The sequence below is a fragment of the Adlercreutzia sp. ZJ242 genome (assembly GCF_011038995.1).
In the GTDB taxonomy this organism is placed as follows: domain Bacteria; phylum Actinomycetota; class Coriobacteriia; order Coriobacteriales; family Eggerthellaceae; genus CAAEEV01.
In genome coordinates, this window is record NZ_JAAKEE010000002.1 from 56,131 (window position 1) to 113,399 (window position 57,269).

Consider the following 57,269-nt stretch of genomic DNA (forward strand, 5'->3'; position numbering starts at 1 on the left):
AATGCGCGCGTTAGGAGAGCACAAGGCGCATGCCCCATGCTGAAAGCAGCTGTCCTGCGAGGAAACGAAGGAAGGTATGCACATGGACATCCTCACCGTCAGCCACCTCACCAAGGTCTACGGGGAAGGCGCTTCCGCCACGCGCGCGCTCGACGACGTGTCGTTCTCGGTGGCACAGGGCGAGTTCCTGGCCATCGTGGGCTCGTCGGGCTCGGGCAAGTCAACGCTCCTGCACCTGATGGGCGGCGTGGACCGCCCCACGTCGGGCACCGTGCTCATGAACGGGCAGGACGTGTACGCCCGCACCGACGAGGAGCTCAGCGTGTTCCGCCGCCGCGAGGTGGGGCTGGTGTACCAGTTCTACAACCTGATCCCCGTGCTCAACGTGGTGGAGAACATCACGCTGCCCGTGGCGCTCGACGGACGCGTCGTGAACCAGCAGCGCCTCGACGTGCTGCTTGACGCGCTGTCCCTGCGCGGCCGCGAGCGGCACCTGCCCAACCAGCTCTCGGGCGGCCAGCAGCAGCGCGTGGCCATCGGGCGCGCGCTCATGAACGCGCCCTCCGTGGTGCTCGCCGACGAGCCAACCGGCAACCTCGACTCGAAGAACAGCCGCGACATCATGGCGCTGCTCGCCGCGTCGAACAAGGAGAGCGGGCAGACCCTCGTGGTGATCACGCACGACGAGGAGATCGCGCTGTCCGCCGACCGCATCATCTCCATCGAGGACGGGAAGATCGCCTCCGACGAGAGGATCCGCCGATGAGCGTCATGTCGAACTTCACGCTGCGCTCGCTGGCGAAGAACCGCGTGCGCACGGGCGTGACCGTCGCGGGCGTGGCGCTGGCTGCGGCGCTCCTCACCGCCGTGCTCACAAGCGTGACCAGCCTGAACGCCTATCTCTACAACTGCGAGGTAGCCGACAACGGCATCTGGACGGCCAGCGCCTGGACCGAGAGCGAAGACGAGATCGCCCACGCCCGCGCCGACGCGCGCACGTCCGACCTGGTGGTCATGCGCGATGTGGGGTTCGTCGACCCCGGCGAGGCGGCGAGGCGCTACGGCGCGTACCTGCCGTTCGTGAGCACAGAAGGCGACCTCGCGCGCATCTGCGCCGTCAAGCCCGCGGAGGGGCGCGCGGCCGAAGGGCCGGACGAGGTGATGCTGCCCAGCTCATGGAAGGGCACGTCGGCGTTCGGAGCTGACGCGATCAAGGTGGGCTCGACGCTCGAGGTCGAGCTGGGGCAGCGCGAGCTCGTGGCGGCCGGCGCGGATGCGGGCGATGAGCCGAGCGCGCTCGCCGGGCACGACCGCACGCGCTCTGGCGAGACGCCCATCAAGGGCACGGGGTACGAGCCTGACGAGGCGGGCGAACGCCTGGACTCGGGAGACGGATATCGCAACCCGCAGTCTGACGGCGGCGGCTTCGGCGAGAAGCTCGTCGAGCTCAATCCACGCACGTTCACCGTGGTGGGATTCTACGACACGCGCAACATCGCCAGCTCGACGGGCGTGGGGTACGCCGCGCTCACGACGGGCTGGGACGCGAACGCGACGGGCTGGGACGCGGGCGGCGCGGGCGAGGCAGGCGCGGCGGGCAGCGGCACGGGCGGCGCGGACGCGGACGCGGCGAGCGCGAACCCGACCGCTGCGGGCACGGCCAAGGTGTACGTGGCGACCGCGGGGCTTCGCACCGCCGGGGAGATCGACGAGGCCATGAAGAGCTCGTTCGACTCCGCGGGCATCGCGCACCACGACGCGCTGCTGCGCTATGAGGGCATCACGAGCGACCGCGCTATCTGGAACACGTTCTTCCAGATAGCAGCCGTGCTCGCCTGCGTCATCGCGGCGGCGTGCGTGTCGCTCATCTACAACGCGTTCGCCATCAGCGTGGCCGAGCGCACGCGCCAGTTCGGGCTTCTGTCCTCCATCGGCGCGTCGAGGCGGCAGATCAGGCGCGCCATCGCGTTCGAAGCCGCCGTCATCACCGCAGCAGGCATCCCGCTCGGCCTGCTCGCCGGCATCGGCGGCACCGCCGCGGTGCTCGGGGTCCTCGGACCCTCGCTCGAGAGCATAATCGGAGAGCGCGAGGACGTCGCCTTCGGCGTGGCGGTTGACCCGGCGATGATCTGCCTGGCCGCCGTCCTCACGCTCATAACCGTGATGGTGAGCGCGTGGCTGCCCGCGCGCCGCGCCGGAAACGCGAGCGCCATCGACGCCATACGCCGGACGCGCGACGTGCGTCCTGTGCGCCCCGCGCGAAAACGCGCTGGAAAGACGAGCTCGTCAGCCGCCGCGACGGCTGACGTCTGGAAGCCCCGTGGGTTCGGCATCCACCGGCTGTTCGGCGTGTCGGGCCAGATCGCCTGGGCGAACCGCAAGCGCGGGCGCGCCAAGGGCCGCGCCGCCAGCGTGTCGCTCGCGCTCGCCATCGTGCTGCTCATGACGGCCGGCTCGCTCAGCACCACGCTCGACGTCATGACCGGCGCCGCCATCGCCTCCTCCGAGACCTGCGACATCACCGTCAGCACCTTCCGCAGCTACTCGCCAGACGCCGAAGCGGCGGGCGCAGGCACTCGTGACGGCGCGAGCAACAGCGACAGCGCGGCCGACGGCAATCTGGGCGCAGACGGCGAAGATGCCGGAGAAGCAGCCGACGCGAGCGCAGCTGGCGCGTCAAGCCCCTTCGAAGCCTATGCCGCGCTCTACGCGAAGCTCTCGAGCGTCGAAGGGGTGCAGCCGCTCGGATGGCAGGCGGTGGCCACGATGCCCGCCGTCATGCCCGCCGACATGGTCGGCGCAGGCATGGCCGAGGACGGCGGCCGCTTCAACAGCTCGTCCCCTGTCGTCCGCCAGCCCGACGGAACCTACTTCGGCCACGTGAACCTGCAGTTCCTCGAGAACGAGGCGTTCGCCGCCTACGCGCGCAGCGTCGGCGCGAGCCCCGACGCGTTCTCTGGCGACACGATGCGCGGCATCGCGCTTTCCACCGGCTACTCGAACAACGGGCAGGCGTACGTGCAGCGCGAGATGATCAAGGCGCCCGGCACGATAAGCTGCATCACCGAAGCGACGTTCGAGGGAGTTCCCGTCGAGGGCTTCGTCTACAGCGGAGGGCGCGCGGGCGCCGACGCCAAGAGCCCTGACGGCAACGCGGATGCGCGCGAGGCCGCCTTCTCCGCCTACCTGCCCTCCGACTACGCCGCAGCCGACAAGGAGCCTGAAGGCAAGCCGCTCTCCGCGCTTGACCTGACGTACCTGCCCGTCGAGGCGATCGCCGTCACCGACCAGGCGCCCGACGGGAGGGGATCCGACTACCCCACCGTCGTCCTGCCCCTGAGCGCCGCCGACACGCTCGCCGAGGCCACGCGCGGCACCGCCGGGTCCCTCATGACGTCAGTCCAGATGGTCGCGCGTTTCAACGCCGACGAGCACGTCACCGCCGCCGCTGACCTCGAAGCCGCCGGCAGGGAGTTCTTCGACCTCGACCCCGAGGGCGACGGCGCGCTCGCGAGCACGCACCTCTACGTGGGCGACAACGCGGCCGTCCAGGAGGGCTACGGGACGCTCGTCGTGGTGGTGAACGTGTTCTCGCTGCTGTTCACGGGCATCCTTATGCTGATCGCCATGGGCAACGTGTTCAACACGGTGACCAACGGGCTCGTCCTGCGCCGCCGCGAGTTCGCCGTGATGCGCTCGGTGGGGATGGGCAGCCGCGCGTTTCGGCGCATGATCGCCTGCGAATGCGCCGGGTACGCCGTGCGCGGCCTCGTCCCCGGCGTCATCGTCGCAGCCATCGTGTCGTTCCTGCTGTTCAACGCGCTGGCGAAGTCGGTCGAGGGGGTTGCGTTCGCCCTGCCGTGGGGGCACATGGCGCTCGCCTGCGCGCTCACGCTGCTCATCATGGCGGCCAGCGTCGCCTACGGGCTGCGCCGCTGCCGGACCGACAACGTGGTGGAGGCGCTGCGAATGGACATAGCCTGAGGGAAGGGGCTGCCCCGCCCCCAGCGCGGGGCGGCCGACCCGCCCGCTGATGCCTGGGCAACAGGCTGAGTTTCCACCGTCCGGGCGTTGCCTTTGCGCAGGGCTTTCCGCCATATTCCCGCCAGAATGATGCGCTATTCCAATGACTCAGCATGCCTAGATCTGCTAGACGCTCCGTGGGATAATCCGAGCAACGAGCAGCCACGCGAAACGGAGCATCCATGAAGAAAATGCAGGTTGTCCTCAACCGCGATAAAGTCATTCGCGAGGGGATCTACGACATCAACCAGATGCAGCATGTCGTCGATGAGGTGTTCGTCGAAGAGAACGGACTCGTCAAAGGCGACGAAGGGTATTACTACGCAAAGGAGCCTGACGGCGCCTTCGAGCGATTCATGACCGCGACGTTCACGCTCTACGACTCCGACTGGCTCCTTGACAACGTAGATACGTGGATCTGGTACAACAGCGATGACTACCCTGAGGAGGATTGCGTCGAGGACGCCAAGGAATTCTTCCTGCGCTGGCGCGAAGAGAGGAGGCAGGATGAGTCCCGCAAGCGCGCATCGCAAGGCGCTCTACTTTGACCTCGATACGCAATGCCTTCGCGATAAGTTCGGGGAAGCAGGACGTTCGACCGCCTATAGCACCATTCGAGCAGCACTCAAGGATCTAGGGTTTGAGCATCGGCAAGGGTCAGGATACCAGTCAACATCTGCCCTTTCCGATCTTGATGCCTTCAAAGTCGTCATGACCCTCTACGACAACCTTGACTGGCTACCCGATTGCGTGCAGAAGCTGGACACCACGAACATCGGCATGTTCTACGAAACCCACACCGTCGTGTGCGAAGCGCGCTCTCGCAGGTTGCAACGTCATCGAATCTAGCCCAGATAGCGGGGTCATTGTCCAAACGAGCGCGCAGGCTCCGATGCCTTCGTCGCCGCCAGAAAGCCCTCGGTCGCCGAAGGGCGCAGGTCGACGAGATCAGCTTCCGGACATGGCACACGCACTCCGCGAGCACCCGGCACCCCTCAAGCCCGAATGACAGGAGCACGAGCCTGCTGTCCGAGCGGCAGTGAGTAGGTCGGCGACTGCGCGCGGTCCGCTTGGGCAACAGGCTGAGTTTCCGCCGCCCGGGGCCGGGCTGATCGGGTAGAATGGACGGACTTGCATTTTCGTCCAAGGCGCGCGGGCACACCTGCCGCACGCCCCGAAGCAGGAAAGAAAACGGCACATGACAGGCAAGACGACCACCGACGCACCGCGCGAGCACTTCGCCTCGCGCCTCGGCTTCATCCTCATCAGCGCAGGCTGCGCCATCGGCCTGGGCAACGTCTGGCGATTCCCCTACATCACCGGCGAGTACGGCGGCGCGGCGTTCATCCTGCTCTACCTCGTGTTCCTCGTGGTCCTCGGCCTGCCCGTCATGGTGATGGAGTTCGCCGTGGGCCGCGGCAGCCAGAAGACCTCGGCGCTCGCCTTCGACACGCTGCAGCCCTCGCGGCGCTGGCACTGGTTCTCGTGGTGGGGGTACGTCGGCTGCCTGCTGCTCATGATGTTCTACACCACGGTGTGCGGCTGGATGCTCGCCTACGTGGCGAAGATGGCCACCGGCACCTTCGCGGGGCTCGATGCCGCGGGCGTCGGCGGCGTGTTCTCCTCCATGCTCGCGAACCCCGTCGAGCTCGTGGGCTGGATGCTCGCCGTGATCGTGATCGGCCTGATCGTGTGCAGCCTCGGCCTGCAGAAAGGCGTCGAGCGCATCACGAAGGTGATGATGCTCGCGCTGCTCGGCGTGATGGCGCTGCTCGTGGTGCGCAGCGTCACGCTGCCCGGCGCAGCCGAGGGCCTCGCGTTCTACCTGATCCCCGACTTCGGGCGCATGCTCTCCGGCGGCCTGGCCGGCTTCGGCGAGGTGGTGTACGCCGCCATGGGCCAGGCGTTCTTCACGCTGTCGCTCGGCATCTCGGCCATGGAGGTGTTCGGCAGCCGCATCGGGCCCGAGCGCTCGCTCACCGGCGAGGCCATCCGCATCTGCGCGCTCGACACGGCCGTGGCCATCGTGGCGGGCCTCATCATCTTCCCCGCCTGCTTCGCCTTCGCCGTCGCCCCTGACCAGGGGCCCGCGCTCGTGTTCGTCACGCTTCCGAACGTGTTCAACCAGATGCCGCTCGGGCAGCTGTGGGGCGCGCTGTTCTTCGTGTTCATGAGCTTCGCGGCGCTCTCCACCATCATCGCGGTGTTCGAGAACCTCATCTCTTTCACCATGGAGAAGTGGGGGCTCACGCGCAAACAGGCGCTCGCGCGCACGGCGGCGCTGGTCACCGTGCTGTCGCTCCCCTGCGCGCTCGGGTTCAACGTGCTCTCGGGCGTGACGGTGCCGGGCATCGGCGACATCCAGTCCGTCGAGGACTTCATCGTGTCGAACAACCTGCTGCCGCTCGGCAGCCTGCTCTACGTGGTGTTCTGCCTGAGCCGCGGCGGCTGGGGCTGGGAGAACTTCCTCGCCGAGGCCGACAAGGGCCAAGGCGCCCGCTTCCCGCGCTGGGCGCGCGGCTGGCTCACCTTCGGCCTGCCGGCGCTCATCGCGGTCATCTTCGTCATGGGGTACGTGCCGAAGATCATGCTCTGGACGGGAATGGCGTAAGGGCGCAGGACGCGGGAACGCGGGACCCAGGGCGCAGGGCGCGAGAAGCGCGGGACCCAGGACGTAGCGAAAAGCGCGGGGCCCGGGACATAAGGCGCGGACGTAGGACGCGAGGGCGCGCCTGCGCTTCATCTGCATTCCGACATGAGCCCCCACCTGCGCGCCCGCGTGCCCACTTCGCCTCCGAAAACACATTTTCCCTGGTGAAAACCTCATACCAACGGCATGAGCGCGGATTCGCGTTCATGCGAACGTGCTGATTTTGCCCGCTCCATTCCCCATGGGGGATCGGTTCGGCAAAGTGGCTCCTATCCTGCAACCACTCGGAATTGTTTCAACTTCGTATGCGAAATCACTGCTCGCAGCGCGAGGAAGCGATCGGGTTGGCAGGAAACCCCCGCGGCTTCCTGCGCGCGGCCTGTTGCCCCCATGCACTTGAAGCGTCGTATGCCGCGCATCCCTAGTCAAGGGCACGGAGGCAACAGGCCGCGTCCCTCAACGCGCTCGCTGCGAAAAGAGGGCTTAAACGAGGAGCAAGCACCCGAAGGAAGCAGAAGCGAAACTGAACGGAGGAGAACTATGTCTGACACGGTCGAGTACCACTGGGGCGAGACCAACGGCAAGCAGTACAAGCGCGGCTCGCGCCTGCCGAAGAAGACCGACACGACACCCGCCGCACCTGCGGCCAAGACGCCGGACGTGCCCTGGACGTGGGAGGAGGACGGCATGACCGTCATCCGCGGCACGGCGCGAAGCGCCCCGGGATGCCATAACGTCTGCGGCATCCTGTCCTACGTCAAGGACGGCAAGCTCGTGAAGGTGGAGGGCGACCCGGAGGACCCCTACAACCAGGGGCGTCTGTGCAGCCGCTGCCTCTGCATCCCCGACTACGTCTACCACGAGGATCGTCTCCTGTACCCCATGAAGCGCGCCCGCGAGGACCGCGGCAAGGACAAGTTCGAGCGCATCACCTGGGATGAGGCGTATGACATCATCGTGCGCGAGTTCAAGAAGGTCGCCGACGCCTACGGCGCCGACAAGATCGCCATGTGCCAGGGCACGGGACGCGACATCCACCAGGTGACGCGTCTGAACGCCTGCATGGGCTCCCCGAACGAGGGCGTGCCCTACTTCGCCGGCAACTCCTGCTACCTGCCGCGCATCGCGTCGATGGCCTGCATGCTCGGCGGATCATGCGTCATGGACTGCTCGCAGTTCCTCCCCGAGCGCTACGACGACCCGCGCTACGTGGTGCCCGAGTACTGCATCATCTGGGGCCACCAGCCCTTCTACTCCAACGCCGACGGCTTCTACGGCCACTGGATCCTCGACCTCATGAAGCGCGGCATGAAGATCGCCGTAGTTGACCCCAAGCTCACCTGGATCGCGGCGAAGGCCGGCGAGGACTGGCTGCGCGTGCGCCCCGGCGGCGACGGCGCGCTGGCCATGGCCATGCTCAAGGTCATCTGCGACGAGAAGCTCTACGACCAGGACTTCTGCGACAAGTGGGTCTACGGCTTGGAAGCCGTCTGCGAGCGCGTGGCGGACATGGACCTCGACGACCTGTGCGAGAAGGCTTGGGTCGCCAAGGAGGACGTCATCCGCGTGGCGCGCACCTACGCCGCCTCCAAGCCCGCGGCCATCCAGTGGGGCGTGGCCCTCGACCAGCAGACCGGCGGCCAGCAGGCGGCGCACGCCATCACCGCCCTGTGGTGCATCACCGGCAACCTCGACGTGCCGGGCGGCAACGTCATGGCCGACGCGTGCTGGGGCATTGAGCAGCCGAACTGGGTTGGCACGTGGGGCTGGGACGAGCTCATGACCCCCGAGGAGCAGGCGAAGCGCATCGGCATCGAGCGCTACCCCATGTTCGCCGTGGGCTTCAAGAACCTCTCCTCCAACGCCACCATCGAGGCGTGGCAGCGCGGCGAGATCCCCATCCGCGCAGCCTACATCACCACCAACAACTTCCTCGCCACCATGGGCGCGCAGGCCATCCAGCAGCTCGAGTGGTACAAGCAGCTCGACTTCTGCGTGGTGTCCGACCTGTTCATGACCCCGACCATGATGGCGCTTGCCGACGTGGTGCTGCCGACCGCCACCTACGAGGAGCGCAACGGCTTCGGCGGCCTCAACGCCTACCGCATCAGCTGCATCAACAAGGCCATCGAGCCTGTCGGCGAGACGAAGGCCGACAACACCATCTTCCTCGAGCTCGGCAAGCTCCTCACCGACGCCATCAAGCCCGAGAACAACGACATCGCCTGGCCGTGGGACACCGTCGAGGAGATGTGGGACTACGCGCTCGAGGACGGCGGCTTCACGTGGGAGGAGCTGCGCGAGGCAACTTGGAAGTACCCTGAGTTCAAGTACCGCAAGTACGAGACGGGCGACCTGCGCCCTGACGGCGGCCTCGGCTTCCGCACCGAGACGGGCCGCGCGGAGATCTACTCCATGGTGTTCCACCACACCTCGTGGTCGGGCCTCGACCCGCTGCCGAGCTACGTGGAGCCGGTGGAGAGCCCCTACTCCGCCCCCGAGGACGTGGAGGAGTACCCCTACGTGGTGACCTCCGGCGCGCGCGTGCCGCACTTCTTCCACTCCGAGCAGCGCCAGATCAAGAAGCTGCGCGCCCTGCACCCCGACCCGCTGTGCTACATCCACCCCGACACCGCCGCCAAGCACGGCATCGCCGAGGGCGACTGGATGTGGCTCGAGAACAAGCACGGCAAGTGCAAGTACAAGGCCGCGTTCGACGACGCCTACGACCCGCGCGTCATGCAGTGCGAGCACGGCTGGTGGTTCCCCGAGCGCAAAGACAAGGCCGAGGAGAACGTCGAGAACGAGATGGACGGCCTGTTCGGCGTGTTCGAGTCCCAGATCAACAACCTCGTTCCCTTCGACGCGGGCGTATCAGGATTCGGCTCCAACTACAAGTCCATGATGTGCAAGGTCTACAAGGCTTAACCACCGCAGTCGAAAGGAGAGAAAACCATGGCTTATCAGGGAATTCTGGTTGACGTCAACTACTGCACCGGCTGCGAGGCATGCGTCTTGGCCTGCCAGCAGGAGAAGGGCTACTCCGAGAAGGAGTTCGGCATCACGATCAGCAAGCTCGGCCCTTTCCACATCGAGCCTGACAAGAAGCACTACGAGTACGACTTCATCCCCCAGTTCACCGAATGGTGCGACCTGTGCGGAGAGCGCCTCGCGAAGGGCAAGAAGCCGTCCTGCGTGCAGATGTGCCAAGCGCAGTGCATGGAGTGGGGTGACGTCGCCGAGCTGGCGAGCAAGGTCACCAGCCCCAAGCAGCACGTCATCTGCATCCGCGAGGCTTAAGGCCCGCGCCCTGGCAGGGAACCAGCCCGGGCGGCCCCCACATCCCCGCCGCCCGGGCTTTCCAGGGGCTGCGCAAACCCGCTTCGCGCCGAATTCAAGCGCCAGGCCGTGCAGCCCCGCATAACGAGCGGGCAAGGTGCCCGCAGAGAGGAAGGTACACCATGGGAATGGAAGACATCGTCGAGCGCCTCGACCACGTTGACGTGCGCGCACCGCGCGAGTTCAGCCACGCGGTCACCCCGCTCGAGCGCGAGCAGGGCCGCATCGACTGGCGCGTGCGCAGCTCCGAGAACATGCGGAAGATGAAGACCCATACCATCAACGACATCTACCAGAAGTAGCGCCTGCGGCGAATAGCAACGCAAGGCGCGCGATCAGGCGAGAGGCACGAAAGGACCGACGCCCCGCCGCCTCTCGCAACACACCCTCATCACATCCCGACAAGGAGGAATCCATGGCAGACAACAAGATCATCGACATCAACATGCATTTCTTGCCCACCGACCTCTTCACCAACGAAGAGGTGCTCAACGGGTTTCTGTACTCCGCCCCCATCACCATGGGCCTGAAAGCCTATCGGGGCAAGACTCCCGACGGCACGAAAGACCAGATCGTGCTCGCCACCGAGGACGGCAAGGACATCCTGAACTACGTGGAGGGCGACTACACGCTCGAGACGAAGCTCAAGGCCATGGACGAGGTAGGAGTCGACATCGCCCTTCTGCGCATGCCGGTGTGGCAGGAGTGGCTGCCGCTCGACATGTGCAAGATCGTGAACGACCAGGCAGCCGAGATGTGCCGCCAGTCAGAGGGACGCCTCTACGCCAATGCGGTGCTCCCGCCGTGGGGTCGCAAGGAGGACATCTACGAGCTGGAGCGCTGCCTGGGAGAGCTCGGCATGGTCGGCGTGCAGTTCGCCTGCAGCTATGGCGACAAGTTCCTCGACGACGAGCTGTTCAAGCCCTACCTCAAGGTGCTCAACGACAAGAAGGTGCCCTGCGTCATCCACCATACGCCCGGCCAGAACGCCTTCAGCAACTTCGCCGACTACACGCCGCTGCGCCGCGAGCTCGGCCGCATCCACGTGCAGGCCGCCGCGGTTGGCCGCGAGATCTACTCGGGCATGTTCGACGAGTTCCCCGACCTCAAGTTCATCCACACGATGTTCGGCGGCAACTGGTTCGCGCTCAAGGACCTGCTCGCCCCGCACGTGTCGGTGAAGAAGAAGGAGGCCATGAACCGCCTGGCCACCAACGTCGACCGCGAGGCATACGACCGCTACCTGCAGAACAACATCTACTTCGACATGACACATCCCATGAGCTGGAGCAAAGATCAGCTCGAACTCGCCGTAAAGGCATGCGGCGCCGACCACCTGCTGCTGGGCTCTTCGTTCCCGGTGTTCTACGAGTGGATGGCCCGCTCGGTAGGCTCGGTGAAGGCCCTCGACGTCACGCAGGAGGAGAAGGACCTCATGCTGGGCGGCAACGCAGCGCGCATCTTCAAGCTGTAATCACGCGAACTAAAACGAGGGGCGTGCGTACGCGCGTCCCTCCTTCCCAAGGAGGGGAATCATGAGCAATCCTAACGCTGCCGCAGCCGGCGCTGCGGCAAAGCCCGTAGAGAAGACCCCGTCGTACGCGTGGGCCTGCCTCGCCGTGTCGCTGCTGGCGGCCGTGTCCATCGTGTTCGCGTGGATGTGGCTCCCGGGCATCACGTTCCCGGTGTTCAAGAACTGGCTGGCGGCCAACAACCCGCTGTTCCAGAACCCGGCGAACTTCAGCCTGCTGTCCAATGTCATGGGCCTCGTGCCCATCGGCGCGCTCATCATGGCGCTTCCCACCACGTTCATCGTGCGCAAGTGGGGCGCCAAGGTCGGCACGCTCGCCGGCCTCGCGCTCTCCATCATCGGCACCGCGATCAGCGCCGCCACGGTCGGCTCGAACTTCTACGCGTTTCTGGCCGGCCGCTTCATCCTCGGCCTCGGCCTGTCCACCACGGTAGTCTCCGGCCCCACCTGCGTGTCCATCTGGTTCCCGGACTCCACGCGCGGCCGCGCCATGGCCATCTGGTCATGCTGGGCACCCATCGGCATCTTCCTGTCGAACTTCGTGAACGACAGCGTCTACAACCTCGTCGGCCAGTCCATGAACAACCTGCAGTGGGCGTGGTGCGCGCTCATCGTCGTCGTCGCCATCGCATTTGCCGTGCTGTTCCGCGCCCCGCGCGAGAACGAGCGCTCCCAGGTGTCTCCCGAGCGCAAGCCGCTCAAGGACGTGCTCGTGTACTTCAAGAGCCGCCAGTTGTGGTGCCTCATCATCATGTTCGTGATCTTCAACTACATGAACTACGCGTTCTCCCAGTACCTCAAGACCTGGCTGCAGACGCCTGAGCTGCTCGGCGGCTTCGGCTGGGACGCTGCCACCGCCGGCCTGTGGGGCGGCCTGATCTGCGCCTGCGGCGCGCTGGCCCCCATCGGCGGCCTGATCCTGGACAAGACCCCGCGCGACAAGAAGTACATCTGCGTGGTCGTGGGCATCATCGGCCTGACCATCTGCTCTGCGCTTGCCTTCAAGGCCGAGTTCTTCATCCCCTACGTGCTGTTCTTCTGCATCGGCAACATGATGCTGAACGCCTGCTGCCGCCCGCTCGTCCCGACCTTCGTGTTCAGGGGCGGCCAGACTGCCGTGGCCTTCGGCCTGTCGCTGCTGACGCTTGGCCAGTACGCCGGCCAGATCGCCACGAGCTACGTGCTCGCCCCGTTCAACGAGGGCCTCACCGCCGCCTCTAACGTGGCCATCAACGCCAAGGTCGCCGTGCTCGCCGGCGGCGGCACCCCGGCCGACTTCGGCCCCGCCATCGGCGCCGCCGTGCAGGAGGCCATCGGCCAGGGCATCCACGTTGACCCGATGCTCGCCTTCTGGGCGCTCGTGCCGGTCGGCGTCGTGGGCATCATCCTGAGCCTCGGCGTGAAGCCGGCTAAGAAGCCTGCTGGCGCTGGCAAGCCCGAGGGCAAGCCGGCCGCATAGCGCGCCGCCCGCCACTTGCCCGGGCGCTGCCCCTGGCGAACAGCGCCCGTCAGGGGCGCGCCCATCCTCCATACGGCGCGCCCCGCCTTGCACGACCCCTGCGCCCCAGCGAAGCCACGCAACTCGCTGGGGCGCTTCTGCGAAGAGAGGACGACCATGACCGAGGCACGCCGGGGCACGCGCTGCGCGCCCTGCAGAGGATGCGGACGATGCTTCATAGCCGCCGATGCAGCCAGCGCCGATGTTGAAGCGGGAGCCCGCACCGCCGGTAGCCCCGAGGACGTCGACGCGAGCACGGGCGCCACGAGCTTCGCTGATGCAGCCCGCAAGCTTGACGACGGGAGCAGCCCTGCGCCGCCCGCCGTCGCCGCCGCCCCCGGGACCGCTGCCATCCCCGGGGCTGCCGCCGCCCCCGGGACGCCACGACGTCCCCGCTCCCCCTTCGCCACCTTGAAGGCAGCCGACGGAGAGGTCGACGCCACGACGGGCGCCACGCCAGGCGTGTCCGCAGCCTGCAAGGAGTTCGGCATGGATGATTCCGCCGCCTTCGCCGCCTCCCGCGGCGTCAAGCCTCCCGGCCAGGCGTAGCGCGTCTCCCCCTGCCTGCCGCAGAATCGAGGGGGACCCCAAGGGCGTTGCCTGGGTTATAATCCTTGAGGCGTTATCATGAGGGGGAGGAAGGAAGCATGGCTGACGTCGAATCTGACGAACAACGGGGCGTATCCGCGATGGAGCTCCTGGGCATGGTGGGGCTTGCCCTGTTCGTGGGCTGGACGCTCGTGTCGTTCTACTGGCTGTTCTGCGACTTTCCGCCTGGCGCGCCCGTTGACGCGCGCGACTTCGCGCAGATGTGGATCTTCGTCGGCACGCCTGCGGGCTACGTGGCCCTCCACGCGCTCGGCAAGTCGCCGCAGTTCAACCTGTTCTCGCCGCCTTGCGTCTCGGCAGGGGTCATAGGCAGCGTCGCCCTGCCCCTCATGGCGTTCGCCCTGTACGGCGGCATGCTCGTCCCGCTGGGCCTGATCTACGCCGTGAACTTCCTCGCGGGGCTGTCGTTCGCCTACTTCAGCGTAGCGTGGCTCGACGTGTGCAGCCGCCTGAGAACGAGCCAGTACGGCCGCTTCACCGGGCTGGCGTTCGGCGGCGGCGTGCTGTTGTTCGGCCTGGCCGCCATCTCACCCGAGAGCCTTCAGCCCGCCTTCAGCTTCGTCTACATCCTCTGCTCCGTCGGCCTGCTCGTGTTCGCCACCGAGCACGTCGACGGCAACGCCGATCGCGCGCCGCTCGAGTCCACGTCCGACACCTGGCGCTTCACCGCCGAGATCGAGCCGTCTTTCTTCATGTTCGGCGTGGTGTTCGCGCTCACCTTCGTGTACCTGTTCAACTCCGGGCAAGCCTACGTCCTCACAGGGCTTCTGTTCGCGCTCCCAGGCGCACTGCTCGTCGCCGCCCTCTCCATGCTCCACCACGAGGTCGGCATCACCTCCATCCAGCGCATCCTCGTCTTCGTCACCGTGGCCGCCTGCATCGCCACGCCGTTTCTGGAGGGGTGGATGCAGCTGGGCTGCTCGTGCGTGGTGATGATCGCATGGGCGCTGTTCACTTGCGTGAACTACGCGTTCATCGTGAAGAAGAGCGCATCGGTGCGCGACGTCCCGCTGTTCCGCCAGGCTCCGATGCGCCTGTGCGTCGCGGCGCTCGGGTTTGCCGCCGGCTGGATCATAGCCACGGTGGCCACGATGGCCTTCGGCGCGCACGCCGGGGCGTTCACCACCATCCGCCTCGTGGTGGCCGTCGCCCTCGTGGCCACCGTCATGGCGTTCTTCCCCGTGAAGAACCACCACGAGGTCGACGGCAGCTCGCCGGACGAGAGCGACCGCGCGAACGCGACCACCACGGTGGTGAGCGTGTCGATGAGCGAGGCTGAGCTCTTCGCGGCGCGCTGCGCTGCCGTGGCGAAGCTCTACCAGCTCTCGCCGCGCGAGTCCGACATCCTGAAGTTCCTGGCGAAGGGCCGGAACGCCGCCTACATCCAGGAGAAGCTCACCATCTCCCCGCACACCGTGAAGAGCCACATCTACAACATCTACCGCAAGCTTGACATCCACTCCCAGCAGAAGCTCATGGACTTCGTGGAGGAGTTTCCCCTCGACGCGAAGGACATCGCGGGACGCTAGGGGGACTTTTCACATCCTCCCAGTTCAAGGCCTCATACCAACGTACTGATTCCTCTCTTTGCATACTCATGTGGCTATGGCGCCCACCAGCGGGCGTGCCATACTCACCGCAGCCTTTCGGGGGAGAGGCCGCTCAGGGAAGACACCTGGGCGCCGCGCTCCCCTAGCCGCGCGAGGCAGACACTCGCGCAGCTACGAGGCTGGCGGGCAAGACGCCGCGCCGGCCTCGCGAGGGATCGCCCGGAGCTTCTGCGCCGGGCGCACCATACGAGAGGAGTTGCGATGGTAGAAACCACAATCGAAGCCAAAGACCGCGACGACATTGGCACCACCAAGGAGGAGAACCAATTCAACTTCGGCGCTGGCGAGCGACCCGAGATGCAGGACTGGAAGCATCCAGGCGAGTGGCAGTACATGGAGGACGGCATGCTCGTCACCCGCACGTCCGTGTGGTCGGCCCCCGGCTGCCACGAGGGCTGCGGCGTGCTGGTGTACTCCGACCCGGAGACCGGCCGCTTCATCAAGTGCGAGGGCGATCCGGACGACCCGTACAACCGCGGTGCGCTGTGCCCGCGCTGCCTGGCCTTCAAGCAGGTCGAGTTCCATCCCGACCGCATCCTGTACCCCATGAAGCGCGCCGGGGAGCGCGGCGAGAACAAGTGGGAGCGCATCACGTGGGACGAGGCGCTCGAGACCTGCTACAAGGAGTTCCGCCGCATCGCGATGACCTACGGCGGCGACTCCATCCACTGCCTGCGCGGCACCGCCCGCGACAACCAGTGGCAGGTCGGCCGCATCGCGAACACAATGGGCTCGCCCAACGAGTACGGCTTCCTGTCCGGCACCGCCTGCTACCTGCCGCGCCTGTCGCTCATGATCATGACGTACGGCGGCATGCTCATCGCCGACTTCTCGCAGTTCACGGCCTTGCGCTACGACGACCCCGAGTGGGTGTGCCCCGAGTGCACCATCGTCTGGGGCTGCAACCCCACCATCTCCAACCCCGACTTCTTCATGGGCCACTGGGTGACCGACGCCATGAAGCTCGGCTGCAAGCTCATCTCCGTTGAGCCGCGCGTGACCTGGCTCGCCGCGCACGCTGACATCCACCTGATGCTGCGCCCCGGCACCGACACGGCGCTCGCGCTCGGCATGATCAAGGTCATCGTCGACGAGGACCTCTACGACCACGACTTCGTGGAGAAGTGGACCTACGGCTTCGACGAGCTGGCGGCGCGCGCCCGTGAGCTGTCGCTCGACGAGGTCGAGAAGATGACCTGGGTCCCCAAGGAGAAGATCGTCGAGGCCGCGCGCATGTTCGCCAACGCCCACCCCGCCAACGTGGTGTGGGGCCTGGCCGTCGACATGCAGTCCCAGGGCACGCCCTGCGCTGCCGCCATCGCCGCGCTGTGGACCATCACCGGCAACCTCGACATCCCCGGCGGCATGTGCTACACCGCCGCCCCCATGGGCGTCGACCAGCCCTCCGCAGGCGCCTGGGGCATCTACGACCTCATCGACGAGGAGACGCAGAAGAAGCGCGTCGGCTGGAAAGAGTACCCGATGTACCGCTACGGCCTCACCCAGGCCATGCCGGACATGTGCCTCGAGGTGTGCGAGGCCGGCGGCGTGAAGGGCGTCTGGATCCAGACCTCCAACGGCATCGCCTGCATGAGCTGCGAGACCGACCGCTGGTACAAGGCCATGAAGAAGCCTGAGTTCATCGCAGCCTGCGACGTGTTCATGACCCCGACCATCCAGTCCTGCGCCGACATCGTCATGCCGGTCCAGACCTGGGCCGAGAAGCACTCCGTGCGCGCGCACTACTACTTCCTGTCCGCCATCACCGGCGGGTGCGCGGCCGAGGGCGAGGCGCTCTCCGACTGCGAGATCAACCGCCGCCTCGCGCAGTACTTCGACAACGACGACGAGTTCAACAAGGCGATCAACCGCCCCGAAGGCAAGCAGCGCACCTGGCCGTGGGCGACCGAGGACGAGGTGTACGACGAGATCGTCAAACCCTCCGGCTTCACCTTCCACGAGCTCATGAAGCAGGGGCCGGTGTACCAGAAGTACGTCTACAAGAAGTACGAGAAGGGCCTCATGCGCCCCGACGGCCAGCCGGGATTCAACACCCCCACCGGCCGCATCGAGTTCTACTCCACGCTGTTCGAGGCGTACGGCTACGATCCGCTGCCCTACATCGAGGAGCCGGGCATCGGGCCGGTGTCCACGCCCGACCTCTACGAGGAGTACCCGCTCATCATGATCACGGGCGCCCGCACCACCTCGTTCTTCCACTCCGAGCATCGCCAGATCCCGTACCTGCGCCAGCTCACCCCCGACCCGTGGGTGCAGATCAACCCCAAGACCGCCGCTGAGCACAACATCAGCGAGGGCGACTGGGTGTGGATCGAGAACCACCGCGGCCGCTGCCGCCAGCGCGCCCGCATCACCTACGAGGTGTCCGAGAAGGAGATCGCCGCGCAGCACGGCTGGTGGTTCCCCGAGCAGGACGGCGCTGAGCCGAACCTGTACGGCTTCCGCCAGTCCAACATCAATCAGCTCCTGGCGAACAAGCCTGGCCGCACCGGCTTCGGAGCCGACCTGAAGTGCACTCTGTGCAAGATCTACCGCTGCAGCGAGGAGGACCTGTAATGGCACGCAATGGTATTTTGGTTGACTATCAGTTTTGCACCGGCTGCTACTCCTGCGAGGTAGCCTGCCAGGCCGAGCACGAGCTGCCGCTCGAGCAGTGGGGCGTGAAGGTCATGCAGAACGGCCCGTGGCCCATCAAGGACGCCGAGGGCAACCCCACCGACCGCTACGTCTACGACTTCATCCCGTCGTTCACCCGCATCTGCGACCTGTGCGCCGAGCGCCTCGAGAAGGGCAAGCTCCCCTCGTGCGTGTTCCACTGCCAGGCCAAGTGCATGACGTTCGGCCCCGTCGACGAGCTGGCACGCAAGCTTGACGACAAGTCCGAGCAGTACCTGTGGGTCCCGCCTTGCGCTTAAAGGCGCGATGACTCACCGCGTTGTTACCGTCCTCAGCCAGGCCCGGAGCTTGGCTGAGGACAAGAGAGGGGGCGCGTTCGCTTCACGCCCCCTCCTCGAGTTTCACCGAGAAGGAGAGCCCTCATGAAGATAGACGAGCTGAAGGCGCAGATCGACGTCTCCCCCGTCGGCGACCGCGCAACCCTGCAGAAGATGTTCCTCTTTGCGACCGCAGGAGGCGACATCCTGCCCTGCTTCGCCGCCTATCTTGAGCGCTCTAGCACCTACCAGGAGTTCTTCAACGAGGTCTACCGGGACGAGAGCCAGAAGCGCACGCTTCTGTGGGCCGAGTGCGCCAAGCTCAACCGCCGCAACTGGCTGGCCTTCTTCGAGCCGAAGATGCTCATCGAGAAGCTGCGCATGAAGACCGACGGCCTGCCCGTCCAAATGGGGTCCGCGGTCATGCTCGCGCCGACGGGAAGCCGCGACAACATCGCAAACCTCTACGTGTTTCCCGCTGACGGCTTCAACCAGAAGGCCGCCGAGTTCGTCACTTCCCTCGGCGGCAAGTTCACCGTGGCCGACTACGACTTCTTCGGCATCTACGGCCTGTACAAGTACCGGGGAAACGTCATCTTGGAGGAGTGGCAGGTCGAGGCCGAGCCGGCGTACAACCCCGAGCCCGAGGGACCCTGCGGCCTTTAGGCGGCCGACGACGGCTGCTGCCGGCAAGGGCCACCCGTGGCTCAAAGCACGCCGGCAAGGGCCACCTGCGGCTCAAAGCGCGCACGCGAAGGCGCACCTCACGCGGAGAAAGCAACGCCTGTATCTGTAACGCATACGTAAAAGAGAAAGGTTGGGGATCATGGAGGAGAAAGACCGCTCCGTCGTCAACAACAGAAAGCCTCGCCCCATAGCCGAGTCCAACATCACGCTGAAGGAGGAGAAGACGCCTCGCTACGCCTGGGTCATCTGGCTGACCACGTTCCTCATCAGCTTCGCCGCGCCCATGGCGCAGTTCAAGATCGTATCCATCCCCCTGTACTTCATCTACATTCCCGGCGTGAGCCCCGAGGGCTGCTTCGGGCTCGACGCGGGCGGCTTCGGCATGCTCATGACCATGGTGTCGCTCATCGGCATCGTGCTGGCCTTCCCCGCCGCCTTCATCTGCCGGCGCCTGGGCCTGCGCAACACCATCGCGCTGTCGGCCCTCGGCGTGATCGCGGGCGGCCTCATCGAAATCGCGGGCGGCGACAACACCCTCACCATGATGCTCGGCCGCTTCTTGGAGGGCACGGGCATCGGCCTTGCGGGCGTGTCGGCCCCGACGCTCATCACGCTGTGGTTCCCCGACAAGACGCGCGGCATCGCGCTGGGGCTGTGGTGCTGCTGGGTGCCGCTGTCCATCACGCTCGACTCCCTCATCTGCCCGCCTTTGGCCGCGGCCTTCGGCTGGCAGGGCGTGTTCGGGTTCGTGGTGGCCTTCGCCACGGCAGCGCTCGTGCTGTTCTGGGTCTGCTATCGCGTGCCGGAGGGCGAAGGCGCGTCCTATAACGTGGAGGGCACGTTCGCCGAGTGCGTCAAGCTGCTGAAGAACGTGCAGATCTGGCTTCTCGGCCTGGTGTTCGTGGTGTTCATCGCCGGTCAGACCGGCATCGTGAACACGTACCTGTCCACGTTCCTGCAGAGCGCGCCGCCAGCCGGCTACGGCTGGACCGAGGCGTCGGCTGGGCTGGGGCTCGCCGTGGTCACCGGCATCAGCCTGGTTGCCAATCCCGTCGGCGGCGGCATCATGGCGCGACTCCCCCACCGCATGAAGCGCATCATCCCCATGGGCGTGGCCGTGCTCTACCTGTTCTGCTTCTACCTGATGTTCCAGACCGGCTCTGAGGCGCTCGTGTGGGCGGGCATCGTGCTCATGGGCATCTGCGCCGGCTTCGGCGGCGGCGGCCTGCGCCCCTTGGCGCCGGCCATCATGAACAAGTCGGCCATGGCGGCCACGATGGGCATGGCGGTGCTGCAGTTCGCGCAGTGCATCGGCAACTGCTTCAGCCCCATCTACGGCGGGCTCATCGACGGCGGCGCCACCTACTGGGACGCATGCCTCTACACCATCATCCCCTTGAGCATCATCATGCTGGTGGCGGCCTTCTTCATCCGCCCCGGCAAGGACAGCCCCGTGCGGGACAAATAGGACAAAAGCACGAGACGGGGGCGAAGCGGGGGCGATTGCCACTCCGGCGCCCCCCTCGCACGTCACCGAGCGAGCGAAGCGCCCCCTTTATGTCATCCTATGCAACATGGAGTCGCCTTCCCGGGCGCGGTGCGTTCGCATGCACGCTCCCCTCGCGACCAGATCCTTCGGCTCCGCGCCCTGCGGGCGCTCCGCTCAGGATGACATAAAGGGGCATTCTCCCACCTGGGACGACGCGGGAAGATGCGCTGCTCGGGGCAGCATGGGAATGTGCCTTGACCAGAGCAGCGTAGGAAGGCACGTTGACCAGGATGGCATGGAAGGGACGCTACCCAGGCGGCATGCGAAAGGTACGTTGCCCAAGGTGGCATGGAAGGGATGCCTTGATCGTGGAGATTTGGGGACTTTCGGCGCGATTTTCCCCTTCTCGCCTCGCGCGCCTGATTCTTCCTTCATACTAGTCGGCTGCTTCACGCGAAATTCTTTCTCGTTTCTCTTCACGCTCAGGCGGCCATGTGGAAGCCGCCCTCGCTTGCAGATTTCAGAAAGCGGCTCGAGTAAAGCAAAGAGCACCCCACGGGGATGGGTGCGACGGCGCCGCGCAAACGCGGACCGGAAGAGAAACGACGCAATCACCAAGCCTGCGAACACGCGGGGCGGCGCTGTGCCGCGCCCGTCGCATGCCCTGGGCACGTGCGTCATGAGAGAGAAGGAGCAACTCCCCCATGACTGAACCTATCGAGAAGGATCTGACCTGCGAGGCTGCCGAAGCGACCGCCGAGGTTGCCACCTCGGCCGCAGTCGAGGCCGCGGCCGAGGTCGAGGTCGAGCCGGCAGCGGAGGCCGCAGCCGAGATTGAGGCCGAAACCGAGGTCGAAGTTGGCGAACCTGCTGCTGAGAACGCGACCGAACCTGCTGCTGAGACCGCAGCCGAACCGGTTACCGAGGCTGCCGAAGCTGCGACTGAACCGACTCCCGAAGCTGAATCCAACTCTGATTCCATCGACAACGGCAGCGACGCCACTGACGCCATCGAAGCTGCCGACAGCGACGACCCCGCTGACGCCGACAGCTTCGCCGACGCCGACGACAACGCCACCGACGCCGACAACCTCACCGACGCTGACGCCGAGGACGAGGCGGACCTCGACGAGCTCGACCCCGAGGAGGCGGCGGCCGAGACCGAGGAGGCCGACGTCGACGTCGCCGTCACCTTCGCTGACCTGGGGCTGTCCGAGGACGCCCTGCGCGCCGTGGAGAAGCTCGGCTACGAGAACCCCACGCCCGTGCAGGAGCAGGCGATTCCCGTGGTCCTCGAGGGCCGCGACCTCATCGCCGCCGCCTCGACGGGCACGGGCAAGACGGCCGCCTTCCTGCTGCCGCTTCTGAGCAACCTGCCCCGCGCCGGCCGCGGCAAGCGCGCCCCGCGCGTGCTGGTGGTCACGCCCACGCGCGAGCTCGCGCAGCAGATCGCGTTCACCTGCATCAAGGTGGCGCGCGCCACCGGGCACTTCGCCACCACCGTCTACGGCGGCACGCCCTACGCCCCGCAGATCCGCGAGATCAAGGGCGGCACCGACGTGCTCATCGCCACGCCCGGGCGCCTGTGCGACCTCATGGAGCGCGGCGTGGTCGACCTCACGCAGATCGGCGCGCTCGTGCTCGACGAGGCCGACCGCATGCTTGACATGGGCTTTCTGCCCGACGTCACCACCATCGTGGAGGCGCTGCCGAAGGAGCGCCAGACGCTTCTGTTCTCCGCCACCATCGACCAGTCCATCGAGAAGAACCTCGGCTCGCTTCTGCACGACCCGGTGATGGTGCAGATCGCGCACCGCGGCGAGACGGCGGCCACCGTCGAGCAGTTCATCATGCCGGTCCCCTACAGGGAGAAGCAGGCGCTGCTCGAGGCGGTGCTGCGCGAGAAGGGCCACGAGCGCGTCATCGTGTTCGCGCGCACCAAGACCCGCTGCGAGGAGTGCGCCCAGGCGCTCATCGACGCCGGCTTCACCGCCGAGTCCATCCACTCTGACAAGAAGCAGGGGCAGCGCCGCCGCGCGCTCGACGCGTTCCGCAAGGGCCGCACCGACATCCTCGTGGCGACCGACGTGCTCGCGCGCGGCATCGACGTGGTCGGCGTCGACCACGTGATCAACCTGGACCTGCCTGACATGCCCGAGGACTACGTGCACCGCATCGGCCGCACGGGCCGCGCGGGCGAGTCGGGCTACGCCATCTCGTTCGTGAGCGCCAACTCGCGCCGCATCCTGCGCGAGATCGAGGACCTGATCGGGCGCGACATCCCCGTGATGCCGATGGAGACCTACGAGCTCGACCTCTCCATCCTCGAGAAGGGGAAGAAGAAGCGCAAGCCGAGGCGCTCCGAGGGCGAGCGCAAGGGCTACAAGGGAGAGCTCGACTGGCAGCGCGAGCGCGCCCGCGAGGAGCGCGAGCGCGCCCGCGAGGAGCGCGAGGAGCGCCGCGAGCGCCGCATGCTCGAGGAGAAGGGCATCATCCCCCGCGAGGACCGCAGGCGCGACGACCGCGGTGGCAGCCGCCACGACGACCGCTTCGAGCGCGGCGAACGCCGCGACGGGAGGCGCTTCGAACACGACGACCGCCAGCATGGCGAGAAGCGCGGCGGGTTCGACAGACGCGACGAGCGTCGGGACGACCGCCGCGGAGAGCGCCGCTTCGACCGCAAGGACGAGCACCGCGGCGAGCGCAGCTTCGACCGCAAGGACGAGTACCGCGGAGAGCGCCGCTTCGACCGCGACGAACGCAAGGGCGGGTTCAAGGGCCGCGACGACCGCGGTGAGAAGCGCGGCGGGTTCGGTGAGCGCAAGGGCGGGTTCGGCCGGAAGGACGATCGTCGTGACGGCGAGCGCCGCTTCGACCGCGACGACCGCAGGCGCGATGACCGTCGCGGCGGGTTCGACAAGAAGCGCGAAGGCGAGCACGGCGGACGTCGTTTCGACCATGATGACCGCAAGGGCGGCTTCAAGGGCCGCGATGACCGCAGGCATGATGATCGTCGCGGCGGGTTCGCCGGCAAGAAGCGGGATGACCGCCGTGACGGCGAGCGTCGCTTCGACCGCAAGGACGAGCGCCGCGGGGAGCGTCGCTTCGATCGCGACGACCGCAAGGGCGGCTTCAAGGGCCGCGACGAGCGCCACGGCGGAGAGCGTCGCTTTGACGACCGTGGGCGCGGCGGACGCGACTTCGACAAGAAGCCCCGTCGCTTCGCCAGCCGCGACGGGCAAGGCTACCAGGGCCCCAAGAAGCACGACGCGGGCAAGAGCAAGCCGAAGCGCGACGCGGGCGCACCCGCGAACCCCAACGGCATTCGCGCGTTCGGCGAGCGCAAGCTGCGCGAGAAGTACACGCGCATCAAGTAGCGCCCGTCACGCGAGCTGGTAAAAAGTTCGCGCCAACTGACGCGAACTCATCCGCAGACAAGGGAAGGAGCCCCGCGGGGCTCCTTCCTGTCTCATCTGGTCGCGCCAGCTGCGCTTGGCACGTGCGCGGTTGTACTTCACGTCGCCCTGCGCGCCATGCCCGCAAGCGAACCCGTTGTAGCGCGGCTTCTTCGCCAGCGTGGCCTCCTCAGCCGACTGCCGCCACACCACGTTCGCGTTGCCGCGCGCGTCCGCGCGTCGCTTCTTCGACATGCACCCCACCTCCTTCAACTGCTCGGGGACATCAGCGCGATCATATCACACGCAGCCCCCTTTGCCTACGCACGCCCGGCCCCCTCGTCCACAAGACCGCGACCATCCTCGTCTCGCGCCGCCGCCTGCGCACGTAGCTACGTCCTGCCAACAGCCCGCAGCGTCTCCGCACGAGACAAGGGACTGAAGCATCAGCATGGCCTCTGTGTCTGGCGGCATAATCGAGCGGCCGCACATCAGAACGACCGCCAGCGCGCTACCTCATTGGCTGTCGTTCATCGGTTATCGCACTTCATTTTGGATTTAACTAGTAATTGCTAGCTTATATCAATATACGAGCATTCACTTGGTTAGAAACATCTGGGACAAGGTTGCTTATCCTTAAAGCTCACATCGCTATTACCAGCATATGCCAGCATTTTTACGTTTATATCTAGCGTTTACTTATTTTATATTTATACTAGTCCTTACTAGTTATCGTGTGTTTTGCGAATCGTAACGAGAGGAACGTCACCATGCCGAGACCAGCAGGACCCGCCCGCGACACGCGCAACGACATCCTCAACGCCGCCATGGAGCTCTTCGCAACGCAGGGGTTCGCCGCCACTACCGTGAAGGACATCGCGACGCGCGTCGGCGTCAAGGACGCTTCGCTCTACAACCACTTCAAGAGCAAGCGCGCCATCTTCGAAGCCATCATCGAACGCGAGCTCGCGCACCTCCAAGATCTCTCCGACCAAGACAGCGCACCCCATGAGGTCGGCGCACCCCGTGAGGCGGCCATCGATCCCGCATCCTCTCTCGCGCAAAGCGACGACGAACTCGAAGCTGTGATCTTCACCGGCTACCGTCCCTTCTTCGAAGACGCCGGGCTCATCTGCCTGCGCAAGATGCTCACCGTCAACCAGTTCGAGGACCCGCACGCAGGCGAGCTCTACCAAGCCGTATTCATCGAGCAGCCCCTGCGCCTGCAGACTACGCTCTTCGACCGCATGGTATCCCAAGGACTCTTCGCGCAGTGCAACGCGCGCCTCGCCGCCTATGAGCTCCACGGCGCTGCGTTCGTCCTCCTCAGCCAGAACCTCTCGTGGACCGAGGCCATGCCGCGCCTGAGAGCGATCCTGCGCGCCTTCGAGCGAGCCCACCGCGCTGAACACAGCACTCACCGCAATATCTGACACAGTACCCGCCACAGTACCTGACGCAGCGTCCACCGCATCACCTCCTCGCTTCGTTTCTGCACGCTGCCCTGACGCAGCACTCATGTACGCTACCCCGACACGACGCTCATCATGCTCTGCCATCCTGATCTGCCTCTCTTCGTGCGTTGCCGCAAATGCAGCGCACCAGCTCATCCGCGAATGTTTCACGTGAAACATTCGTTCGTTCATTGGAGTACGCCTTCTCACATACGAAACGAGCGTCATGCGTCTTGCGCGACACGTTGCGTGATACGTCGCTTAGGCTTGGGGTTGGATCAAAAGGGTGCTTACTGCTACCTTTCGCTACCTTTCGGAAAAGCTACCCCTGGATTTAACTCGTCATCCGCGAATGTTTCACGTGAAACATTCGTTCGCGCGAGGTGAGGCAACGGCCCGCAGGCTGCAGCAACCTGCATGCGACGCCCGCCACGCAACAGCGCGTTGCTTTACGTATGCCGCATATCATGGTTGAATGTGAGGGCACTCTCACGAAAGGAGCCCCCATGGCTATCGGAAACGCCATCGCAACGCATCGCAAGGCACGCGGACTCACCCAGGAAGAGCTGGCGCGCAAGCTCTACGTCACGCGGCAGGCCGTGTCACGCTGGGAGAACGACGAGACGACACCCGGCATCGACATGTGCAAGCTCATCGCGGTCACGCTCGACGTGCCGCTCATGCACCTCGTGGAGGCACCCGAGAGCATCGACGGGTACTGCCAGAGCTGCGGCATGGGATTCTTCGGAGATCCCGAGACGCACGGGACCAACGCCGACGGAAGCGCGTCAGACGAGTACTGCACGTGGTGCTACCAGAACGGCGCATTCCAAGGCGAGGAGTCGATGGACGACCTCATCGAGCGCTGCGCGCCCTACATGATGGAGTCCACCCACGTCAGCTACGAGGAGGCCGTTTCCATCATGGGAGCCATCCTCCCCCACCTCAAGCGCTGGCAAGAGGAGGGCGCTTCCGCCTAATCCCAAGCACACGCACGACCCGCAATCCGCAACCCGCTTTGCGTTTCGCGAAACGCGCTTCTCATATCGTGATTGCGGGTCGCGATTCACGAGCTACAACCCAGCGTTCCGCTTTGAGGATAGTGATCTGCGGATCGCGTTTAGCAGATTGAGTTTCGCGAATCGTACCCAGCAAAACACGTTTTGCGAAACGTGTTTTGCGAAACGCAACCGTTAAAGCCGCCCTGAATTTGGCGCCTGTCGGCTTCTTAGCCGGCGGGCGCCTTCTTCTTTTCGGAATACGAGATGCATGAAAAGAGATGAGTCCGCACTGAAGGATGAGGGAATCCTGAAAACAATTTGTCAGATATAGTTGACACATATTTCGAAATGTCATATATTTCCGACATCAAGCCCGGCAGAGATCAGAGGCATCCCGCAGGGGAAGCCAACATCCTGCCACAGGCCGAAACCTGACGCCAACGAAGCGGCACGTCATCGCAAACAGGGTCAGGCGTCAGCAAAGCGGACACGCCGCTGGAAGTTGAGAACTGGCAACAGCGAAGCGACGTATCACCGTGGACTGGAGCTTGGCAAGGTGCAACGGAGCGCTCATTGTGCCTTGCCAAGTTCCATCTCGTTGCAAGCTGAAGCTCGTTCGCGCGATGCGCAGGAAGGAACTGCATGGAAGGAACCAAGAACGTGCGCCTCAGGGAGGCGCGACGCGCGGCAGGGCTCTCGCAAGCCCAGCTGGCCGCTGCCGTGGGCGTCACGCGGCAGACCGTCTGCCTCATCGAGTCGGGTAGCTACAACCCCACGCTCAACCTGTGCGTGTGCATCTGCAAGACGCTCGACAAGACGCTCGACGAGCTCTTCTGGGAAGAGTGATATTTCGATGAAAGGAATCCCCATGAACACCCTCAAGCACCTCTTCACCCCCTCGCCCAAAGACGAGCGCGTATCCGCGCAGCTCGGCCCCATCTACAAGGCCGGCTTCTACGTGCTCGCGTTCGGCATCCTCTTCGACGTCTTCACGCGCTACAACTACCTGGCGCAGACCGACGCCGACGGCACCCCGCTTGCGACGAGCTCCCTCGAGCTCGCCTTCCTCGTGGCTGCCTGCACCCTCGTCGCGCTCCTCATGGCGAGGCGCGGCATCTACAGCGACTCGCTGCGCTACCTGGAGGCGAGAAGCTTCCTCGACACGGGCGCCATCGCCCCCACCCTCGGCGTCACCGCCCTCATCTGCATCGCCGCCGTGGGCGGGCGCCTCTACAACGAGGTCGCCTTCTTCGGCTGGGGCGGGGTCACCTGGGCAGGGGACATCGCCATGTTCGTCTTCATGTTCGGCATGTTCGGCACGCTGTTCATGGTGGTGCAGTACTTCACCTGGCGCAGCTACCGCGCGCGTGAGGACCGTCTCGCCCAGCAAGAGGAGGAGTAGCCCCCAGCTGGCCCGCACCAGGCGGGCACGCGACTCTGCGCCCTCGAGGCTGCCCGGGCTCACGATCACGAGCATGGCGAACAGCACCACTTCCCGCGTGCCGACGCGCTGCCAGCGCGCATCGCTCCCCGAAGGACGGCGCTGCGCTCGCGCCGCATGCGCTACCATGGGCCCAAGACCGCACGCCGCGCGCCGCGCAGACCGCCGCGCGCACCCGAACACGCAGACCGCGCACCGCGAAGAGGAGGCTCCCCATGACGTTTCGACTCGGGCTCGCCCAGTGCACGCACCCCGCCGACGGCGACGTGGTCGCGCTCGTGGAGCGCTGCGCCCGCGACGCGCAGGCAGCCGGCGTCGACCTGCTCGCCTTCCCCGAGTGCCTCATGACGCCGTTCGAGAAGACGCGCGAGGACTTCCTCGCCTCGGCCGAGCCGCTCGACGGCGCCTTCGCCCGCAAGATGAGCCGCATCGCTGCCGCGCACGGCCTCTGGATGATCTACACGATGAACGAGCGCGCCGACGGCGTCGACGCGGGCGAGGCGCCCGCAGGAGGCGAAACGGCGGAAGCAGCGGCCCATGGCAACGCGCCCGAGGCGGCCGGCGCGCACCTCCCCTACAACACGGCGGTGGTGGTCGACAGCGCGGGGGCGCGGCGCGGGTTCTACCGCAAGACGCACCTGTTCGACGCCGGCGACTGCCGCGAGTCGGAGCGCATGGCGGCGGGCGGGAGGCTGTTCGATCCCATCGACACGCCGTTCTGCAAGCTCGGGCTCGCCATCTGCTATGACCTGCGCTTCCCCGAGGTGATGCGCGCCGCCGCCTGCGCCGGGTGCGAGCTGTTCGTACTCCCCGCCGCATGGGTGGACGGCCCGCGCAAGGCCGACCAGTGGGCGGCGCTCCTCACCGCGCGCGCCGTCGAGAACGAGATGTACGTGGCAGGCCTCTCGCGCGCCGACGAGCGCTGCATCGGGTGCAGCCGCGTGGTTGACCCCTTCGGCACCACCGTCGCCGAGGCGCCCGGCAAGGCGCCCCTGCTCCTCACGGCCGACATCGACCTCACGCGCGTGCGCGCGGCGCGCGAGGCCGTGCCCGTGCTCGAGCACCGCCGCCCCAGCCTCTATTAGCCTCTATTGGAAAGACCGCGGCCTCACGCGCACGAGGATGCCGCCGAGCCGGGCGCGCCCCGATCAGCCGCGCGCCTCTGTCTGCGCGTCCGCTGCACGCTCGCCTTCAGCGCCTTCCGCCTGCGCGCCCGCGTCCTGCTTGCCTTTGGCGCCCTTCGCGCCCTGCTCCCCCAGCCACGAGCGCGGCACGGGCACGGCGGCGCCGATGGCCGCGGCCGCCAACATCACGAGCACGCCCTTCACCGGGAAGCAGAGGAAGAGCAGCAGCGCCACCATGATCGGCTGGCGCATGACGCAGCCGAGGAGGCCCGCCGTGCACGCGCACAGGCAGAACACCGCGTCGGCGCCGGTGAGCGCCGCGAAGCCGTAGCCGAGGCTGATGCCGGCGAAGATGATCGGGAAGAAGTGCCCGCCGCGCCAGCCGAAGCCCAGGCACACCTGCGTCGCCACCACCTTCACGAGGCACGTGACGATGAGCACGCCCGCGCCGAGCGACGTCCACATCTGCTCGAGCTCGATGGCCTGCTCCTCGCCCGCGAACATCGCGAAGGGCAGAAACATGCCCGCACATCCCAGGGCGATGCCCGCTACCAGCGCCTTCACCACCGGGCGGTCGCCCATCGCCCGCGCGATGGCGCCCACGACCACGCCGCTCGCGAGGTAGAGCGCACCCGCCGCCGCGCCCGCGAGCGCCAGCGGCACGCCCCATGCCAGCTCGTAGGCGCCCACCTCGATCCCCGAGAAGCGAGGCAGGCCGCCGCCCGTGCCGAACAGGTCGCCCAGCAGCATCATCATGCCGAGGGCGCCGGCCACCGCGCACAGGTACACCGCCGTCTTCGTCGCGCGCGGCACGCGCAGCTGCATCTCGCCGCGCGCGTCGGACGCCCCGTCGGCGCTGCCCACCAGCGGCACCGCCAGGCCGAACAGCGGCGCGGAGAAGATGGCGCTCACCACCGCCGAGACGCCCACCGACGACAGCTCGCGGAACTCCGCGCCCAGGAAGCGCAGGCGGTCGCCCACCCACGTGCACAGCCCCGCGATCACGCCCGTGAGCCCCGCCTCGGGCCCGATGCTCCCGCCGAACAGAAGCGGCAGCAGCGCGCCGAAGAACGACGCGCCCATGTGGTCGTACTCGTAGCGGCTGTCGCGCTTGACCTTGCCGAGCACCTCGTTGAGCCCCTCGGGGTAGTCGCCGAACCGCTTCGCGAACAGCCCGATGGTCAGCCCGCCCGCCGCGCACATCACGACCGGGTACCACACCGGGGAGCCCAGCGCCTCGGGCAGCGTCCCCCACATAAGCTCGATGCCGCGGTTCATCAGGAAGAAGAACGCCCACGCGAACGCGCCCGCCGCAGCGCCGAGCGCCACCGCGCACACCACGAACACCGTCCAACGCACTGCCTTGCCCATCATGGGAGCTCCTCCCCCTCCGCACGCGCCGGCGCCGCCGCGTCCGCGCGCTCTCCTTCCTCAGATGGTTGCGTCGCTGCGGGCGCGGCGCCTGCGCGCTCGACTTCCGCTTCCGCACCCGCGCCCGCGTTCCTGGCCGCGGCTTCGCCCGCATGCCCGGCCGCAGCCGCGCCTGCGTTCCCGGCCTCGCTCGCGCGCCCCTTCGCTTCCGCTGCGCGCTCCGCTTCCGCACGCGCGTCCTCTGCGTCCGCCTTGCGCCGGTCCTCCTGGCGGAACTCCGCCACGAAGCCCGCCGAGAAGATGCCCGCGGGTATCGCCACCACCGCGATGGAGAGCGTCATGGTGGCGAACCCGATGAGCCTCCCCGCGGGCGTGATGGGAACCAGGTCGCCGTAGCCCGTCGAGGTCACCGTCGTCATCGCCCAGTACAGCCCGGTGAGCACGCTGTCGAACTTGTCGGGCTGCACCGTGTGCTCGACCTCGTACATGAGCACGCTCGCCGCGATGCACAGAAGCGCCAGGACCATGAGCGACGCCACGATCTCCTGTCGGTGCTTGACCAGCACGCGCGAGAGCGACTTCAGCCCGCGCATGTAGCGCGTGACCTTGATGAGGCGCACGAGGCGGATCACGCGCACCGCGTCCGTCAGCACCACCGACTCGGGGGCGAGCCACACGAAGAGCGCCGGCAGAAACGCCAGCACGTCGACGATCCCCATGACCGAGAAGACGTAGCGCAGCCGCGCCCGCGCCGGCGCGCACTCGGGGTGCACCTTGTCGGCCACCCACACGCGGCAGAGGTACTCGACCGCGAACACGCCGGTCGAGCAGAGGCTGACGACGCCCACGGCGCTCGTCGCAAGCGGAGAGAGGACCTGGCCCGTCGTGCCCACCAGAAGCGCGTTCGCCACGATGAGCGCCACCAGGGCGAAGCTCAGGGCGCGCCCCGCGGCGCTCGCCTCCTCGGGGCGCTCGAGCGCCAGGTAGATCCACTGCTTCGCCGTCATGGGCACCTCCTTCGCCCTCCCTCGTCTCGCCGGGGCCCGCCGGTGCGCTGGGCGCGCCAGGCCGCCGGGCTCACCGAGCGCGCAAGCCCGCCGAGCTTACCGGGTGCGCCAGGCCGCCGGTGCGCTGCGCGCGCAAGCCCGCCGGGCTCACCGAGCTGCGCCAACCCGCGCAAGCCCCTGCTTTTCGTCACAACCCCTTATGGTAAAGCAAAAGGCGCGCGACGGCACGCACGTTCGCACATCACCGCGCCGCTTCGCACTATAATAGGCAGATCGAGACAGCCAAAGCGACAGGACGTGACCCATGAGCGAGATCAAGTGTCCCCACTGCGGAAAGACCTTCGTCGTCGACGAGAGCGGCTACGCCGAGCTTCTGCGCCAGGTGCGCAGCGAGGAGTTCGCCCGCGAGATCGCCGCGCAGAGAAAGCAGGTCGAAGCCGCCGCGAAGGCGCGCGAGGAGGCTGCCGCCGCCCGCGCCGAGGCAAAGCTCGCCGAGGCGGCCACGCGCGCCGAGGCAGCGCTCTCCGAAGCCGCCGTGCGCGCCCAGGCGAAGCTCGCCGAGGCCGTCACCGCGAAGGACGCCGAGATCGCCAAGCTCTCCTCGCAGCTCGACTCCCAGCGCGAGGCCGCGCGCGCCCAGGTCGAGCTCGCCGCGCGCGAGGCCGCCGACGCGCAGGCCCGCGCGCTGCAGGAGGCCGAGCGCGAGCGGGACGCGCTCAAGGCGCTGCTCGCCACGCAGGCCGAGCGCGCCGAGGCCGCGACGAAGCTCGCCCTGCAGCAAGCCGAGCACGAGATCGACGCGCTCAAGGCCGAGCTCGCCTCCCAGGCCGATCGCGCCGAGGCCGAGCGCGAGCTCGCCCTGCAGAAGGAGCGCGCCCGCGCGGCCGAGGAGGCGCGGGCGGCCGAGCGGAAGCGCGACGAGCAGGCGCGCGACGCCGAGCGCGCCTGGGACGAGCAGTCCCGCGCCGCCGAGCGCGCCATCGCCGAGCTCAGGTCGCAGCTCGACCTCAGCAAGCTCGACCAGGAGCGCATCGCGGCGCAGCACCAGACCGAGCTCGCCACGCGCGAGGCGCTCATGCAGGAGCAGATCGACGCGCGCGACCGCGAGATCGACAACATCAAGCACATGCGCGCCGAGCTGTCGGTGAAGATGATCGGCGAGAGCCTCGAGCAGTTCTGCGAGAACGAGTTCAACAAGCTGCGCGCCACCGCCTTCAGGACCGCCTACTTCCAGAAGGACAACGACGCGAAGGACGGCTCGAAGGGCGACTACATCTACCGCGAATGCGACGAGGACGGCAACGAGATCGTCTCCATCATGTTCGAGATGAAGAACGAGGCTGACGACTCCACGCACAAGAAGCGCAACGAGGACCACTTCGCCAAGCTCCACCGCGACCGCACCGCCAAGGGCTGCGAGTACGCCGTGCTCGTGTCGCTGCTCGAGCGCGACAGCGACCTGTACAACACCGGCATCGTCGACGTGTCGTACTCGTCGGGCTTCGAGAAGATGTACGTGATCCGCCCGCAGTTCTTCATCCCGCTCATCACGCTCATCCGCAACGCCGCGATGCGCTCGCTCGACTACCGCCGCGAGCTCGCCGAGGTGCGCCAGCAGAACGTCGACGTCACCTACTTCGAGGACCAGCTCGAGGACTTCAAGGGCAAGTTCGACCGCAACTGCACGCTCGCGCGCAACAAGTTCCAAGCCGCCGTCAAGGACATCGACGCCACCATCAAGAAGCTCGAGAAGATCCGCGACGAGCTCACGAGCTCGGACAACAACCTGCGCCTGGCCAACGACAAGCTCTCCGGCATCACCGTGAAGCGCCTTACGCGCAAGAACCCCACGATGAAGGAGAAGTTCGCCGAGGCGCGCGCGGCGAAGGAGGCTGGCGAGGTGCCCCCCTACGCCCCCGAGAAGGAGTGGGAGGAGGTCGTGGAAGCCGAGCTCATCGAAGTGGAGGACGCTGAAGAGTAGCGGAACCTGCCCGACGCGAGCTCGATCATGTTGACGGCGTCCTTGCCGCCCGCCTCCCCCAGGGCCTCACGCGCGCGCGGAGTCAGCGGGCAAGCGCACGCTCTCCTCCGCGAGCACGCTTGCTACGCGTGGCGCCTCTGGTACTTCCCTATCAGCGTGCCGCTCGCCAGAACATGGTTCTCAATCGCTTCCATCAGCTCTTCTTTTCTGCTGTCAGCGCTTATGTCGATCTGCGCATCCAGCGCATACACCGTGAACCTGTACCTGTGGTTCCAGTTGAACGGCGGCTTAGGCCCCCTGTACCCGTGCTTTCCATAGCCTATCCCCTGCTCAATGCGTATCGGGTTTTCCATGGTCGCGCCTCGAGGTATTGATCCCGGAATCCTGCTGCTCGGCGGCAGGTTCCATGCAACCCAGTGATTGAACCCCTTCACGAGCGGATGGTCCAGATCGTCCATCACGAGAGCCAGGGTCATGGCCCCCTCGGGAATACCGCCTACTATAAGCTCCGGAGAATTATCCTCAGCATAGCCGGCCAGGCTGTCCGGCATCCATCCCTCGTTCTCAAACTGCGGTGACGTCACCTCTAGCTCGTACATGATTGAACCCCCTCGCTTTCGCGGCAAAACTCCGACACGCTCTGCTCCCTGCAAGAATTCTACACGGTTATTCATTCCCCCGCGTGCAAACCTAATATCATCCGCTGCCTCTTCGGAACTTGCCGGCGGGAGATCGAGCCAACTGGGGTCGCCAGCGAGCCATGACCCGCCAGCCAGCTCACTCTTTCTCACGCACCAGGAAAAAGCCAGCGAGCGCACCGATGAGGACAATCGGCGCCACCCTGACGAACAGCCACTCGGCCGCATGGAATCCCACTCCGAGAACGGCGGTTTCGGGATCGCCGTAATCCCAGCCCAGATAGGGGCTTTCCAGCGCACACAGGATCGCGTACAACATCACCGTGGCTGCGACGAGCGCCGCGAAAAGCCACCGCAGAGCCCTCCTTCGCCTGACCTTTCCCCGGGCAAGCTGCAGGTTGACCACCTCCAGCTTCTCGGAAAGCGCCTTCATGCCATCGGCTTCCGGCTCTCCGACGCGCTCCCCCAGCAGCGTGCTCACGGACGTCCCAAGCACTTCCGCCAACGAGATCAGCAGGTCGGCGTCAGGGACCGACAGCCCTTGCTCCCACTTTGACACCGTCTGTCGAACCACGTCCAGCTTCACCGCAAGCTCTTGCTGGGAAAGCCCTCTCGACCTTCTCATTGACTTGATGTTCTCGCTCAGCATGGGGCGGCCTTCTTTCTCCCGACTTCTCCGGTTGATGCAGCTGCTGTCACCCTTATAAGGCAAAACCGCCCGTTGCCGCAAGCAACGCACATTAACATCTCTCGATTTCGCCTCATTAGCCAGACAGCAGAAACAGAGCCCGCTATCCGTGCTTGGGGTCTCGGCGCAGCTTTAGCACTCGCAGAGGACAAGCAGCCCTTGCCGATCGGAATGGCTGCAGCACGCTCCTCCAACTTCGCCTGCATGACATCAGCGTCAAGCGCAGCGAAAATTCTCCTCGCCTCAACATCTTCCATGCAGCGCTTGGGCGCAAAGCCCGCACCTTGCTCGGAAACCGCCTTCAGAAACGACAGCCCATAGAATCACTTAAAAGGCTTCGCGCTATTAATGAGCCTTCGTGCACTTCGGACAATACGGCCTCGCTAGCAAACGGTCGGTGCGTGGCGTCCACATGTGCCTGCAGTTCAAACACCTTACACGAACAGGATCCTTTCCACCGACATAGCTCGAAGCATCCACCTCGATTTTTCCGCCACTGCGCACTGCGACCTTTTCTGCGTATCGCCGCGCCCGCTTCGCCAGCGCCTGCTCGGGCGTCAGCGTCTCGCGTTTCGGCTTTGGAGCGCCCGTCGGACGATTTGTCCTCCGCTCGGGATGACATGTCGGACACATACACTTACCAGCCCTGATGCGGGGGTACGTCTCCTCCCACTCATGGTTACACGCTTTACAACGTACCTTGACTGGGCTCGTCGAGTTGGCGTATTGAACGATCTCTATGCTTTCGCCGCTCAACACCGCAGATAAAGACTCTATCGATAGTCGGTAAACCCATATCGCCTCTCCTTACGCCAGATTCGACGGAAGCACGGAGTGGAGCCTACCGTTCTCAGCTCGATATACACCAGGTGTCTGGATGCGACCGCGTGTAAGCGTCATACCGATCACATAAGACTTAGACGATGGGCTTTCGCCGATGAACGTCATGGGATAAGCGTGCTCAAGGTTATAAACGAACGACACAATCTCTGGGATATCCTCGACCGAACAGTTAATCTCCGCGGTCGACTCGTCGAGCGCGTTGTAGATGGAGAGCGTCCGATCATCGTGCGAATAGCGCTCGATGAATTCCTTAACGCGCGTGTACCCGGCATCAGTTCCTGCAAGATTATCGCCACGCCAGATTTTGCCTCCTAGGAGAGATGTTTCGGTATAGCCTGCAATCATGTCGATCTCCGTTCCATATCGTCCTTGAAGTATTCGCCTTTTGCGCTCGCGACCAATCATGTCATGCAACAGAGCGGACTTGGTAACACCATCCTGATCAGCCCAGCCAGAGAGCTCAATGTCCTCGGCAGTGCTCATCGTAAAAAGCACCTTTTTACGCGAAGACTCCCTGCGTCCGTCTCGAACTATACCCGCGCGCCTGTCCGTCGATTTCGTCACAAAATCACTCCTATCTTTTTATGTATATCCTTAGTATATCCTTAGTATATCCTTAGTATATCCATTTTATATCCATTCGCATGACAAACATTAATTCCGAGCCCATATCCTTTATGACAAGGCGACTGAGTATGTTGATAGGCGTTAAGCATGGAAAGCTTGGGCTGACTATGATATTCAGTAGGCAGGGAGGCTTTAAAGACCATACATCGGTGATTCGTTGGCTTTCGAGAGGATGATCGTAGGATAGACGATGACAGAGCCGGGAGTGTCCGCCATTGTGCGCGTACAAAGCCTCCGGCCGTCTCGTTTTCGGGTTATAGGACAAAAAGTTTTCAGAGAGCCACGACCCGTCATCAAACCGCACGTCATCGAGTTCTAGCAGGGCAACGGTGCGCTCAAGCGTGAACAACAAGAAGAACATGATGTGGAATTTGGAGTTCAACTCCAAATTCTTTCGGCTATTCCGCGAGCCGGGCGTGCCGATCTGGGATGAGATAAGGCCGTTACCGACAACGGCGTTTTTCCATCCACCTCCCAAGCGATCCCTGAGGCGAACCACCGACAACGGCAGATTCCCATCCACCCCTCAGGTGATCCTGGATGAAACAAGGCCGTTATCGGCGGTTTCACGGGGAAAGTGGATGCGAAAGCGCCGTTGTCGGTGGTTTTAGGGGCTCGAACCGCCGACAACGGGCGCTTTCCATCCAGCTTCCCAAAATGGTGGATGGAAAAGGGGCGTTGTCGGTGCTTCGAGTGAGTGGCGGCCAAAAGCGCCACCGAGCCGTGAGGTTCCGCCTGCACGCCCTGGGCGCCGCCGAGCCGTGAGACCCCGCCTGCGCGCCCTGGGCGCCGCCGGCCTGCGCAGATGACGTTTTTTTGTTTCTGGTTTATTAAAAGATCGCCACGCGGAAAGGCGCGATCATATAATGGCGGCGTCCGCGCAACGTAAGGATGCCGCGCTTGCAGCCCGCAAGCGCACGACACGCGCTCGCGGGAGGTCAATCATCCACTAGGAGGTCCGAATTGAGTTACGTTGAGAACGTCATCGAGCAGGTCAAGGCGAAGAACGCCGAGCAGCCTGAGTTCATTCAGGCCGTCACCGAGGTCCTGCAGTCCTTGGAGCCGGTCATCGAGGCCCATCCCGAGTACGAGGCCGCCGGCCTCCTCGAGCGCATCGTCGAGCCCGAGCGCGTCATCATGTTCCGCGTCCCCTGGGTTGACGACGAGGGCAAGGTCCAGGTCAACCGCGGCTTCCGCGTGCAGTTCAACAGCGCCATCGGCCCCTACAAGGGCGGTCTGCGCCTGCACCCGTCGGTGAACCTCGGCATCATCAAGTTCCTCGGCTTCGAGCAGATCTTCAAGAACAGCCTGACCACGCTGCCCATGGGCGGCGGCAAGGGCGGCAGCGACTTCGACCCGAAGGGCAAGTCCGACGCCGAGGTCATGCGCTTCTGCCAGTCCTTCATGACCGAGCTCATGCGCCACATCGGCGCTGACACCGACGTGCCGGCCGGCGACATCGGCACCGGCGCGCGCGAGATCGGCTTCATGTTCGGCCAGTACAAGCGCCTGAAGAACTGCTTCGAGGGCGTCCTCACCGGCAAGGGCCTCCCCTTCGGCGGCTCGCTCGCCCGCACCGAGGCCACCGGCTACGGCCTCATCTACATCGTCGAGGAGTACCTCAAGTGCCATGACGACTCCTTCGAGGGCAAGACCGTGACGGTGCACGGCTCGGGCAACGTGGCCATCTACGCCACGCAGAAGGCCCAGCAGCTCGGCGCGAAGGTGGTCACGCTGTCTGACTCCACCGGCTGGATCTACGACGCCAACGGCATCGACGTGGCGCTCGTGCAGCAGATCAAGGAAGTCGAGCGCGGCCGCATCTCCGAGTACGCCGCCCGCCGCGAGGGCGTCGTCTACCACGAGGGCCGCTACGACTGGAGCGTGGCCTGCGACATCGCGCTGCCCTGCGCGAGCCAGAACACGCTGCTGCTCGAGGACGCCGAGCGCCTCGTGGCCAACGGCTGCAAGATCGTGGCCGAGGGCGCGAACATGCCCACCACGCTCGACGCCACCGAGTACCTGCAGGAAGCCGGCGTGGTGTTCCTGCCCGGCAAGGCCGCGAACGCCGGCGGCGTGGCCACCTCCGGCCTCGAGATGTCGCAGAACTCCGAGCGCCTCTCCTGGACGTTCGAGGAGGTCGACGCGAAGCTCAAGGGCATCATGGTCTCCATCTACCATGCCGCTGACGACGCCGCGAAGCGCTACGGGCATGAGGGCAACTACGTGATGGGCGCCAACATCGCCGGCTTCGAGAAGGTCGCCGCCGCCATGATGGCCCAGGGCATCGTGTAAATCCCCGCTTCCGCATCGCATGCCGCTGCGCAGGTGCCCCCGCCCGCGCAGGCATGAGCCCCCGCCTCGGTCACGAGACGGGGGCTTTCTCATGCATTCTGCTCCCAGCGCAGCGCGCCTGCGCGTGGGAGGGAGCGCTCGGGCCCGCGGGTGGGAGCGCTCGGGCCCGCGCGGGCGCGCACTCGGCGCAGGTGGCCGGCACGCCCTCTTACAGCGAGGTTATCACGCGCGCCGAGGGGACGTTGTTGGAGCTGAGCAGAACGACGCCGACCTGCCCCTTCTCCGGCGAGCGGGTGACGAGCGTGCCGTCGTGCGTCTCGCCGTCGACCGAGATCCCCTCGGAGTCGGTCGTCACGATGACCACGTCGGTACCCTCGTAGGTGGCGAGGTAGGAGGCGCGCGGCGTCAGGCACACCACCACGTCGACGTCGCGGCTGTCGAAGTACGAGAGGTAGCGCTTGAGGCGCACCCTGTTCGCGTACGCGCTGATGGAGTAGACGCCCACGCGCTTGCCGTTCACGTAGAACACCTGCAGGTCAGCGTAGGAGTCGGCGTCGGCGACGTTCAGCGTGAGCGCATGCGCGCCCTTGTCCTCGTACAGGCGGCACACGTCCGACGCGTACACGGCCTCCTCGCCCTCCTCGACGGGGCGCGGGACGATCGACAGGATCCCCAAGCCGATGCTGTCCGCAGCCGAGGGAGGCTCGTTCGCGGAGCCCTCGGCGCTGCGGTCGGGGAACACGATCGAGAACCCGGGCGGGTCGGGAACGGGAATGGAAGAGCCTTCGGGATCAGCGGAGGTTGCGCCCGCGTCGGCCGCAGCTGAGCCGGAGTCGGCGGATTCGGGATTGTCGGCAGGCGCAGCGTCAGGCGCCTCGCCTGCAGCGGGGTCAGGGGCGGGCGCGGGATCAGCCGGGGCGCCATCGCCCGCCGCGGGATCAGCGGCGCCTTCGGGATTCCCAGAGGTCACGTTAGCCGCGCCGTCAGGCGCCTCGCCCGCGTCGGCAGGCGCGGCGGGCTCGGGGTCCGAAGCGGCGGCCTCGTCAGGCTCGGGCTCGACCACGCCCGCGTACACGATCGCCGTGTAGCCGTCCATGCGCCCCATCGTGTCGTCGACGAACGACGCGGCGATGCTCCACGAGCGACCCGTCGTGAAGTAGCTCGTCAGCACCGCCCCCGCGAACGCGACGAGCAGCACGAACAGGACGAGCGCTATTTTCTCCCGTGTCCGTTTTTGCATAATGGGCCATTATAGAGCATCAGGCCCGCCAAACAGCGAACACGCCCCTGACCTGCGATTGCGAAACCGAGAAGGAGGATCGCGGAGGTGACGGGGCCAAGGGCGGCAGGCGCCCTTGGCCTCAGAGGAACCCGCGCACCTGGCGCTTGCAGTCCAGGAACTCGGGCGTAAGGGCGAAGTCGGGGGTGCGCGCCGCAGGCCCCCTGACGGCCACGTCGGCGGCGATGCGGCCGTCGGAGAGCACGAGCACGCGGTCGGAGAGCAGCACCGCCTCGTCGACGTCGTGCGTGACGAACAGCACCGAGAGCCCCAGCCGCTGCTGCGTCTCCAGGAACCACGCGTGCAGCTCCGACTTGGTGATGGCGTCGAGCGCCGAGAAGGGCTCGTCGAGGAGCATCACGTCGCGCGAGAAGAGGTACGTGCGGGCGAGCGCCGCCCGCTGGCGCATGCCGCCGGACAGCTGGGACGGCCACAGGCCGCCGGTGCCCGCGAGGCCGAAGCTGGGCAGGAGGGCCTCCGCCTCGGCCCGCGCCGCCGCCTTCGCGGCGCCGCGCAGCCGCAGCGGCAGGCCCACGTTGTCCGCCACCCGCATGCTCTCCAGCAGCAGGTCCTTCTGCATCATGTAGCTCACGTGCCCCGTGGAGCCGTCGATCGGCCGCCCGTCCAGCAGCACGCGCCCGGCGTCAGGCGCCAGCAGGCCGGATATCACGTTGAAGAGCGTGGTCTTCCCGCCGCCGCTCGCGCCCAAAAGGCTCACGAGCTCGCCGCGGCGCAGCGCGAGCGACACGCCGCGCAGCACGGGGCGCCCCTCGAAGGAGACGGCCACGTCCTGCACGTGCAGAAGGGGGTGCTTCGACGTGCTCTCAGGCATTACAGGTACTCGTTGGTGAAGCCGGACGTCGGGTCGAGCGCGGCGTCGATCAGCTGGTTGTCCAGCAGCCACTGGTAGAAGGCGCTCCAGCGGCCGGAGTCGATGACGCCCCACGCCGCCGCGTCCGCGCGGTACTGGTCGGCCAGGTAGCGCTGGGACGCGCGGATGAGGTCCTCGGAGCCCGCCAGCTCCGGCACCTGCTCCATCAGGATGTCCGCCGCCGCATCCGGGTCGTCGATGGCGAACTCGTACCCCTTCTTCAAGGCCGCCAGGAACTTCTTGGCCACGTCCGGATGCTGCTCAAGGAACTCGTCGTTGCCGATGACCACCGGCGTGTAGTAGTCGAACACCGGGTCGATGTCGGCGAAGTTGAAGTAGTCGGTGTCCAAGCCGGCCACGTCGCAGGCCACGCCGCCCCATCCGCGGAACACCCAGATGGCGTCCACCTGCTTCGACTGGAGCGCGGAGACCTCGTCGGTCACCGACTCCGGGTACAGCTCCACCTTGGAGAAGTCCCCGCCGTCGTCCTTCATCACCTGGGCGATCGTCGCCTGCTCCACCGGCATCTCCCACGTGGCGTACTTGTGCCCCTCGAGGCCGCACGGGCGGTCCATCCCCTCGCCCGCCCGGGAGAGGATGCCGGACGTGTTGTGCTGGACGATCGCCGCCACCGCCGTGACGGGCATGGCGTCGTCACCGACGAGCGCCGGCGCCAGGGTGTCCTGGAAGCTCACCCCGAACTGGGCCTTCCCCGAGGCCACCAGCGGCTCGGCCGCGCCGTCGGGCGGCTGCACCACCTCGACGTCAAGCCCCTGCTCGGCGAAGTAGCCCTTCGCGGCGGCCACGTAGAGGCCCGTGTGGTTGGTGTTGGGCGTCCAGTCCAGCGCGAACGTGATCTTCTCCGCCTGCGGGGAGGTCCCGCCTGCTCCCTCGCCGGACGCGGCCGACGAGCTCTGGGGCGCCTGGCCGCAGCCGACGAGCGCCAGGGCCAGCACGGTCCCGCACGCCGCGGCGGCGATGAGGGCCGCCCTCTTCAAGTGCTTCGGTCGTTTCATCGTTTCTCCTTTTCAGAATGTACGTGACGCCACGGCATCGCGCGCCGCTCGACGAGGCCCACCAGCAGCATGAGCACGAGCGAGATCGCCGACACCACGAATATCACGGCAAACATCTTGTCGAAGGCGAACGCCTTCTGAACACGGGTCATGTAGACGCCCAGCCCGCTGAACCCGCCCAGCCACTCGCTGATGACCGCCCCCACCACCGCGTACGCGGCGGCGATGCGCAGGCCCGAGAAGAACTCCGGCAGCGCGCCGGGGATCTTGACGAAGCGGAAGACCTGCCAGCGGCTGGCTCCCATGGAGCGCATCAGGCTCACCTCGTCCTGGTCAACCGACTGGAACCCCTGCAGCAGGCCGACCGCCACGGGGAAGAACGTCGCAAGGGCCACGAGCACCACCTTCGGCGCGATGCCGTAGCCCAGCCACAGCACGAGAAGCGGCGCGATGGCGACCACGGGGACCGTCTGGCTGAGGACCAGCAGCGGGTAGACGGCGCGGCGCAGCGTGCCGAACGCGTCCATGAGCACCGCGAACGCGAAGCCCGCCGCCACGCCCGCCGCCAAGCCGAGAGCCGCCTCCTGGAGCGTCACCAGCGTGTGGTGCGCGAGCAGCGCGCCGTCCTGGGGGAACACCGCCAGCACGTCTCCCGGCGAGGGGAGCATGTAGCTCGGCACCGCCCCGCTCGTGGCCAGCACCTGCCACAGCGCCAGCAGCGCCAGCAGCGCGATCGTCGCCGGAAGGTACTTCCTCGCGAGCTGCCTCAAGCTCATGCGAGGTGGTGCTTCGTGACCTTGCGGTCGATCGAGAGCACTTCGCCCTCCGGCTTCCACTCCACCTTGATGTAGGCGGACACCTTGGGGGCGCCGGCGGCGATGGCGACGTGCTGGCACTCCTTCAGGACGTCCATCAGCTGGTCGTAGTCATCCCCCTCGATGGTGGTCTCGAACGGCCCCACGTAGCAGGACAGGCCGGTGGACTTGATGTAGTCGATCACCTCGTCGACGATGCGCACCACCTCGTCATCGTCGAGCGTGGCGGGCAGCACTTGGATGGCGACGCTTGCTTGCATGAGAACTCCTCACGGTCGGAATACAAAGGCCCCGCCTGCGAAATGCAAGCGGGGCCTCATGCGCTCAACCGGTGTCACGCTAAGTCCCTACGCTGGCATTACCCAGATCAGGTTCGCGGGTCGCAGGAGCACCTGCCTCTCAGCCCTTCGATTCGGGCTCCCCGTAGCAAGGGCCATTGTGGACGATGCGCCCCGGCCTGTCAAGAAGCCTTCGGCATGTGGGCAAAAGCTACCTCTCCTTTTCCAGCATCCGCTTGACGAAGGCGCCGGTGTAGCTGCCCTCCACCTCGGCCACCTCCTCGGGCGTCCCCGCGGCCACGATGCGGCCGCCGCGCACGCCGCCCTCGGGCCCGAGGTCGATGAGATGGTCGGCGCACTTGATCACGTCGAGGTTGTGCTCGATCACGAGCACGGTGTTCCCCGCGTCAACCAGGCGCTGCAGCACGATGAGCAGCTGCCGCACGTCCTCGAAGTGCAGCCCGGTGGTGGGCTCGTCGAGGATGTAGAACGTCTTGCCGCTCTGGCGCTTCTGCAGCTCGCTCGCGAGCTTGACGCGCTGCGCCTCGCCGCCCGAGAGCGTGGTGGCGGGCTGCCCCAGGCGGATGTAGCCCAACCCCACGTCGAAGAGCGTCTGCAGCTTGCGGCGGATGCCCGGTATGTTCTCGAAGAAGGCGAGCGCCTCCTCGACCGTCATGTCGAGCACCTGGGCGATGTTCTCGCCGCGGTAGGTGACCTGGAGCGTCTCGCGGTTGTAGCGGTTGCCGCCGCACACCTCGCACGGCACGTACACGTCGGGCAGGAAGTGCATCTCGATCTTGATCTGCCCGTCGCCCTTGCACGCCTCGCAGCGCCCGCCGCTCACGTTGAACGAGAAGCGGCCCGGCGCGTAGCCGCGCGCCTTCGCCTCCGCCGTGGAGGCGAACAGCGCGCGGATGTCGTCCCACAGCCCGATGTAAGTGGCGGGGTTCGAGCGCGGGGTGCGCCCGATGGGGCTCTGGTCGATGTTGATGACCTTGTCGAGCTTCTCCGTGCCCGTGATCTTGCGGTACGCGCCCGTGCGGCGGTGCGCGTGGTTCAGCCGGTTGGCGAGCGCCGGCGCCAGCGTGTCGGTCACCAGCGAGCTCTTGCCCGAGCCCGACACGCCCGTGACCACCGTCAGCGTGCCGAGCGGCACCTCGACGGTGACGTTTCGCAGGTTGTTCTCGGCGGCGCCCGTCATCTTGAGCGACCCGCGCCTGGGATGGCGGCGCGCGGACGGCACCTCGATGCGGCGGCGCCCCGCGAGGTAGTCGGCCGTGAGCGAGCCCTGCGCGCGCATGATCTCCTCGGGCGTGCCCGCGGCGACCACCGCCCCGCCGTGCTCGCCCGCGCCCGGCCCCATGTCCACCACGAAGTCGGCGGCGCGGATGGTGTCCTCGTCATGCTCCACCACGATCACGGTGTTGCCCAGGTCGCGCAGGCGCTCGAGCGTCGCGATCAGGCGCTCGTTGTCGCGCTGGTGCAGGCCGATCGAGGGCTCGTCGAGGATGTAGAGCACGCCCATGAGGCCCGCGCCGATCTGCGTGGCCAGCCGGATGCGCTGCGCCTCGCCGCCGGAGAGCGTGGCCGTGGCGCGCTCGAGCGTGAGGTAGTCGAGCCCGACGTCGACCAGGAAGCGCAGGCGCGCCTTGATCTCCTTCACGATGGGCCCCGCGATGACGTCGTCCTGGCCCGTGAAGCTCAGGCCCTCGAAGAACTCGAGCGAGTCCTTCGCCGACAGCTCGGTGACGTCGTGGATGGACTTCCCGCCGACCGTCACCGCCAGGATCTCGGGGCGCAGGCGCCGCCCCTTGCACGTCTTGCAGGGGATGGTGGCGAAGTACGCGGAGAGCTTCTCGCGCTGGGAGTCGCTCTGGGCCTCGGAGTAGCGGCGCTTGACCGCCTCCAGGACGCCCTCCCACTCGATGAACCAGTAGGTGTCGCGGCCGTCCACCGTGACGTAGTCGACGCGCACCTTCTCCGCGCCCAGGCCGTGCAGGAGCGCCCTCTGGCTCTGGGGCCTCATGTCCTCCCACGGCGTGGAGGGGTCCTCGCCCAGGTGGATCGCCACGGCGCGCAGCACCTGCGGGTAGTAGTTGCCGCTCTTGAACGGCGCCACCGCGCCCTCCGCGAGGGACAGCGACGGGTCGGGGATGACGAGCGACGGGTCCACCTCGTCGCGACTGCCCAGGCCCAGGCAGTCGGGGCAGGCGCCGTACGGCGCGTTGAACGAGAAGTCGCGCGGCTGGAGCTCGTCGAGGGAGTGGCCGTGCTCGGGGCACGCGAGCGCCAACGAGAACAGGTGCTCGCCCGCGCCCAGGCCGCCCGTGGCGCCCGACGACGCGCTCGCGGCCGGCCCCTGCGGCTTGCCGTCGGGCCCCATGACCTGCACGAGCACGCGCCCCTCGGCGAGCTTGCAGGCGAGCTCGACCGCCTCGGCGACGCGGCTCACGGCCGAGGGCTTGAGCGTCACGCGGTCCACCACCACGTCGATGAAGTGCTTGATCTTCTTGTTGAGCGTGAGCGGCTCGTCCCCGAGCCTCATGATCTCCCCGTTAACGCGCACGCGCGAGAAGCCCTCCTTCTGCAGGTCGGCGAAGAGCTTGGTGAACTCGCCCTTGCGGCCCGTGACCACGGGCGCCATCAGGATGGCGCGGCGCTCCTCGCCCATCCCGAGCTTGACGATCTCGTCGGTGACCTGGTCGGTGGTCTGCTTCTTGATCTCGCGCCCGCACTCAGGGCAGTGCGGCGTGCCCACCCGGGCGAACAGCAGGCGCAGGTAGTCGTAGATCTCCGTGGTGGTGCCCACCGTGGAGCGCGGGTTCTTCGACGTGGTCTTCTGGTCGATGGAGACCGCCGGCGACAGGCCGTCGATGGAGTCGAGGTCGGGCTTGCTCATCTGCCCGAGGAACATGCGCGCGTAGCTGGAGAGGCTCTCGACGTAGCGGCGCTGCCCCTCGGCGTACATGGTGTCGAAGGCCAGGCTCGACTTCCCCGATCCCGACAGGCCCGTGATGACCACGAGCTTGTCACGCGGTATGGTGAGGTCGACGTTCTTCAGATTGTGCTCGCGCGCACCCTTGATGACGATTTCGCTTTGTCCCATGAGCTCCGCTTTCCCGCTCGTTCGTTTTCTCGAACACGCATTGTAGCTCAAAAAGCGAAACTATGTTCGTAAAACATGCGACGTTTTCCGCGACTTCAGCGATTTCGCACATCTCGATTGGCGCGCCTACATGAAGAACGGGGCGAACGACAGGGCGGTCAGGGCGGCGGCGAACAGGGCGCGGGCTTTCTTGCGGCTCATGGCGACCTCCTTTGCGACGAGGCGTTTCCGATGCCGCCAGCATACGGGGAGGCAGGCGCGCCCGCGAGGCGCAGCCGGCATCCGTCAGCGCCCCACCGCCAACCCGTAACCGCCCCGGGATGTTGCGCGCACCGCGGACTGCGCCCTGGTAGCCCTTGCGCTCGCACCCACCCCGCAGCTTGCCCGCGCCGCAACGCCCCATCGCACCCCAGCCCTTTCCGGCGCTCGACGCCCCTACCCGCGGGGATGGGCCTGGGCGTGGACGGCTTTGAGGCGCTCGGGCGAGACGTGCGTGTAGACCTGCGTGGTGGACAGGCTCGCGTGCCCGAGCATCTCCTGGACGCTGCGCAGGTCGGCGCCGCCGGAGAGCAGGTCGGTGGCGAAGGTGTGCCGCATGGCGTGGGGCGACAGGCTCTCGTCGAGCCCCGCCGCGCGCACCGTCGCCTTGAACATCTTGCGGATGGCGTCGGGCGACATCCGGTTCCCGCGCGCGGAGACGAAGAAGAACTCCGAGGCCCTCCCCCTCAGCAGCTGGGGGCGGCCCTCTGCGGCGTAGGCGCGCATGGCCTGCACGGCGAGCTCGTGGACGGGGATGATGCGCTCCTTCGCGCCCTTGCCGAGCACCTTCACCTGGCCGCGCGCGAGGTCGACGTTGGCCGCCTTGAGGCCCGACGCCTCCGACACGCGCGCGCCGCATGCGTAGAGGAGCTCGAGCAGGGCCAGGTCGCGCAGGTCCTCGCAGGTCTGCTCGCGCGGGGTGCCGTCGAGGGCGCGCGGGGCGTGCACCGACAGAAGCCGCGCCATGTCAGCCGGCTTGATCACCTTCGGCAGGCTTCGGGGCGTCTTGGGGCCCTGCAGCACGCTCGCGGGGTCGACGTCCACGCGGCCCTCGCCCACCAGCCAGCGGAAGAAGCTGCGCAGCGCCGACAGGCGCCGGTTCACCGTGGTGCGGCAGTAGCGCGCCTGGTCGAGCTCGCCCAGGTAGAGGCGCAGCTGCTTGTGCGTGACGTGCAGCGGGTCGAGCGAGGCGCGCTCGGCCCAGCGCAGGTAGTCGGTCAGGTCGACGCGGTAGTTGCGCACGGTGTGCGCGCTCGCGTTGCGCTCGACGGCGAGCGCGCGGCAGAAGTCCTCGACGTGCGACGCGCCGGGGAGCACGGGGGCGCCGCCGGGCGAGCCCGCAGGCGCTTCGGCTGCGAGCGCGGATCCGACCTCGCCAGCGGCGGGCTCCCGCCTGCCAGCCGCAGCCTCCGCCGCGGACTCGCCGGGATCGGGCGTCATGCGCCCTCCCCTTCGCCTGCCAGCCCGTTCCCAGCCGCCGCGGCCGCCGCGCCTGTCGCGCTCGCATTCGCCGCGCCTCGCGAGGCCCACGCGGGGAGGAGCCCCGCCGCCTCAAGTGCGCTGCGGTAGCGCAGGAGCGCCTCGTTCGCGCGCGCGGCGTAGGCGTGGTAGCGCGCCGCCTTGTTGCGGACGCGCTCGGGCAGAGGCGGCATGATGCCGAAGTTCACGTGCATGGGCTGGTAGTCGGCAGTCGCCGCGTCGGTCGCATACGCCAGAAGCGCGCCGTACACCGTCTCGCGCGGCAGCTCCGGCAGCGCAATTCCGCGCAGGTCGGCCGTCGCGGCAAGCGCCACGTGCAGCCCCGAGCGGATGGCCTCGCAGTACCCCTCCGTGCCCGCGAGCTGCCCCGCCACGTACACGGGCGCGGGGAGGGCGCGCGCGGCGGGCGTGGTCAGGCGCCCGTGCGCGTCGAGCAGGCGCGGCGCGTCGATGAACGTGTTGCGGTGCATGACGCCGAACCGCGCGAACTCGGCGCCCTCGAGGCCGGGGATCATGCGGAACACGCGCTTCTGCTCGGGGAAGGTGAGGTTGGTCTGGAATCCCACCAGGTTGTAGCTCGAGCCGAAGGCGTCCTCGGCGCGCAGCTGCAGGGCGGCCCACGGACGGCGCCCCGTGCGCGGGTCGGTGAGGCCGACCGGCTTCAAGGTGCCGAAGCGCGGGGCGTCATGCCCCGCGCGCGCGATCTCCTCGATGGGCTGGCAGGCTTGGAACAGGTCCTTGCTCTCGAAGTCCTTCGCGATCACGCGGTCGGCGGCGAGCAGCGCCTCGATGAAGGCGTCGTACTCCTCGCGCGTGAACGGCGCGTTGAGGTAGTCCCCCGCGCCCCCCGAGGCGTCCTCGTAGCGGCTCTGGCGGAAGAGCTTGCCCAGGTCGAGCGAGTCGGCCATGACCACCGGCGCCGCCGCGTCGTAGAACGCGAGCGACTCCCTGCCCGTGAGGCGCGCGATCGACGATGCCAGCGCGTCGGAGGTGAGCGGGCCCGAGGCCAGCACCACCGCGTCGGCGCGCGCGGCCTCCGCCTCCACGTCGACGACCTCCTCGCGCACCACCTCGATGAGCGGGTGCGTCTCGACGAGCGCCGTCACGTCGCGTGAGAACTCCGCGCGGTCCACCGCGAGCGCGCCGCCCGCCGCCACCTCATGGCGGCGGGCGGCCGAGAACACCTGCGACCCGAGCGCCTCGAGCTCGGCCTTGATGAGCCCCGCGGCGCTGTCGGGCTTCATGCTCTTGAGCGAGTTCGAGCACACGAGCTCGGCGAGGCCGCCCGTGTGGTGCACCGGCGTGGGAACGTGGGGGCGCATCTCCGCCAGGCGCACGCGCACACCCGCGTCAGCCAGGGTGAGGGCGGCCTCGCTCCCCGCGAGGCCGCCGCCGACGATTGTCACTAGTTTCTTCATGCCGAAAAGGATACCAAACGAACGGCCGTCATACCGCTATATCGCAGTCATCCGCTCATCCTCGACGGCAAAGCGCGCGATAATCTCATCAAGCTCCGCGCGAAGCCGAGGCGGAATCTCCAGCGAAGGCGCGTCCTTGTACTTCATTTCAGCACGATCGTCATGCACGAAGTAAAGCTCTTCGTCCGTCATCTCAACCTCCTCATCTCAAATGAGCGGTGCTTTTTGTCAACTCGAAGAAGCTCCTTCAGAACTTCAACGTCAGCTCGATCACCATAGCTCGCCCTGAAGCTCCTCCACAGAGCTTCCGCAAGGCAAACGTCTAAACCCTTGGCCGCATAGTACCACACGCTGCCGTCATGCCCTACGACAACCCCGCCGTGAACGCACTCGTACGTCGCAGCCGTCATGATGTCGGCAAACGAGGGCTGCGTGCTCGCAGGGTGGTTATGAACGAACAAGACGCTGTCTTTGCAGGCCAGCACAGCTTTCGCCTCCCTTATGCCGAAGCCCGTCCGGCCCTCGCCTTTAGGATCGCAGCTCAAGTTGTCAGCCACAAGGACACCCGTGCGGGCGTCAACCGCAACGAGATACTCGAACTGCGTGCCGTCAGCACGCTGCAGGATCCGACCCGCCTGCGTGTAGGCAGATTGCGCGACGGTCTTCGGCGCGGGAATGCTCATGAACGCATCATGGTACGCCTTTGCGTTAACGACAGGAGCCACCGAAAACGCATTATCTCCCTTTCCCAAGCGCACAAGGGGCTCATCGTGCCTCATGCCCTCATCACCCGGCGCTCTTGAGGTAGGGGCCGTACCTGCCGTCGGGGTACTGAGCTATGAGGCCGTCGCGCTGGGCCTGGGCGAGCCACACCATGAGCCAGGTGAGGGCCTCGTCCTGCGGGCCCGCCTGGGCGGCGAGGCTCCGCAGCGCCTCCATCCCCAAGGGCTCCGCGCGCAGCGCCTCCAGGATCACCCGCGCCCGCTCGTCGCGCACAAGCGCGCCCGCGTCCCCGCGGCCCGCGCCGCCGACGCCGGGCACGCCCGCGCGCGCGTCCTCCTGCTTGAGGCAGCCGAACAGGCTGAAGAGCTGGTCGGCGAACGTCTCGTCGTCCACCACGGGCGTGGCGCCCTGGTACAGGAGGCGGTTGGCCCCGCGCGAGTTCGCCGACGTGATGGCGCCGGGCACCACGAGCACCTCGCGGTTGGCGGCCAACGCCTCGTCAGCCGTGGAGAACGTGCCCGAGGGCAGCCCCGCCTCCACGATGAGCGTCGCCTTCGCCAAGCCTGCGATCAGGCGGTTCCGCTCGCGGAACGCGAACGGCAGCGGCTTGAAGCCCCAGTCGTGCTCCGAGGCCACCGCCCCGCCCGCGTCGACCACGCGCTGGAAGAGCCCCGCGTTCTCCGCGGGGTAGAGCTCGTCGCACCCGCCGCCGAGGAACACCACCGTCGGCGCGCCCGCCGCGAGCGCCGCCTCGTGCGCCACCGCGTCGCACCCGCGCGCGCCGCCCGAGATGATCGCGATGCCGCGCGCGGCCGCGAGCCCCGCGAAGCGTCGCGCGCAGCTCTTCCCGTACGGCGTCGCCTTGCGCGCGCCCACCACGGCCAGCCCCTCCTGGAGCGCCGCGGGGCTCCCCACCACGCGCAGGCACGCAGGCGGGCGCTCGATCGCCTCGAGCGCCGCGGGGTAGCCCGCGTCGCCGCGCCTGATCTCGTGGCGCTCGCCCGAGAGCGCCGGCTTTGCCATGGACATGTCAGCCTCCTATCCCCTCGCGCAGGCGGAAGCCCAGCGCCTCCGCCAGATGATCCGCGCCCACGGCGTCGCGCTCGGCGATGTCGGCTATGGTGCGCGCCACGCCGAGCACGCTCACGAGCGCACGGCCGCTCATCGAGCACGCCTGCGCCGTGGACACGATGAACGCCTCTGCCTCTGGCGAGAGCCGGCACGCCGCGATCACCTCCTGCGGCCCTCCTCGGCGCGCGCCCGCCGCCGCGCCACCAGCCTCGGCCGCGTCGCGCGCCCGTCGCCGCGCCGCGAACTCCCGGCCGCGCATGACGCCCTCGCGCAGCTGCGCCGAGCTCGTCCCCCGCCCCGCGTCGAGCACGCCGCTCGGATCGAGGCGCGCCACGTCAAGCTGCAGGTCGATGCGGTCCATGAGCGGCCCGCCGATGCGCCCCTGGTACTGCCTGATCTGCGGCAGCGTGCACGTGCAGGCGCGCTCCGGGTCGCCGAAGTACCCGCAGGGGCAGGGGTTCGACGCCGCCACCAGCATGAAGCGCGCGGGGAACGACACGTTCCCGTCAGCGCGCGTGAGGCACACCACCCCTGACTCCATCGGCTGGCGCAGCGCCTGGAGGGCCGCGCCCTTGAACTCCGCGAGCTCGTCGAGGAAGAGGACGCCCTGGTGGGCGAGGGATATCTCGCCCGGGCGCAAGGGGTTCCCGCCCCCGACGAGCCCTGCCGGGGTCGCCGAGTGATGCGGGTGCCGAAACGGCCGCTTGCCCGCCAGGATGCCGGAGACGTCCTCCCCGGCCACCGAGTGCACCACCGCCGCCTCGAGCATCTCGTCCTGCCCGAGCGGCGGCAGGATGGAGGCGATGCGCGAGGCGAGCATGGTCTTGCCCGATCCCGGAGGCCCCATCATGAGCAGCCCGTGCCGACCCGCCGCCGCGATCTGCAGCGCGCGCTTCGCCGCCTCATGGCCCGACACATCCCTGAAATCGGGGGCGGAAGCGTCGGTCGGGCGCGGCTGCGCGACGCTCGAGCACGCCACGGGCGCAAACGGCTCCTCCGCGTGCAAGCGGCCCAGCGAGGGCAGCGCCAGCTGCACGAGGCTGTCGAGCGGCACCGCCTGCTCCCCCGAGCTCACCAACGAAAGCCCCTGGCGCGCGGCGCAGATCCCGAAGGCGAGCCCGCCCGCCACCGACCGCACGCTCCCCTCGAGCGAGAGCTCCCCCACGAAGAGCCGGCCCGCGAGCAGCCCCGGGTCCACCTGCCCCGTCGCAGCCAGGATGCCCAGCGCTATGGGCAGGTCGAACCCCGAGCCCGTCTTGCGCACGTCCCCCGGCGCCAGGTTCACGACGATCTTCTCGTTCGGCATCGCGAACCCCGACGCCCGGATGGCGGCGCGCACGCGCTCGCGCGCCTCCTGCACGGCCACGTCGGGCATGCCCACGATGGCCATGCCGGGAAGCCCGCTCGACACCACCACCTCCACGGCCACGGGCCGCGCCTCCACGCCCCGCAGCGTCGCACCCACGACCATGCACTGCGCGCCCACCTCTCACGCCGTCCCGAACGCGCTGATGATGTGGCGCACGAGCGCCCGGTCGGGCGAGACCGCCACGATGGACACCACGTCGAACCGCACGGGGAGATCGACGTCGGTCTCGTAGCGTGACAGGAAGGCGAGCGCGATCTTCTCGTACTTGTCGCGCTTGCCCGCGCTCACCGCCTCGGCGGGAAACCCCTTGCTGCAGTTCGAGCGCGTCTTCACCTCCACGAACACGAGCGCGTTGCTGTCGCGCGCGATGATGTCGGCTTCGCCGAAGCTGCACGTCCAGTTGCGCGCCACGATGTCGTAGCCGCGGCGGTACAGAAAGCGCGCCGCCGCGTCCTCCCCGCGCTGCCCGAGCTCGCGGTTGCGCTGACCGCGGCTCCTCCCCCTCTTCTTGGCGGCAGCGTCATCGCGCTCGCGCTCCTCGGGACCGAGCTCGACGTACTCCGCCTGGCTTGACCGTGCCATAGCCTGCCTCCTTGTCTCTCGCAAGGCAAGCATAGAGGCGCCGTCTGACGGGCATATGGCGCAGGTCGGGCAGGAAGGCGCGCGGAATTGGCCCGCCATGCGGCGAGCTCGTCGCAACATGCCGGCGGCAGCGCGCCGCCGCGGTGCCGCCGCGCCGCGCGCATCTGGCGCGAATCAAGCAAGGGGCGCGTGCGCTTCAGGCAGGATCATCCGCGCACCCTGGCAGAAGCGTCGAAAGCAGCACAACGAAAGGAGGGGCGGGACGGCGAGCTGCGCCCCGAGCCGCGCCCTGGACCCGCTTTGAAGAGAACTCCGGAGAGGAGAAGGCCTGATCCCCTAGAACAGCGTCGGCTGCGTGAAGGCCGTGCAGAACGACGCGCGGTGCGCGGGGCTCAGCCCCCGCTCCTTGATGGCGCGGATGTGCTCCTCGCTCCCGTAGCCCTTGTTGGAGGCGAGGCCGTAGCCCGGGTACTGCGCGTCGAGCTGCACCATGAGGGCGTCGCGCTCCACCTTCGCCACGATGGAGGCGGCGGCGATCGAGGCGCACCGGGCGTCGCCCTTGACCACGTTGACCTCGCGCGCGTCGAGGTGCAGCGGGTTTCCGTCGAGCAGGATGACGTCGGGGATGACGCCCGCCGCCTCGACGGCGGCCACCGCGCGCCTGAACGCCGCCGTGAGCGAGGCCGTCATGCCCGCCGCGTCGATCTCGTCAGGCTGCACGTACTGGACCGTCCACGCGAGCGCGCGCCGCCTCACCTGCTCGGCGATCACCTCGCGCTGCTCGGGCTTCACCTGCTTGGAGTCGTTGAGCCCCTCGATCACGTCGTCATCGCGCAGCACCACCGCGCCCACCGCGAGCGGCCCCGCCAGAGGCCCGCGGCCCACCTCGTCGAGGCCCACGCGCACGTGCCCGCCGCGCTCGGCGGCCAGCGCGCGCTCGAAGGCGTACATGCCCGCCACGCGCTCGCGCTCGGCGGCCTCGGCCTCAAGGCGGCGGCGCGCCACCTCGACCGCGCGGCGCACGCCCTTGCGCGTGTCGGCCACCAGCGAGCGCTCGAGCACCGCGAAGGCCGCCTCGTCGGCCTCCTGCAGCTTGCGCTTGATCTCGGGAACCGTCAGGTCCAGCACGTCCCAGCCTCCTTCGTCACGTCTCGCCCCCGCCCCGTCGCGCGCGTCGCGGAAGGCGGGGCAAGCGGGAGCGCCTCCCATCGCCTATCCTCGTCCCGCCAGCCGCACCTCAAACAAAGAGCTCCCCCAAAGGAGAGCTCTCAGACAGGTTATGCGGCATGGGCCTTAGCGGAAGGACTTCTCCTTGATCTTGGCAGCCTTGCCCACCTTGTTGCGCAGGTAGTACAGCTTGGCGCGACGCACGTCACCGCGGCGGGTGATCTCGATCTTCTCGATCTTGGGGGAATGCACCGGGAAGGTACGCTCGACGCCCACGGAGAAGCTGATCTTGCGCACGGTGAACGTCTCGCGCGAGGAAGCGCCCTGTCGGCGGATGACGTCGCCCTGGAACACCTGGATACGCTCGCGGTTGCCCTCGGTGATGCGGTAGTGGACCTTCACGTTGTCGCCCACGTTGAAATCAGGGATGTCCTGCTTGATCTGCTGTTGCTCGATAGCGCGAATGATGTCCATTGTCGATTCCTTCTATATTCCCACGGTTACACTTAAGTATCGTTTAGGTAAAGACACGATTTGAAAGCATATCACCTCATCCCGCAGTTTGCAAGCAAAACAGCACGATCAACGGCGAATTTTTCCGAAAGGCGCGCTTCGGGCTGACCTCATCGGGTTTCTCGGGCTGGCGGCCTCGCAGGCGGGGCAGGCGAAGCGCAAGCCTGCGAGCGCCTCCCCTACCGCTCCCCCGCCGCCGCGTGCTCGGCGCGGGCGGCCGCCAGGTCAACCGTGCGCGTGGCGATGCGCGCGGTGAGCGCCGGCGAGTGCGAGACGAGCACGATCCCCATGCCGCGCTCGTCCGCCGCCGCGATGATGAAGCGCCACAGCTGCGCCTGCGTGACCGCGTCGAGCATGGTGGAGATCTCGTCGGCGACGAGGTAGCGCGGACTCGCGGCGAGGGCGCGCGCGATGCAGAAGCGCTGGAGCTCGCCGCCCGAGAGCTCGTGAGGGAAGCGGCGCAGCCACGCGTCCCGGATGCCGAGCGCGTCGAGCAGGTCATCCGACACCGCACCCGCCTCGGCGAGCGACGCCTCCATGCGCATGCGCGGGTCGAGCACGCTCTCCGGGTGCTGGCCGATCAGCTGCACGGGGCAGGCGCCGCGACGCGGCAGGGGCGCGCCGTCGACCGTCACCGCGCCGCCCTGAGGGTGCTCGTATCCGGCCAAGATGCGGCAGAGCGTCGTCTTGCCGAACCCCGAGGGCGCGCTCAGGGCCACGCGCTCCCCCGGCGCCACCTCGAGCGAGAAGCCCGCGTAGAGCGCGGGGCGCCCCGCGTACCCGAACGTGATGTCACGTGCCGCAAGCGTCACAGCGCCTCGCCTCCCCTGCTCGGCGCGCCCGCGGAGGCGTACGCGCTCCCCGCACCCGCCCCCGCGCCCGCGGCGAAGCCGTGCTCGGGCAGCGCGTGCCAGAGCGCGCGCGAGAAGGGGTGCTCGAGCAGCTCGGGCGCGGCGAAGTTCGCCACCGCCGTCTCCTCGACCACGGTGCCGTCCCTGAACACCGCCACGCGGTCGGCCACGCGCAGCGCGAGCTCGATGTCGTGCGTGATGAGCATCACGCCGCCGCCCGCGTCGGCGAACGCGCGGAAGTCGTCCATGGCGCGCACGGCGAGCTCCAGGTCGAGCCCGGGCGTGGGCTCGTCGGCCACGATCACGCGCGGCGCGTCCATGAGCGCGCAGCACAGAAGCACGCGGCGCGCCATGCCGCCCGAGAGCTCGTGCGGGTAGAGGTCCTCGACCTCGGGGGCCAGCCCGTAGCGCGCGAAGAGCTCGCGCTGCCGGCAGGCCCGCCGCGCCGCGTCCTCGCGCCGCGCCCGCCCGCGCCCGCATGCCGCGCCGCGCACGAACGCGCCCACCTTCATGAGCGGGTCGAGGCTCGCCACGCTCTGCGGCACGAGCGCGATCCCCCGCCCGCGCACGCGCGTGAGCGCCGCGGCGTCCATGGGCTCGCCGTCGAACCAGATGCGCCCCGTCACCGTGGCGTTCGGCTCGAAGAGCCCCATGACGGCGTCGGCCAGAAGCGACTTCCCCGAGCCGCTCGCGCCCACCACGGCCACGATCTCGCCCGCGTGCACCGAGATCGACAGGCGCTCGATGGGCCGCACCTCGCGCTGCCTCGCCGTGAGGTAGGGCTCGTCGGCGTCGTACATGCGAAACGCCACCGTGAGGTCCTCCACCTGCAGGAGGTGGTGCCCGTGCGCATGGCGCGACGCGGGCGCATGCGTGTGGTGGTGGTGCGCCTGCGCGTCCTCGTGCCGCGTCTGCTCATGGCGCGCCCGCGCGTCCTCGCGGTGCGCCGCGTCCTCATGGTGCGCCTGCTCGTGGCGCGCCCGCGCGTCCTCATGCCGTGTCATCTTCTCTTCCCCGGTCATCTCGCTCACCCGCCTACTCCTGGGCCGAGTGCGGGTCGACGAGCTTGCGCAGGCTCGAGCCCGCCACGTCGAACAGCATCACCACGCCGATGAGCGCCAGGCCCGGGAACAGCGCGAGCCACCAGGCGCCCGCTGACAGGTACGTCATCGACTCCGACAGGATGATGCCGATGGCCGGCTGCTCGGGCGGCAGGCCGAAGCCCAGGAACGTCACGGCCGCCTCGTGCAGGATGGCGTGCGGGAACATCAGCACGAGCCCCACGAGGAACTGCGGCAGCACGTAGGGCAGCATGTGGCGCAGCGCGATGCGCACGCGCCCCACGCCGAGCTGGCGCGCCGCGCCCACGAAGCCGGCCTGCTTGCACTGCAGGATCTCGGCGCGGATCACGCGCGTGAGGCTCGGCCAGTGCGTGAGCGCCACGCCGACGGTCACGCCCCAGAACCCCTTCCCCAGCGCGAACGAGATGAGGATGAGCAGCACGATGTGCGGGACGCCCATCATGAGGTCCACGAGCCACGACACCACCGCGTCGGCGCGCCGCCCGCCGAGCGCCGCCGCCGCGCCGAGCGCCAGCGCGATCAGCGACGACGCCACCGCCGCGATCAGCCCCACGAGCACGCTGGTCGAGAGCCCCGCGAGCGTGCGCGTGAGCATGTCGCGGCCCATCCAGTCGGTGCCGAAGGGGTGCTCGAGCGAGGGCGCGAGGTTCTTCTGCGTGAAGTCGGTGCTCGTCGCCGCGTCGAAGCAGGCTAATCCCGCGCCCACCACGCACGCCAGGAGCAGCGCCGACGCCACGCACGCCAGGAGCGTCGCGCGGCGGTTCGCCATGCGCCGCGCCTGCGGCCGATGGAAGGTGGTGACGGCGCTCATCGCGCGCCTCCCCTTCGCCGCATGCGCGGGTCGACCACGCCGTAGAGCACGTTCGCCGCCAGGTTGCCGCCGAACACGAGCGCCGCCGACACGAGCGCGATGCCCGCGAGCAGCGCCACGTCGCCGCCGAGGCCCGCCGTCACGGCCGCCTGCCCGAGCCCCGGGTAGGAGAACACCTGCTCGACGAGGACCGACCCGCCGAAGATCTCGGAGATCTGCGCGAACTGCAGCGTGATGGCGGGGAGGACCAGGTTGCGCAGCCCGTGGCACCGCGCGACCTGCCAGGTGGCCATGCCGCGCGCCCGCGCGAAGCGCACGTAGTCGCTCTCCATGACGTCGATCGTCTTCTCGCGCGTGTGCAGCGCCACGTTGGCCACCCCCACCACCGACAGCGTGATGGCGGGCAGCGCGATGTGGTGCAGGGCGTCGAGCAGCGTCACGTCGGCGGCCGCCTTGCCCACCGGCACCGAGAAGCCCAGCGGGAACCACCCCAGCCCCACGGCGAACACCATGAGGAACAGAAGGCCGATCCAGAACGTCGGGC

Annotated in this window: 49 protein-coding genes and 1 riboswitch (1 of these 50 running past the window's edge); of the genes, 24 read left to right on the forward strand and 25 right to left on the reverse strand. The window is 67.3% G+C overall.

Going from position 1 to position 57,269, the window contains the following annotated elements; genetic code table 11:
- The first annotated feature begins 82 nt into the window (after positions 1-82).
- From G7Y49_RS01050 to G7Y49_RS12440, 17 genes are all read left to right on the forward strand, one after another.
- Positions 83-766 (forward strand): ABC transporter ATP-binding protein, encoded by a 684-nt coding sequence (locus G7Y49_RS01050; RefSeq protein ID WP_165170366.1) that lies wholly within the window; start codon positions 83-85, stop codon positions 764-766.
- Positions 763-3,984 (forward strand): ABC transporter permease, encoded by a 3,222-nt coding sequence (locus tag G7Y49_RS01055; protein ID WP_165170368.1) that lies wholly within the window; start codon positions 763-765, stop codon positions 3,982-3,984. Before G7Y49_RS01050 ends, G7Y49_RS01055 begins: the two co-directional genes overlap by 4 nt.
- A 221-nt stretch (positions 3,985-4,205) precedes the next feature.
- Entirely contained in the window at positions 4,206-4,571 is a 366-nt protein-coding gene (locus G7Y49_RS01060) for a hypothetical protein (protein ID WP_165170370.1), read from the forward strand.
- On the forward strand, positions 4,531-4,872 hold the full coding sequence (locus tag G7Y49_RS01065) for a hypothetical protein (RefSeq protein WP_165170372.1): 342 nt from the start codon (positions 4,531-4,533) through the stop codon (positions 4,870-4,872). Before G7Y49_RS01060 ends, G7Y49_RS01065 begins: the two co-directional genes overlap by 41 nt.
- Before the next feature lie 349 nt (positions 4,873-5,221).
- Positions 5,222-6,634: a sodium-dependent transporter gene (locus G7Y49_RS01070; RefSeq protein ID WP_165170374.1), complete on the forward strand. Its 1,413-nt coding sequence runs from the start codon at positions 5,222-5,224 to the stop codon at positions 6,632-6,634.
- Between the two features lie 579 nt (positions 6,635-7,213).
- Positions 7,214-9,601: a molybdopterin-dependent oxidoreductase gene (locus G7Y49_RS01075; RefSeq protein ID WP_165170376.1), complete on the forward strand. Its 2,388-nt coding sequence runs from the start codon at positions 7,214-7,216 to the stop codon at positions 9,599-9,601.
- Positions 9,602-9,628: 27 nt separating this feature from the next.
- The gene (locus G7Y49_RS01080) at positions 9,629-9,973 is read left to right on the forward strand and encodes an oxidoreductase (protein ID WP_165054510.1); all 345 of its coding nucleotides are present in this window, start codon (positions 9,629-9,631) and stop codon (positions 9,971-9,973) included.
- Positions 9,974-10,134: 161 nt separating this feature from the next.
- Positions 10,135-10,314, forward strand: coding sequence for a hypothetical protein (locus tag G7Y49_RS01085; RefSeq protein ID WP_165170378.1), 180 nt, complete (start codon positions 10,135-10,137; stop codon positions 10,312-10,314).
- A gap of 113 nt (positions 10,315-10,427) precedes the next feature.
- Positions 10,428-11,486 (forward strand): amidohydrolase family protein, encoded by a 1,059-nt coding sequence (locus G7Y49_RS01090; RefSeq protein WP_165170380.1) that lies wholly within the window; start codon positions 10,428-10,430, stop codon positions 11,484-11,486.
- Positions 11,487-11,547: 61 nt separating this feature from the next.
- Positions 11,548-13,002, forward strand: coding sequence for a nitrate/nitrite transporter (locus G7Y49_RS01095; protein ID WP_165170382.1), 1,455 nt, complete (start codon positions 11,548-11,550; stop codon positions 13,000-13,002).
- 156 nt (positions 13,003-13,158) lie between these two features.
- On the forward strand, positions 13,159-13,590 hold the full coding sequence (locus G7Y49_RS01100) for a hypothetical protein (RefSeq protein WP_165170384.1): 432 nt from the start codon (positions 13,159-13,161) through the stop codon (positions 13,588-13,590).
- Positions 13,591-13,688: 98 nt separating this feature from the next.
- Positions 13,689-15,179, forward strand: coding sequence for a helix-turn-helix transcriptional regulator (locus G7Y49_RS01105; protein WP_165170386.1), 1,491 nt, complete (start codon positions 13,689-13,691; stop codon positions 15,177-15,179).
- 282 nt (positions 15,180-15,461) lie between these two features.
- Positions 15,462-17,837: a molybdopterin-dependent oxidoreductase gene (locus G7Y49_RS01110; RefSeq protein WP_165170388.1), complete on the forward strand. Its 2,376-nt coding sequence runs from the start codon at positions 15,462-15,464 to the stop codon at positions 17,835-17,837.
- Positions 17,837-18,196, forward strand: a complete 360-nt coding sequence (locus G7Y49_RS01115; RefSeq protein ID WP_165054481.1) for a 4Fe-4S dicluster domain-containing protein — start codon at positions 17,837-17,839, stop codon at positions 18,194-18,196. Before G7Y49_RS01110 ends, G7Y49_RS01115 begins: the two co-directional genes overlap by 1 nt.
- Before the next feature lie 123 nt (positions 18,197-18,319).
- Positions 18,320-18,880: a hypothetical protein gene (locus tag G7Y49_RS01120; protein WP_165170390.1), complete on the forward strand. Its 561-nt coding sequence runs from the start codon at positions 18,320-18,322 to the stop codon at positions 18,878-18,880.
- 160 nt (positions 18,881-19,040) lie between these two features.
- Positions 19,041-20,369, forward strand: a complete 1,329-nt coding sequence (locus G7Y49_RS01125; protein WP_165170392.1) for a CynX/NimT family MFS transporter — start codon at positions 19,041-19,043, stop codon at positions 20,367-20,369.
- 725 nt (positions 20,370-21,094) lie between these two features.
- Complete coding sequence (locus tag G7Y49_RS12440) at positions 21,095-23,767, forward strand: DEAD/DEAH box helicase (RefSeq protein ID WP_206214500.1); 2,673 nt, start codon at positions 21,095-21,097, stop codon at positions 23,765-23,767.
- Between the two features lie 6 nt (positions 23,768-23,773).
- Here the strand turns inward: G7Y49_RS12440 and G7Y49_RS01135 are convergent, their stop codons facing one another.
- Entirely contained in the window at positions 23,774-24,040 is a 267-nt protein-coding gene (locus G7Y49_RS01135; RefSeq protein WP_165170395.1) for a hypothetical protein, read from the reverse strand.
- 515 nt (positions 24,041-24,555) lie between these two features.
- Here G7Y49_RS01135 and G7Y49_RS01140 point away from each other — a divergent pair.
- From G7Y49_RS01140 to G7Y49_RS01160, 5 genes are all read left to right on the forward strand, one after another.
- Positions 24,556-25,218, forward strand: a complete 663-nt coding sequence (locus tag G7Y49_RS01140; RefSeq protein WP_165170397.1) for a TetR/AcrR family transcriptional regulator — start codon at positions 24,556-24,558, stop codon at positions 25,216-25,218.
- A 527-nt stretch (positions 25,219-25,745) separates the two neighbouring features.
- The gene (locus G7Y49_RS01145) at positions 25,746-26,219 is read left to right on the forward strand and encodes a zinc ribbon domain-containing protein (protein WP_165170399.1); all 474 of its coding nucleotides are present in this window, start codon (positions 25,746-25,748) and stop codon (positions 26,217-26,219) included.
- Between the two features lie 663 nt (positions 26,220-26,882).
- On the forward strand, positions 26,883-27,086 hold the full coding sequence (locus G7Y49_RS01150) for a helix-turn-helix transcriptional regulator (RefSeq protein ID WP_165170401.1): 204 nt from the start codon (positions 26,883-26,885) through the stop codon (positions 27,084-27,086).
- Between the two features lie 22 nt (positions 27,087-27,108).
- On the forward strand, positions 27,109-27,642 hold the full coding sequence (locus G7Y49_RS01155; protein WP_165170403.1) for a hypothetical protein: 534 nt from the start codon (positions 27,109-27,111) through the stop codon (positions 27,640-27,642).
- 254 nt (positions 27,643-27,896) lie between these two features.
- Positions 27,897-28,766 (forward strand): nitrilase-related carbon-nitrogen hydrolase, encoded by an 870-nt coding sequence (locus tag G7Y49_RS01160; RefSeq protein ID WP_165170405.1) that lies wholly within the window; start codon positions 27,897-27,899, stop codon positions 28,764-28,766.
- A gap of 63 nt (positions 28,767-28,829) precedes the next feature.
- On the opposite strand, the gene G7Y49_RS01165 is transcribed toward G7Y49_RS01160, so the two are convergent.
- Together G7Y49_RS01165 and G7Y49_RS01170 are read right to left on the reverse strand one after the other, a co-directional pair.
- Positions 28,830-30,179 (reverse strand): chloride channel protein, encoded by a 1,350-nt coding sequence (locus G7Y49_RS01165; protein WP_165170407.1) that lies wholly within the window; start codon positions 30,177-30,179, stop codon positions 28,830-28,832.
- Positions 30,176-31,183: an ion transporter gene (locus tag G7Y49_RS01170; protein WP_165170409.1), complete on the reverse strand. Its 1,008-nt coding sequence runs from the start codon at positions 31,181-31,183 to the stop codon at positions 30,176-30,178. The genes G7Y49_RS01165 and G7Y49_RS01170 overlap by 4 nt, the downstream gene beginning before the upstream one ends.
- 304 nt (positions 31,184-31,487) lie before the next feature.
- Between G7Y49_RS01170 and G7Y49_RS12170 the strand changes: the two genes are divergently transcribed.
- A complete protein-coding gene (locus tag G7Y49_RS12170) occupies positions 31,488-33,164 on the forward strand; it encodes a DUF2130 domain-containing protein (RefSeq protein ID WP_165170411.1) in 1,677 nt (558 codons plus the stop codon).
- Positions 33,165-33,286: 122 nt separating this feature from the next.
- Here G7Y49_RS12170 and G7Y49_RS01180 read toward each other — a convergent pair whose 3' ends face one another.
- The 3 genes from G7Y49_RS01180 to G7Y49_RS01190 all read right to left on the reverse strand — a co-directional run bounded on the left by G7Y49_RS01180 (position 33,287) and on the right by G7Y49_RS01190 (position 35,816).
- Positions 33,287-33,763 carry a YbhB/YbcL family Raf kinase inhibitor-like protein gene (locus G7Y49_RS01180; protein WP_165170413.1) on the reverse strand — a complete coding sequence of 159 codons (477 nt, stop codon included), beginning with the start codon at positions 33,761-33,763 and terminating at the stop codon, positions 33,287-33,289.
- A 178-nt stretch (positions 33,764-33,941) separates the two neighbouring features.
- Positions 33,942-34,451, reverse strand: coding sequence for a helix-turn-helix domain-containing protein (locus tag G7Y49_RS01185; protein WP_165170415.1), 510 nt, complete (start codon positions 34,449-34,451; stop codon positions 33,942-33,944).
- Positions 34,452-35,297: 846 nt separating this feature from the next.
- On the reverse strand, positions 35,298-35,816 hold the full coding sequence (locus G7Y49_RS01190; RefSeq protein ID WP_165170417.1) for a hypothetical protein: 519 nt from the start codon (positions 35,814-35,816) through the stop codon (positions 35,298-35,300).
- 1,107 nt (positions 35,817-36,923) lie between these two features.
- Here G7Y49_RS01190 and gdhA point away from each other — a divergent pair.
- On the forward strand, positions 36,924-38,255 hold the full coding sequence (gene gdhA / locus G7Y49_RS01195; RefSeq protein WP_165170419.1) for an NADP-specific glutamate dehydrogenase: 1,332 nt from the start codon (positions 36,924-36,926) through the stop codon (positions 38,253-38,255).
- Between the two features lie 208 nt (positions 38,256-38,463).
- Here the strand turns inward: gdhA and G7Y49_RS01200 are convergent, their stop codons facing one another.
- The 19 genes from G7Y49_RS01200 to G7Y49_RS01290 form a co-directional block, all read right to left on the reverse strand.
- The gene (locus tag G7Y49_RS01200; RefSeq protein WP_165170421.1) at positions 38,464-39,495 is read right to left on the reverse strand and encodes a hypothetical protein; all 1,032 of its coding nucleotides are present in this window, start codon (positions 39,493-39,495) and stop codon (positions 38,464-38,466) included.
- Between the two features lie 121 nt (positions 39,496-39,616).
- Complete coding sequence (locus tag G7Y49_RS01205; RefSeq protein WP_165170423.1) at positions 39,617-40,366, reverse strand: ABC transporter ATP-binding protein; 750 nt, start codon at positions 40,364-40,366, stop codon at positions 39,617-39,619.
- Complete coding sequence (locus G7Y49_RS01210) at positions 40,366-41,421, reverse strand: ABC transporter substrate-binding protein (protein ID WP_165170425.1); 1,056 nt, start codon at positions 41,419-41,421, stop codon at positions 40,366-40,368. Before G7Y49_RS01210 ends, G7Y49_RS01205 begins: the two co-directional genes overlap by 1 nt.
- Positions 41,418-42,197: an ABC transporter permease gene (locus G7Y49_RS01215; RefSeq protein WP_165170427.1), complete on the reverse strand. Its 780-nt coding sequence runs from the start codon at positions 42,195-42,197 to the stop codon at positions 41,418-41,420. The genes G7Y49_RS01210 and G7Y49_RS01215 overlap by 4 nt, the downstream gene beginning before the upstream one ends.
- Positions 42,194-42,496 carry a thiamine-binding protein gene (locus G7Y49_RS01220; RefSeq protein ID WP_165170429.1) on the reverse strand — a complete coding sequence of 101 codons (303 nt, stop codon included), beginning with the start codon at positions 42,494-42,496 and terminating at the stop codon, positions 42,194-42,196. The genes G7Y49_RS01215 and G7Y49_RS01220 overlap by 4 nt, the downstream gene beginning before the upstream one ends.
- Before the next feature lie 65 nt (positions 42,497-42,561).
- Positions 42,562-42,670, reverse strand: a riboswitch (TPP riboswitch).
- Positions 42,671-42,725: 55 nt separating this feature from the next.
- A complete protein-coding gene (gene uvrA, locus G7Y49_RS01225; RefSeq protein ID WP_165170431.1) occupies positions 42,726-45,620 on the reverse strand; it encodes an excinuclease ABC subunit UvrA in 2,895 nt (964 codons plus the stop codon).
- A gap of 435 nt (positions 45,621-46,055) precedes the next feature.
- A complete protein-coding gene (locus tag G7Y49_RS01230; protein ID WP_165170433.1) occupies positions 46,056-47,099 on the reverse strand; it encodes a tyrosine recombinase in 1,044 nt (347 codons plus the stop codon).
- Complete coding sequence (gene trmFO, locus G7Y49_RS01235) at positions 47,096-48,556, reverse strand: methylenetetrahydrofolate--tRNA-(uracil(54)-C(5))-methyltransferase (FADH(2)-oxidizing) TrmFO (protein WP_165170435.1); 1,461 nt, start codon at positions 48,554-48,556, stop codon at positions 47,096-47,098. The genes G7Y49_RS01230 and trmFO overlap by 4 nt, the downstream gene beginning before the upstream one ends.
- Positions 48,557-48,592: 36 nt before the next feature.
- Positions 48,593-48,748: a hypothetical protein gene (locus tag G7Y49_RS01240; protein ID WP_165170437.1), complete on the reverse strand. Its 156-nt coding sequence runs from the start codon at positions 48,746-48,748 to the stop codon at positions 48,593-48,595.
- Complete coding sequence (locus tag G7Y49_RS01245; RefSeq protein WP_206214501.1) at positions 48,745-49,308, reverse strand: hypothetical protein; 564 nt, start codon at positions 49,306-49,308, stop codon at positions 48,745-48,747. The genes G7Y49_RS01240 and G7Y49_RS01245 overlap by 4 nt, the downstream gene beginning before the upstream one ends.
- Before the next feature lie 34 nt (positions 49,309-49,342).
- Positions 49,343-50,308 (reverse strand): DNA-processing protein DprA, encoded by a 966-nt coding sequence (locus tag G7Y49_RS01250; protein ID WP_206214502.1) that lies wholly within the window; start codon positions 50,306-50,308, stop codon positions 49,343-49,345.
- A gap of 1 nt (position 50,309) precedes the next feature.
- Positions 50,310-51,821, reverse strand: a complete 1,512-nt coding sequence (locus tag G7Y49_RS01255) for a YifB family Mg chelatase-like AAA ATPase (protein ID WP_165170441.1) — start codon at positions 51,819-51,821, stop codon at positions 50,310-50,312.
- Positions 51,822-51,839: 18 nt separating this feature from the next.
- Positions 51,840-52,301: a YraN family protein gene (locus tag G7Y49_RS01260; RefSeq protein WP_241157214.1), complete on the reverse strand. Its 462-nt coding sequence runs from the start codon at positions 52,299-52,301 to the stop codon at positions 51,840-51,842.
- Positions 52,302-52,637: 336 nt separating this feature from the next.
- Positions 52,638-53,426, reverse strand: coding sequence for a ribonuclease HII (locus G7Y49_RS01265; RefSeq protein ID WP_165170487.1), 789 nt, complete (start codon positions 53,424-53,426; stop codon positions 52,638-52,640).
- A 168-nt stretch (positions 53,427-53,594) separates the two neighbouring features.
- The gene (gene rplS / locus G7Y49_RS01270) at positions 53,595-53,942 is read right to left on the reverse strand and encodes a 50S ribosomal protein L19 (protein ID WP_165048132.1); all 348 of its coding nucleotides are present in this window, start codon (positions 53,940-53,942) and stop codon (positions 53,595-53,597) included.
- Positions 53,943-54,160: 218 nt separating this feature from the next.
- Positions 54,161-54,793 carry an ABC transporter ATP-binding protein gene (locus G7Y49_RS01275; RefSeq protein WP_165170445.1) on the reverse strand — a complete coding sequence of 211 codons (633 nt, stop codon included), beginning with the start codon at positions 54,791-54,793 and terminating at the stop codon, positions 54,161-54,163.
- Positions 54,790-55,836 (reverse strand): ATP-binding cassette domain-containing protein, encoded by a 1,047-nt coding sequence (locus G7Y49_RS01280; protein ID WP_241157215.1) that lies wholly within the window; start codon positions 55,834-55,836, stop codon positions 54,790-54,792. Before G7Y49_RS01280 ends, G7Y49_RS01275 begins: the two co-directional genes overlap by 4 nt.
- Positions 55,837-55,867: 31 nt before the next feature.
- A complete protein-coding gene (locus G7Y49_RS01285) occupies positions 55,868-56,725 on the reverse strand; it encodes an ABC transporter permease (RefSeq protein ID WP_206214504.1) in 858 nt (285 codons plus the stop codon).
- A protein-coding gene (locus tag G7Y49_RS01290; RefSeq protein WP_165170447.1) for an ABC transporter permease crosses the window boundary here: on the reverse strand, positions 56,722-57,269 show its 3' portion. 436 nt of this gene lie beyond the right edge of the window; 548 of the gene's 984 nt are visible here — the last part of the coding sequence; its start codon lies off the right edge, out of view — the gene reads right to left on this strand; the stop codon is at positions 56,722-56,724. Before G7Y49_RS01290 ends, G7Y49_RS01285 begins: the two co-directional genes overlap by 4 nt.

Excerpts from the sequence above, each read along its gene's own strand:
- G7Y49_RS01050 (WP_165170366.1), top strand. The coding sequence starts at position 83 with ATGGACATCCTCACCGTCAGCCACCTCACCAAGGTCTACGGGGAAGGC.
- G7Y49_RS01055 (WP_165170368.1), top strand. The coding sequence starts at position 763 with ATGAGCGTCATGTCGAACTTCACGCTGCGCTCGCTGGCGAAGAACCGC.
- G7Y49_RS01060 (WP_165170370.1), top strand. The coding sequence starts at position 4,206 with ATGAAGAAAATGCAGGTTGTCCTCAACCGCGATAAAGTCATTCGCGAG.
- G7Y49_RS01065 (WP_165170372.1), top strand. The coding sequence starts at position 4,531 with ATGAGTCCCGCAAGCGCGCATCGCAAGGCGCTCTACTTTGACCTCGAT.
- G7Y49_RS01070 (WP_165170374.1), top strand. The coding sequence starts at position 5,222 with ATGACAGGCAAGACGACCACCGACGCACCGCGCGAGCACTTCGCCTCG.
- G7Y49_RS01075 (WP_165170376.1), top strand. The coding sequence starts at position 7,214 with ATGTCTGACACGGTCGAGTACCACTGGGGCGAGACCAACGGCAAGCAG.
- G7Y49_RS01080 (WP_165054510.1), top strand. The coding sequence starts at position 9,629 with ATGGCTTATCAGGGAATTCTGGTTGACGTCAACTACTGCACCGGCTGC.
- G7Y49_RS01085 (WP_165170378.1), top strand. The coding sequence starts at position 10,135 with ATGGGAATGGAAGACATCGTCGAGCGCCTCGACCACGTTGACGTGCGC.
- G7Y49_RS01090 (WP_165170380.1), top strand. The coding sequence starts at position 10,428 with ATGGCAGACAACAAGATCATCGACATCAACATGCATTTCTTGCCCACC.
- G7Y49_RS01095 (WP_165170382.1), top strand. The coding sequence starts at position 11,548 with ATGAGCAATCCTAACGCTGCCGCAGCCGGCGCTGCGGCAAAGCCCGTA.
- G7Y49_RS01100 (WP_165170384.1), top strand. The coding sequence starts at position 13,159 with ATGACCGAGGCACGCCGGGGCACGCGCTGCGCGCCCTGCAGAGGATGC.
- G7Y49_RS01105 (WP_165170386.1), top strand. The coding sequence starts at position 13,689 with ATGGCTGACGTCGAATCTGACGAACAACGGGGCGTATCCGCGATGGAG.
- G7Y49_RS01110 (WP_165170388.1), top strand. The coding sequence starts at position 15,462 with ATGGTAGAAACCACAATCGAAGCCAAAGACCGCGACGACATTGGCACC.
- G7Y49_RS01115 (WP_165054481.1), top strand. The coding sequence starts at position 17,837 with ATGGCACGCAATGGTATTTTGGTTGACTATCAGTTTTGCACCGGCTGC.
- G7Y49_RS01120 (WP_165170390.1), top strand. The coding sequence starts at position 18,320 with ATGAAGATAGACGAGCTGAAGGCGCAGATCGACGTCTCCCCCGTCGGC.
- G7Y49_RS01125 (WP_165170392.1), top strand. The coding sequence starts at position 19,041 with ATGGAGGAGAAAGACCGCTCCGTCGTCAACAACAGAAAGCCTCGCCCC.
- G7Y49_RS12440 (WP_206214500.1), top strand. The coding sequence starts at position 21,095 with ATGACTGAACCTATCGAGAAGGATCTGACCTGCGAGGCTGCCGAAGCG.
- G7Y49_RS01135 (WP_165170395.1), bottom strand. The coding sequence starts at position 24,040 with ATGTCGAAGAAGCGACGCGCGGACGCGCGCGGCAACGCGAACGTGGTG.
- G7Y49_RS01140 (WP_165170397.1), top strand. The coding sequence starts at position 24,556 with ATGCCGAGACCAGCAGGACCCGCCCGCGACACGCGCAACGACATCCTC.
- G7Y49_RS01145 (WP_165170399.1), top strand. The coding sequence starts at position 25,746 with ATGGCTATCGGAAACGCCATCGCAACGCATCGCAAGGCACGCGGACTC.
- G7Y49_RS01150 (WP_165170401.1), top strand. The coding sequence starts at position 26,883 with ATGGAAGGAACCAAGAACGTGCGCCTCAGGGAGGCGCGACGCGCGGCA.
- G7Y49_RS01155 (WP_165170403.1), top strand. The coding sequence starts at position 27,109 with ATGAACACCCTCAAGCACCTCTTCACCCCCTCGCCCAAAGACGAGCGC.
- G7Y49_RS01160 (WP_165170405.1), top strand. The coding sequence starts at position 27,897 with ATGACGTTTCGACTCGGGCTCGCCCAGTGCACGCACCCCGCCGACGGC.
- G7Y49_RS01165 (WP_165170407.1), bottom strand. The coding sequence starts at position 30,179 with ATGATGGGCAAGGCAGTGCGTTGGACGGTGTTCGTGGTGTGCGCGGTG.
- G7Y49_RS01170 (WP_165170409.1), bottom strand. The coding sequence starts at position 31,183 with ATGACGGCGAAGCAGTGGATCTACCTGGCGCTCGAGCGCCCCGAGGAG.
- G7Y49_RS12170 (WP_165170411.1), top strand. The coding sequence starts at position 31,488 with ATGAGCGAGATCAAGTGTCCCCACTGCGGAAAGACCTTCGTCGTCGAC.
- G7Y49_RS01180 (WP_165170413.1), bottom strand. The coding sequence starts at position 33,763 with ATGTACGAGCTAGAGGTGACGTCACCGCAGTTTGAGAACGAGGGATGG.
- G7Y49_RS01185 (WP_165170415.1), bottom strand. The coding sequence starts at position 34,451 with ATGCTGAGCGAGAACATCAAGTCAATGAGAAGGTCGAGAGGGCTTTCC.
- G7Y49_RS01190 (WP_165170417.1), bottom strand. The coding sequence starts at position 35,816 with ATGAGCACTGCCGAGGACATTGAGCTCTCTGGCTGGGCTGATCAGGAT.
- G7Y49_RS01200 (WP_165170421.1), bottom strand. The coding sequence starts at position 39,495 with ATGCAAAAACGGACACGGGAGAAAATAGCGCTCGTCCTGTTCGTGCTG.
- G7Y49_RS01205 (WP_165170423.1), bottom strand. The coding sequence starts at position 40,366 with ATGCCTGAGAGCACGTCGAAGCACCCCCTTCTGCACGTGCAGGACGTG.
- G7Y49_RS01210 (WP_165170425.1), bottom strand. The coding sequence starts at position 41,421 with ATGAAACGACCGAAGCACTTGAAGAGGGCGGCCCTCATCGCCGCCGCG.
- G7Y49_RS01215 (WP_165170427.1), bottom strand. The coding sequence starts at position 42,197 with ATGAGCTTGAGGCAGCTCGCGAGGAAGTACCTTCCGGCGACGATCGCG.
- G7Y49_RS01220 (WP_165170429.1), bottom strand. The coding sequence starts at position 42,496 with ATGCAAGCAAGCGTCGCCATCCAAGTGCTGCCCGCCACGCTCGACGAT.
- uvrA (WP_165170431.1), bottom strand. The coding sequence starts at position 45,620 with ATGGGACAAAGCGAAATCGTCATCAAGGGTGCGCGCGAGCACAATCTG.
- G7Y49_RS01230 (WP_165170433.1), bottom strand. The coding sequence starts at position 47,099 with ATGACGCCCGATCCCGGCGAGTCCGCGGCGGAGGCTGCGGCTGGCAGG.
- trmFO (WP_165170435.1), bottom strand. The coding sequence starts at position 48,556 with ATGAAGAAACTAGTGACAATCGTCGGCGGCGGCCTCGCGGGGAGCGAG.
- G7Y49_RS01240 (WP_165170437.1), bottom strand. The coding sequence starts at position 48,748 with ATGACGGACGAAGAGCTTTACTTCGTGCATGACGATCGTGCTGAAATG.
- G7Y49_RS01250 (WP_206214502.1), bottom strand. The coding sequence starts at position 50,308 with ATGTCCATGGCAAAGCCGGCGCTCTCGGGCGAGCGCCACGAGATCAGG.
- G7Y49_RS01255 (WP_165170441.1), bottom strand. The coding sequence starts at position 51,821 with ATGGTCGTGGGTGCGACGCTGCGGGGCGTGGAGGCGCGGCCCGTGGCC.
- G7Y49_RS01260 (WP_241157214.1), bottom strand. The coding sequence starts at position 52,301 with ATGGCACGGTCAAGCCAGGCGGAGTACGTCGAGCTCGGTCCCGAGGAG.
- rplS (WP_165048132.1), bottom strand. The coding sequence starts at position 53,942 with ATGGACATCATTCGCGCTATCGAGCAACAGCAGATCAAGCAGGACATC.
- G7Y49_RS01280 (WP_241157215.1), bottom strand. The coding sequence starts at position 55,836 with ATGACACGGCATGAGGACGCGCGGGCGCGCCACGAGCAGGCGCACCAT.
- G7Y49_RS01285 (WP_206214504.1), bottom strand. The coding sequence starts at position 56,725 with ATGAGCGCCGTCACCACCTTCCATCGGCCGCAGGCGCGGCGCATGGCG.